Origin of the sequence: Catenuloplanes atrovinosus (genome assembly GCF_031458235.1) — a bacterium.
Taxonomy (GTDB): domain Bacteria; phylum Actinomycetota; class Actinomycetes; order Mycobacteriales; family Micromonosporaceae; genus Catenuloplanes; species Catenuloplanes atrovinosus.
On record NZ_JAVDYB010000001.1, the window covers coordinates 6,708,003 to 6,764,187 of the forward strand.

54 protein-coding genes (2 of these 54 only partly in view) are annotated in these 56,185 nt (G+C 72.8%); 24 read left to right on the plus strand and 30 right to left on the minus strand.

Annotated features, from left to right (window positions below):
* Positions 1–354, minus strand: partial view of an immune inhibitor A domain-containing protein gene (locus J2S41_RS29860; RefSeq protein WP_310372636.1) — the 5' portion only. Its footprint begins 1,824 nt before the window's first position; only the first 354 of its 2,178 coding nucleotides appear in the window; its start codon is at positions 352–354; the stop codon falls past the left edge of the window.
* A 236-nt stretch (positions 355–590) separates the two neighbouring features.
* The gene (locus tag J2S41_RS29865; protein ID WP_306838402.1) at positions 591–965 is read right to left on the minus strand and encodes a DUF3499 domain-containing protein; all 375 of its coding nucleotides are present in this window, start codon (positions 963–965) and stop codon (positions 591–593) included.
* Positions 966–1,215: 250 nt separating this feature from the next.
* Between J2S41_RS29865 and J2S41_RS29870 the strand changes: the two genes are divergently transcribed.
* Positions 1,216–1,584 (plus strand): metallopeptidase family protein, encoded by a 369-nt coding sequence (locus J2S41_RS29870; RefSeq protein WP_306839767.1) that lies wholly within the window; start codon positions 1,216–1,218, stop codon positions 1,582–1,584.
* Positions 1,585–1,656: 72 nt separating this feature from the next.
* On the opposite strand, the gene J2S41_RS29875 is transcribed toward J2S41_RS29870, so the two are convergent.
* The 3 genes from J2S41_RS29875 to J2S41_RS29885 all read right to left on the minus strand — a co-directional run bounded on the left by J2S41_RS29875 (position 1,657) and on the right by J2S41_RS29885 (position 5,752).
* The gene (locus tag J2S41_RS29875; RefSeq protein WP_033339648.1) at positions 1,657–1,914 is read right to left on the minus strand and encodes a WhiB family transcriptional regulator; all 258 of its coding nucleotides are present in this window, start codon (positions 1,912–1,914) and stop codon (positions 1,657–1,659) included.
* A 304-nt stretch (positions 1,915–2,218) separates the two neighbouring features.
* Positions 2,219–4,741, minus strand: a complete 2,523-nt coding sequence (locus J2S41_RS29880; protein WP_310372641.1) for a bifunctional FO biosynthesis protein CofGH — start codon at positions 4,739–4,741, stop codon at positions 2,219–2,221.
* A 96-nt stretch (positions 4,742–4,837) separates the two neighbouring features.
* Positions 4,838–5,752, minus strand: coding sequence for an ABC transporter permease (locus tag J2S41_RS29885; RefSeq protein WP_310372643.1), 915 nt, complete (start codon positions 5,750–5,752; stop codon positions 4,838–4,840).
* Between the two features lie 116 nt (positions 5,753–5,868).
* On the opposite strand from J2S41_RS29885, the gene cofD reads away from it, so the two are divergent.
* A complete protein-coding gene (gene cofD / locus J2S41_RS29890; RefSeq protein ID WP_310372645.1) occupies positions 5,869–6,825 on the plus strand; it encodes a 2-phospho-L-lactate transferase in 957 nt (318 codons plus the stop codon).
* Between the two features lie 32 nt (positions 6,826–6,857).
* Positions 6,858–7,985, plus strand: coding sequence for a coenzyme F420-0:L-glutamate ligase (locus J2S41_RS29895; protein WP_310372647.1), 1,128 nt, complete (start codon positions 6,858–6,860; stop codon positions 7,983–7,985).
* Between the two features lie 68 nt (positions 7,986–8,053).
* Here the strand turns inward: J2S41_RS29895 and J2S41_RS29900 are convergent, their stop codons facing one another.
* From J2S41_RS29900 to J2S41_RS29930, 7 genes are all read right to left on the minus strand, one after another.
* Entirely contained in the window at positions 8,054–10,405 is a 2,352-nt protein-coding gene (locus J2S41_RS29900) for an ATP-binding cassette domain-containing protein (RefSeq protein WP_310372649.1), read from the minus strand.
* Positions 10,406–10,425: 20 nt separating this feature from the next.
* Complete coding sequence (locus tag J2S41_RS29905) at positions 10,426–10,833, minus strand: VOC family protein (protein WP_310372650.1); 408 nt, start codon at positions 10,831–10,833, stop codon at positions 10,426–10,428.
* 5 nt (positions 10,834–10,838) lie between these two features.
* Positions 10,839–11,213 (minus strand): helix-turn-helix transcriptional regulator, encoded by a 375-nt coding sequence (locus J2S41_RS29910; RefSeq protein WP_310376595.1) that lies wholly within the window; start codon positions 11,211–11,213, stop codon positions 10,839–10,841.
* Positions 11,214–11,287: 74 nt separating this feature from the next.
* Positions 11,288–12,328: a hypothetical protein gene (locus J2S41_RS29915; RefSeq protein WP_310372651.1), complete on the minus strand. Its 1,041-nt coding sequence runs from the start codon at positions 12,326–12,328 to the stop codon at positions 11,288–11,290.
* A 69-nt stretch (positions 12,329–12,397) separates the two neighbouring features.
* A complete protein-coding gene (locus J2S41_RS29920; RefSeq protein ID WP_310372653.1) occupies positions 12,398–13,498 on the minus strand; it encodes a mannose-1-phosphate guanylyltransferase in 1,101 nt (366 codons plus the stop codon).
* 111 nt (positions 13,499–13,609) lie between these two features.
* A complete protein-coding gene (locus tag J2S41_RS29925) occupies positions 13,610–14,755 on the minus strand; it encodes a glycosyltransferase family 4 protein (RefSeq protein ID WP_310372655.1) in 1,146 nt (381 codons plus the stop codon).
* A 301-nt stretch (positions 14,756–15,056) separates the two neighbouring features.
* Positions 15,057–16,994 carry an acetoacetate--CoA ligase gene (locus J2S41_RS29930; RefSeq protein WP_310372656.1) on the minus strand — a complete coding sequence of 646 codons (1,938 nt, stop codon included), beginning with the start codon at positions 16,992–16,994 and terminating at the stop codon, positions 15,057–15,059.
* 97 nt (positions 16,995–17,091) lie between these two features.
* Here J2S41_RS29930 and J2S41_RS29935 point away from each other — a divergent pair, with 97 nt between their 5' ends.
* The 4 genes from J2S41_RS29935 to J2S41_RS29950 all read left to right on the plus strand — a co-directional run bounded on the left by J2S41_RS29935 (position 17,092) and on the right by J2S41_RS29950 (position 19,363).
* Complete coding sequence (locus tag J2S41_RS29935) at positions 17,092–17,964, plus strand: hypothetical protein (protein WP_310372658.1); 873 nt, start codon at positions 17,092–17,094, stop codon at positions 17,962–17,964.
* A gap of 63 nt (positions 17,965–18,027) precedes the next feature.
* Positions 18,028–18,576, plus strand: a complete 549-nt coding sequence (locus tag J2S41_RS29940) for a hypothetical protein (protein ID WP_310372660.1) — start codon at positions 18,028–18,030, stop codon at positions 18,574–18,576.
* A gap of 91 nt (positions 18,577–18,667) precedes the next feature.
* The gene (locus J2S41_RS29945) at positions 18,668–18,961 is read left to right on the plus strand and encodes a hypothetical protein (protein ID WP_310372662.1); all 294 of its coding nucleotides are present in this window, start codon (positions 18,668–18,670) and stop codon (positions 18,959–18,961) included.
* Between the two features lie 60 nt (positions 18,962–19,021).
* Complete coding sequence (locus J2S41_RS29950) at positions 19,022–19,363, plus strand: nuclear transport factor 2 family protein (RefSeq protein WP_310372664.1); 342 nt, start codon at positions 19,022–19,024, stop codon at positions 19,361–19,363.
* Positions 19,364–19,736: 373 nt separating this feature from the next.
* Here J2S41_RS29950 and J2S41_RS29955 read toward each other — a convergent pair whose 3' ends face one another.
* From J2S41_RS29955 to J2S41_RS29965, 3 genes are all read right to left on the minus strand, one after another.
* Positions 19,737–21,014, minus strand: a complete 1,278-nt coding sequence (locus J2S41_RS29955) for an RNA polymerase sigma factor (protein WP_310372666.1) — start codon at positions 21,012–21,014, stop codon at positions 19,737–19,739.
* The gene (locus J2S41_RS29960; RefSeq protein WP_310372668.1) at positions 21,014–21,433 is read right to left on the minus strand and encodes a YciI family protein; all 420 of its coding nucleotides are present in this window, start codon (positions 21,431–21,433) and stop codon (positions 21,014–21,016) included. The genes J2S41_RS29955 and J2S41_RS29960 overlap by 1 nt, the downstream gene beginning before the upstream one ends.
* A gap of 690 nt (positions 21,434–22,123) precedes the next feature.
* On the minus strand, positions 22,124–22,480 hold the full coding sequence (locus tag J2S41_RS29965) for an MmcQ/YjbR family DNA-binding protein (RefSeq protein WP_310372669.1): 357 nt from the start codon (positions 22,478–22,480) through the stop codon (positions 22,124–22,126).
* 45 nt (positions 22,481–22,525) lie between these two features.
* On the opposite strand from J2S41_RS29965, the gene ligD reads away from it, so the two are divergent.
* Both ligD and J2S41_RS29975 read left to right on the plus strand, forming a co-directional pair.
* A complete protein-coding gene (gene ligD, locus J2S41_RS29970; protein WP_310372670.1) occupies positions 22,526–23,491 on the plus strand; it encodes a non-homologous end-joining DNA ligase in 966 nt (321 codons plus the stop codon).
* An 87-nt stretch (positions 23,492–23,578) separates the two neighbouring features.
* On the plus strand, positions 23,579–24,952 hold the full coding sequence (locus tag J2S41_RS29975) for a serine hydrolase (RefSeq protein ID WP_310372671.1): 1,374 nt from the start codon (positions 23,579–23,581) through the stop codon (positions 24,950–24,952).
* A 69-nt stretch (positions 24,953–25,021) separates the two neighbouring features.
* On the opposite strand, the gene J2S41_RS29980 is transcribed toward J2S41_RS29975, so the two are convergent.
* The 5 genes from J2S41_RS29980 to J2S41_RS30000 form a co-directional block, all read right to left on the minus strand.
* Positions 25,022–25,930, minus strand: a complete 909-nt coding sequence (locus tag J2S41_RS29980) for a CPBP family intramembrane glutamic endopeptidase (protein ID WP_310372672.1) — start codon at positions 25,928–25,930, stop codon at positions 25,022–25,024.
* Positions 25,931–26,043: 113 nt separating this feature from the next.
* Complete coding sequence (locus J2S41_RS29985) at positions 26,044–26,595, minus strand: hypothetical protein (RefSeq protein ID WP_310372673.1); 552 nt, start codon at positions 26,593–26,595, stop codon at positions 26,044–26,046.
* A 62-nt stretch (positions 26,596–26,657) separates the two neighbouring features.
* Positions 26,658–27,857 (minus strand): ABC transporter permease, encoded by a 1,200-nt coding sequence (locus tag J2S41_RS29990; protein WP_310372674.1) that lies wholly within the window; start codon positions 27,855–27,857, stop codon positions 26,658–26,660.
* Positions 27,854–28,525: an ABC transporter ATP-binding protein gene (locus tag J2S41_RS29995; RefSeq protein WP_310372675.1), complete on the minus strand. Its 672-nt coding sequence runs from the start codon at positions 28,523–28,525 to the stop codon at positions 27,854–27,856. The genes J2S41_RS29990 and J2S41_RS29995 overlap by 4 nt, the downstream gene beginning before the upstream one ends.
* The gene (locus J2S41_RS30000; RefSeq protein ID WP_310372676.1) at positions 28,522–29,706 is read right to left on the minus strand and encodes an efflux RND transporter periplasmic adaptor subunit; all 1,185 of its coding nucleotides are present in this window, start codon (positions 29,704–29,706) and stop codon (positions 28,522–28,524) included. The genes J2S41_RS29995 and J2S41_RS30000 overlap by 4 nt, the downstream gene beginning before the upstream one ends.
* Before the next feature lie 190 nt (positions 29,707–29,896).
* On the opposite strand from J2S41_RS30000, the gene J2S41_RS30005 reads away from it, so the two are divergent.
* Entirely contained in the window at positions 29,897–30,577 is a 681-nt protein-coding gene (locus tag J2S41_RS30005; protein WP_310372677.1) for a response regulator transcription factor, read from the plus strand.
* On the plus strand, positions 30,574–32,349 hold the full coding sequence (locus J2S41_RS30010; RefSeq protein WP_310372678.1) for a sensor histidine kinase: 1,776 nt from the start codon (positions 30,574–30,576) through the stop codon (positions 32,347–32,349). Before J2S41_RS30005 ends, J2S41_RS30010 begins: the two co-directional genes overlap by 4 nt.
* Positions 32,350–32,497: 148 nt before the next feature.
* Here J2S41_RS30010 and J2S41_RS30015 read toward each other — a convergent pair whose 3' ends face one another.
* Positions 32,498–32,917 (minus strand): CBS domain-containing protein, encoded by a 420-nt coding sequence (locus J2S41_RS30015; RefSeq protein ID WP_310372679.1) that lies wholly within the window; start codon positions 32,915–32,917, stop codon positions 32,498–32,500.
* Between the two features lie 101 nt (positions 32,918–33,018).
* On the opposite strand from J2S41_RS30015, the gene J2S41_RS30020 reads away from it, so the two are divergent.
* Both J2S41_RS30020 and J2S41_RS30025 read left to right on the plus strand, forming a co-directional pair.
* Entirely contained in the window at positions 33,019–33,708 is a 690-nt protein-coding gene (locus J2S41_RS30020) for a substrate-binding periplasmic protein (protein ID WP_310372682.1), read from the plus strand.
* Positions 33,705–34,655, plus strand: coding sequence for a cation diffusion facilitator family transporter (locus tag J2S41_RS30025; protein ID WP_310372684.1), 951 nt, complete (start codon positions 33,705–33,707; stop codon positions 34,653–34,655). The genes J2S41_RS30020 and J2S41_RS30025 overlap by 4 nt, the downstream gene beginning before the upstream one ends.
* A 255-nt stretch (positions 34,656–34,910) precedes the next feature.
* Here J2S41_RS30025 and J2S41_RS30030 read toward each other — a convergent pair whose 3' ends face one another.
* From J2S41_RS30030 to J2S41_RS30040, 3 genes are read right to left on the minus strand one after another with little or no spacing between them, the layout of a single operon-like run.
* Positions 34,911–35,891, minus strand: a complete 981-nt coding sequence (locus J2S41_RS30030) for an ATP-binding protein (protein ID WP_310372685.1) — start codon at positions 35,889–35,891, stop codon at positions 34,911–34,913.
* Positions 35,888–36,289, minus strand: coding sequence for an STAS domain-containing protein (locus J2S41_RS30035; protein ID WP_310372686.1), 402 nt, complete (start codon positions 36,287–36,289; stop codon positions 35,888–35,890). The genes J2S41_RS30030 and J2S41_RS30035 overlap by 4 nt, the downstream gene beginning before the upstream one ends.
* Positions 36,290–36,310: 21 nt before the next feature.
* Positions 36,311–36,799, minus strand: a complete 489-nt coding sequence (locus J2S41_RS30040; RefSeq protein ID WP_310372687.1) for a MarR family winged helix-turn-helix transcriptional regulator — start codon at positions 36,797–36,799, stop codon at positions 36,311–36,313.
* Positions 36,800–36,892: 93 nt separating this feature from the next.
* Between J2S41_RS30040 and J2S41_RS30045 the strand changes: the two genes are divergently transcribed.
* Entirely contained in the window at positions 36,893–37,426 is a 534-nt protein-coding gene (locus J2S41_RS30045; RefSeq protein ID WP_310372689.1) for a hypothetical protein, read from the plus strand.
* Here J2S41_RS30045 and J2S41_RS30050 read toward each other — a convergent pair.
* Complete coding sequence (locus J2S41_RS30050; RefSeq protein ID WP_310372690.1) at positions 37,353–38,081, minus strand: GAF and ANTAR domain-containing protein; 729 nt, start codon at positions 38,079–38,081, stop codon at positions 37,353–37,355. The two genes, J2S41_RS30045 and J2S41_RS30050, sit on opposite strands and share 74 nt — an antisense overlap.
* Positions 38,082–38,118: 37 nt before the next feature.
* The gene (locus tag J2S41_RS30055) at positions 38,119–38,484 is read right to left on the minus strand and encodes an STAS domain-containing protein (RefSeq protein WP_510183742.1); all 366 of its coding nucleotides are present in this window, start codon (positions 38,482–38,484) and stop codon (positions 38,119–38,121) included.
* 374 nt (positions 38,485–38,858) lie between these two features.
* On the opposite strand from J2S41_RS30055, the gene J2S41_RS30060 reads away from it, so the two are divergent.
* The 4 genes from J2S41_RS30060 to J2S41_RS30075 all read left to right on the plus strand — a co-directional run bounded on the left by J2S41_RS30060 (position 38,859) and on the right by J2S41_RS30075 (position 41,627).
* Positions 38,859–39,818 (plus strand): helix-turn-helix transcriptional regulator, encoded by a 960-nt coding sequence (locus tag J2S41_RS30060; RefSeq protein ID WP_310372691.1) that lies wholly within the window; start codon positions 38,859–38,861, stop codon positions 39,816–39,818.
* Positions 39,819–39,838: 20 nt separating this feature from the next.
* Positions 39,839–40,786, plus strand: a complete 948-nt coding sequence (locus J2S41_RS30065) for a helix-turn-helix transcriptional regulator (RefSeq protein WP_310372692.1) — start codon at positions 39,839–39,841, stop codon at positions 40,784–40,786.
* 233 nt (positions 40,787–41,019) lie between these two features.
* Positions 41,020–41,265, plus strand: a complete 246-nt coding sequence (locus J2S41_RS30070) for a hypothetical protein (protein WP_310372693.1) — start codon at positions 41,020–41,022, stop codon at positions 41,263–41,265.
* Positions 41,181–41,627, plus strand: coding sequence for a hypothetical protein (locus J2S41_RS30075; protein ID WP_310372694.1), 447 nt, complete (start codon positions 41,181–41,183; stop codon positions 41,625–41,627). Before J2S41_RS30070 ends, J2S41_RS30075 begins: the two co-directional genes overlap by 85 nt.
* Positions 41,628–41,629: 2 nt before the next feature.
* Here the strand turns inward: J2S41_RS30075 and J2S41_RS30080 are convergent, their stop codons facing one another.
* Genes J2S41_RS30080 through J2S41_RS30090 form a run of 3 tightly spaced genes read right to left on the minus strand, consistent with a single transcriptional unit; the run spans position 41,630 to position 44,914 of the window.
* Positions 41,630–43,132, minus strand: coding sequence for a sigma-70 family RNA polymerase sigma factor (locus tag J2S41_RS30080; RefSeq protein ID WP_310372695.1), 1,503 nt, complete (start codon positions 43,130–43,132; stop codon positions 41,630–41,632).
* A gap of 52 nt (positions 43,133–43,184) precedes the next feature.
* Positions 43,185–43,658 (minus strand): MarR family transcriptional regulator, encoded by a 474-nt coding sequence (locus tag J2S41_RS30085; RefSeq protein ID WP_310372696.1) that lies wholly within the window; start codon positions 43,656–43,658, stop codon positions 43,185–43,187.
* An 8-nt stretch (positions 43,659–43,666) separates the two neighbouring features.
* Entirely contained in the window at positions 43,667–44,914 is a 1,248-nt protein-coding gene (locus tag J2S41_RS30090; protein ID WP_310372697.1) for an FAD-dependent oxidoreductase, read from the minus strand.
* 201 nt (positions 44,915–45,115) lie between these two features.
* Between J2S41_RS30090 and J2S41_RS30095 the strand changes: the two genes are divergently transcribed.
* The 4 genes from J2S41_RS30095 (at position 45,116) to J2S41_RS30110 (ending at position 49,132) form a co-directional block, all read left to right on the plus strand.
* The gene (locus J2S41_RS30095; protein WP_310372698.1) at positions 45,116–47,089 is read left to right on the plus strand and encodes a SpoIIE family protein phosphatase; all 1,974 of its coding nucleotides are present in this window, start codon (positions 45,116–45,118) and stop codon (positions 47,087–47,089) included.
* Between the two features lie 215 nt (positions 47,090–47,304).
* Entirely contained in the window at positions 47,305–48,195 is an 891-nt protein-coding gene (locus J2S41_RS30100) for an SDR family NAD(P)-dependent oxidoreductase (protein WP_310372699.1), read from the plus strand.
* A gap of 140 nt (positions 48,196–48,335) precedes the next feature.
* The gene (locus J2S41_RS30105) at positions 48,336–48,821 is read left to right on the plus strand and encodes a hypothetical protein (protein WP_310372700.1); all 486 of its coding nucleotides are present in this window, start codon (positions 48,336–48,338) and stop codon (positions 48,819–48,821) included.
* Complete coding sequence (locus J2S41_RS30110) at positions 48,818–49,132, plus strand: winged helix-turn-helix domain-containing protein (protein ID WP_310372701.1); 315 nt, start codon at positions 48,818–48,820, stop codon at positions 49,130–49,132. Before J2S41_RS30105 ends, J2S41_RS30110 begins: the two co-directional genes overlap by 4 nt.
* A gap of 293 nt (positions 49,133–49,425) precedes the next feature.
* Here the strand turns inward: J2S41_RS30110 and J2S41_RS30115 are convergent, their stop codons facing one another.
* Positions 49,426–50,589, minus strand: a complete 1,164-nt coding sequence (locus tag J2S41_RS30115; protein ID WP_310372702.1) for an acyl-CoA dehydrogenase family protein — start codon at positions 50,587–50,589, stop codon at positions 49,426–49,428.
* 140 nt (positions 50,590–50,729) lie between these two features.
* Between J2S41_RS30115 and J2S41_RS30120 the strand changes: the two genes are divergently transcribed.
* Together J2S41_RS30120 and J2S41_RS30125 are read left to right on the plus strand one after the other, a co-directional pair.
* Positions 50,730–52,157 carry a UDP-glucose dehydrogenase family protein gene (locus tag J2S41_RS30120; protein ID WP_310372703.1) on the plus strand — a complete coding sequence of 476 codons (1,428 nt, stop codon included), beginning with the start codon at positions 50,730–50,732 and terminating at the stop codon, positions 52,155–52,157.
* A gap of 163 nt (positions 52,158–52,320) precedes the next feature.
* On the plus strand, positions 52,321–56,185 hold the 5' portion of the coding sequence (locus tag J2S41_RS30125; protein ID WP_310372704.1) for an SCO7613 C-terminal domain-containing membrane protein. It continues 1,043 nt past the right edge of the window; only the first 3,865 of its 4,908 coding nucleotides appear in the window; it begins with the start codon at positions 52,321–52,323; its stop codon lies beyond the right edge, outside the window.

Here is a 56,185-nt window from a genome sequence, read left to right on the forward strand (position 1 = left end):
GGCGGTGTCGTTCGCGACCCACACCTCGATCTTGTCGCCCACGCCACGGAGCGTGTAGTCCTTCAGGTAGTACCGGCCCTGCGCGTCGTCGAGGGCCAGCCACTGACGGACCGTGCCGACCGCGGGCGTGCCGGCGGCCGCGGTGGCCGCCGCGCTCTTCCGCGCCTTGGTCGAGGGGCCGGCGTCGAGCTTGTAGCTCTTCGCCTTCTCCTGATCCAGCGCTCGCATGTCGCTGGCTTGGGGCTCGATCGTCCCGCCGGGCTCGGCCGACGCGGGCAGCGCCGGTATCAACGCCACGAACGGCAGCGCCAGGATCGTCGCCGCCGCTCCCCGGACAACATGGCTGCGTGCCATGAATCTCCCTTCGGAGGGGTTCTCGTTCGGCCCGGCCGCACATGCACATCGATCTGAGCTTGGCAAATGCGTCTATCGCCGGACCGGACGTGACGTTACGCCGAAGGCGGGGCCGTGACCTCTCCACAGGAGGCTTCAAGGGAAATCCCGGATAACACGATCCGAACGAAAACCCAAAAAGGGCAAATTGGGCAGTACGAACGGCGGCGTGGCCGTGAGAGACGCCGGGCGATGGATCAGGCGGGCGGGATGACGCGCAGGTGACCGCGGCGGCCGGTCTGCGGCCCGGGCTGCCCCGGCGCCGGCTTCTGCTCGTAGTCCTCCGGGCGCGGCTGCACCGGCCGGGCCGCCTCGCGCACCGCCTCGGCGAGCGCGACCAGATCGTCCGTGGTCGGCGGCGGCGGTGTGAACTCGCCCTCGTGCCGCACCAGTTCCCAGCCCCGCGGCGCGGTCAGGCTGCGGGCGTGCGGCTCGCACAGGTCGTAGGTGTGAGGCTCGGCGAACGCGGAGAGCGGCCCGACGACCGCGGTCGACTCGGTGTAGACATACGTCAGCGTCGCGACGGCCTGCCGGGGGCAGCCGTTCCGGGAGCAACGCCGTGGTGACCTCACGGCAGAACGTTATCTCTCTTACCCGCTCCGCGCCCGCGCGCGCGAACGCGACACGCCGACCGGGCGATGATCACGATTCGGCGACACGCGGCAACGCGCGGTACCGGCCCGCGTCGCGCACGGCTCCGGCGGGACTACCCTGGGAGCCGTGACCGAGCGGACCAGCCCTGCCAACGGGGGCCCGATCAGCTCCGGCCCCGGCCGTCGCCCGCGCCGCGACCGCCACGGGCGAGGGCTGCGCGGCCGGCTGGTGCCCGCGACCGTGCCACTGGCCCGGACGAAGGCGGAGATCTTCGACGACCTGGTGCTGGACACGGTCGAGAGCCTGGAGCGGCGATACGCGAAAGAACTGGCCGGCGTCGAGTTCGCGGTCGAGGACGTGCCGCCGGACCTGAACGTCTACGACAGCGACGTGCTGGAGGACGGCGAGGTGCCGCTGGCCAGGCTGCTGCCCGGCCGCCCCGGCCGGCAGGAGGTCCCGCCGCGGATCGTGCTCTACCGCCGCCCGCTGGAGTTCCGCGCGATGGACCGCGAGGACCTGGCGGACCTGGTGCACGACGTGATCATCGAGCAGGTGGCGAACCTGCTGGGTGTCGACCCGGACGAGCTCTCCTCGTAACCGCTACGAGACGCCCCCCGGCCGGACTCGCCCGGCCGACACCGTCGCCTGTGGACACCGGACCACGGCGGATCAGGCCGCGCGGCGCTTGAGCTTGCGGCGCTCCCGCTCGGAGAGCCCGCCCCAGATGCCGAACCGCTCGTCGTGACCGAGCGCGTACTCCAAGCACTCGCCCTTGACCTCGCACCGGCCGCAGATGCGCTTCGCCTCCCGCGTCGATCCCCCCTTCTCGGGGAAGAACGCCTCCGGGTCGGTCTGCGAGCAGAGCGCCCGCTCCTGCCACTCCGGCGCATCCCCGAGCAGGTCGGCCACTTCCACTTGGCCGTCCATCAACGTGCCTCCTTCGTAGCCGGCGGCGTCGCCGGCTGATCCCCCACGCGGAAGCGTGTCCAGCTACGTACGTACCACACGTCGTCTCGCCATCTGACAGCAAGTGTCCGAATCGCGGCAAGTATGGCCTTCCGTTCGCACAACCCCATCGAAATTACACGCGTGTTATGCGTGCGTCGTCAAGCCGAACCTGATAAATAGGGTCACTTTCCCGGAGCGCCACCGTGCGTGGTCCCGTAACCTGCCCTATCGATTCAGACCCGGCCGGGGTAACGCCCGATCGGCGCGTCGCGCGGGAAAAAGCTCAGACGCGGCCGTACGCGGTGGTCCGCTGACGCGCCGGACGACCGGCCTTCGCGGCGATCTCGTGCAGCTGCGCCACGGTACGCGCGGAGCCGTGATCCGACCCGGCCATCCGGGAGATCGTCTCCTCCATCAGCGTGCCGCCGAGGTCGTTGCAGCCGCCGTTGAGCATCGCGACCGTACCCTCGTCGCCCAGCTTCACCCAGGAGCACTGGATGTTGGAGATCCGCCCGTGCAGCAGCACCCGGGCCATGGCGTGCACCACGCGGTTCTCCCGCCACGTCGGGCCGGCCTTCGCGATGCCGGCCAGGTAGATCGGCGCGTTGGTGTGCACGAACGGCAGCGCCACGAACTCGGTGAAGCCGCCGGTCCGGTCCTGGATGCCGGCCAGCACCCGGAAGTGCTGCAACCACTGCCGCGGGTGGTCGACGTGGCCGTACATCATGGTGCTGCTGGACCGGATGCCCACCTCGTGCGCGGTGGTGACCACGTCGATCCAGGCGGACGCGGGCAGCTTGCCCTTGGTCAGCACCCAGCGCACGTCGTCGTCCAGGATCTCCGCGGCCGTGCCCGGGATCGTGTCCAGGCCGGCCTCCTTCAGCTCGGTCAGCCACTCGCGCACGGAGACGCCCGCCTTCGCGGCCGCGGTCACGATCTCCATCGGCGAGTACGCGTGCACGTGCATCTCCGGCACCCGGCGCTTCACCGCGCGGACGATCTCCGCGTACGCGCTGACCGGCATCTTCGGGTCGATGCCGCCCTGCATGCACACCTCGGTGGCGCCGAGCCGCCACGCCTCCTCGGCCCGGTCCGCGACCTGCTCCACGGAGAGCCGGAACGCGTCCGCGTCCCGCTCCCGCTGGGCGAACGCGCAGAACCGGCAGCCCACGTAGCAGACGTTGGTGAAGTTGATGTTCCGGTTCACGATGTACGTGACGTCGTCGCCGGCCGCGTCCCGTCGCAGGTCGTCCGCGATCCGGGCCAGCTCGTCCAGCGCGCTGCCGTCCGCGTTGAACAGCGCCATCGCCGCGTCCGTGTGCTCCTCGCGCAGCAGCGCGCCGGGGTCCTCGGCGGCCAGCCTCAGGCCGGCGAGCACGTCGGTCGGCAGCTTCTCCCGCGTCCCGGCGGACGTACGCGCGGCGTGCGCGGCCACGTCGCCCCAGTCGCCGTACACCTCGTCGAAGTCGCCGCGCCGATCCTCGGTGCGGCCCTCCTGATCAATGGAGACGTGCAGGTCGACGCGGCCGCCCGGCACGAACGCGTCCTCCGGCTCCTGCCACGGACGGCCCACCGGCATCGCCGACTCGTCCGCCAGCCCGGTCGCGGCGTCGGCCAGCGCCGCCACGTGCCCGCGCACCCGCGGGTCGATCCACGGCTCGCCGCGCACCACGTAGTCCGGGTACACGGTCAGCCGCTCGCGCAGCGTGAACCCGGCCTCGGCGCTGCGCCGGGCCAGCTCGTCGATCTGCGGCCAGGGGCGCTCCGGGTTCACGTGGTCCGGCGTCACCGGGGACACGCCGCCCCAGTCGTCGATGCCGGCGCGCAGCAGCAGCGCGAACTCGTCGTCGATCAGGTTCGGCGGGGCCTGGATGCGCATCGCCGGGCCGAACAGGATGCGGCCGACCGCGATCGTGGCGGCCAACTCGTGCAGCTCCGCGTCCGGCATGCCACGCATCGCGGTGTCCGGCTTCGCGCGGAAGTTCTGAATGATCACTTCCTGGATGTGGTGGTACTCGCGCTGCGTCCGGCGGATCGCGAACAGCGACTCCACCCGCTCCGCGCGCGTCTCACCGATGCCGATCAGGATGCCGGTGGTGAACGGCACGCCCACCCGGCCCGCGTCGTCGAGCACGCGCAACCGTACCGCCGGCTCCTTGTCCGGCGAGCCGAAGTGCGGGCCGCCCTTCTCCGACCACAGGCGGGTGGCCGTGGTCTCCAGCATCATGCCCATGCTCGGCGCCACCGGCTTCAGCCGCGTCAGGTCGGCCCAGGACATCACGCCCGGGTTCAGGTGCGGCAGCAGGCCGGTCTCCTCCAGCACCGCCACCGCGCAGGCGCGCACGTAGTCCAGCGTGGAGTCGTAGCCGCGCTCGTCCAGCCACTGCCGGGCCGCGTCCCACCGGTCCTCGGGCGCGTCGCCGAGCGTGAACAGCGCCTCCTTGCAGCCCTGGGCCGCGCCCTCGCGCGCGATCGCCAGCACCTCGTCCCGGTCCAGGAACGGCGCGGCCAGCTTGTGCGGCACGGTGGCGAACGTGCAGTAGTGGCAGCGGTCCCGGCAGAGCCGGGTCAGCGGGATGAAGACCTTCTTCGAGAACGTCACCACGCCCGGGCGGCCGGCCTCGCGCAGGCCCGCGTCGCGGATGGCGCCGGCGATCGTCAGCAGTTCGTCGAGCTGCTCGCCGCGCGCGGCGAGCAGCGTGGTCGCCTCGTCCGCGTCGAGCGCCTTGCCCTCGGCCGCGCGGCGCAGCGCGCGCCGGATGCTCGCCTCGGTCGGCTGCGTGTCCCCGAATGCTGTCTCGGCCATTCCGAAAGACTAGGCCGTGGATCACCCGTCACCGGGGGTACGCCCACCGGTAATTGTGATCACACGGCCCGTATTCGGTTCGGCGGAATAAATGAGTTACCGACCGTCCGAATCCCGCGGCGGTGCCGGCGGCGCGCTCTGCGGCGCGTCGTACCGCGGCTCCTGCGGGACGGCCGGCGGGACCGGCGGTGCGGACTGCGGCGCGGGCGGTCCCGACTGGGGCGCCGGGTAGTACGGCTGCTGCTGCGCGACCGGTGAGCCGGCGGGCGGCTGCACCGGGTACGCGGCCGTCTGGTCCGCCCCGAAGTTCTGCGGGTCGCCGTAGGGCGCGCCGTACTGCTGCTGCGGCGGGAAACCGTACTGCGGCGGCTGCCCCGGCTGCGGAGCCTGACCCGGGTACGGCTGCTGCCCCGGGTACGGCTGTCCCGGGTAGGGCTGCCCCGGGTACGGCCCCTGCTGCCCCGGGTACGGCTGGCCGGGATGCCCGTACATGCCCGGCATCGGCGGCGCCGGCTTCGGCCGCGGCGTGTAGTAGTGCGCCTGGTAGATCGTCCACACGCCGTACGCGACCAGGCCGAGCACGGCGGCCCAGGCCAGGCGCGTCAGCAGCTGGGAGAACGCGTTCAGCGGCGAGTCGACGGCCAGGCTCACCACGCCCACCAGCAGGCCGAACAGCAGCCCGAAGAACGCGGACACCGCGTACTCCGCCAGCGCGACCGTGACGATCAGCTTCGCCCGGGACACGGCCGGCGTGACGAACACCGCCAGCAGCACCGCGATCAGCGGGAACGCGATCGTGGTGAGGCTGATGAAGCCGTCGAAGGCCTGCCCGGCGCGGCCGGTGAAGGTGGCGTCACCGGCGCCGAACTGCACCAGCATCGCGAGGAACGCGACGAACAGGAAGACCGCGTTCGCGCCGAGCAGGACGAGCGCCGCGATCTCGCGGAGCGGCTCGACCAGCTCGCGGGCCGGCTTCTTCTCGGCCGGTGCCGGGTCGGGTTGGGTGGTCACGGCTCCCCCTGGGAAGTCATGTGCGTCGTTGTGTCGGCGCGGTTGTCCCGCGCAGCCTAGCGTCCGCCCCCGGACCGCCGCGACCGGCGGCCGGTGCGATGAGTAAGGATTGGGGCATGCGGATTACGGTCTTGGCCGGCGGCATCGGCGGTGCCCGTTTCCTCCAGGGCGTGCGGGCCCACGCGCGCACCCTGCCGGACGGCGACGTCACGGCGGTGGTGAACGTCGCGGACGACACCCGCATGCACGGTCTGCGCATCTCCCCGGACCTGGACAGCGTCATGTACACGCTGGGCGGCGCGCACGACGCGGAGCGCGGCTGGGGCCAGGCCGGCGAGACGTGGACGGTCAGCGGCGAACTGAAGGCGTACGGCGCGGAGCCCACCTGGTTCGGCCTCGGCGACAAGGACATCGCCACCCACCTGGTCCGCACCACCATGCTCGACGCCGGGTATCCGCTCTCCCGGGTCACCGAGGCGCTCTGCACCCGGTGGAACCCGGGCGTCCGGCTGATCCCGGCCACCGACGACCGGCTGGAGACGCACGTGGTCGTGGACCTGCCCGGCGAGGGCCAGCGCGCGATCCACTTCCAGGAGTGGTGGGTCCGGCACCGCGGCAACGTACCCACGCATCGGTTCGTGTTCGTCGGCGCGGACGCGGCGAAGCCCGCGCCCGGCGTGCTGGACGCGATCGCCGCGGCCGACGTGATCCTGATCGCGCCCAGCAACCCGGTGGTGAGCATCGCCCCGATCCTGGCCGTGCCCGGCCTGCGCGACGCGCTGGCGTCCGCGAGCGCGCCGGTCGTCGGCGTCTCCGGCATCATCGGCGGCTCGCCGGTGCGCGGCATGGCCGACAAGTGCCTGGCCACCATCGGCGTCGAGTGCAGCGCCGCCGGCGTCGGCGCGCTCTACGGCCCGCGCGCGGACGGCGGCCTGCTGGACGGCTGGCTGGTCGACACCGCGGACGCCGGCCTGGAGATCCCCGGCGTGCGGGTGGCGTCCGCGCCGCTGTGGATGACGGACGAGACCGCGACCGCCGCCATCGTCTCCGCCGCGCTCGCGCTGGCCGCGTGAAACCCGGCACCTCACTTGATCGTTTTCCTGGCATGAGCGGAGAGAGCGCCGTGACCGACCTGCTGGTCCTGCCCGTCACCGGCATCGGCGAGATCGGCCCCGGCGACGACCTGGCCGCCACCATCGCGGAGGCGGCACCCTGGCTCCAGGACGGCGACGTGCTGGTCGTCACCTCCAAGATCGTGTCGAAGTCCGAGGGCCGCCTGGTCCCCGTACCCGCCGAGGAGGGCCCGGCCCACGACGCCGCCAAGGCCGAGGTGCTGCGCGCCGAGACCGCCCGCGTGGTCGCCACCCGCGGCCGGACCACGATCGTCCAGACCCACCACGGCTTCGTCATGGCCAACGCCGGCATCGACGCGTCGAACGTCGAGCCCGGCCGCCTGGTCCTGCTCCCCACCGACCCGGACGCGTCCGCCCGCGCGCTGCGCGCCGCCCTCCACGCCCACACCGGCCGCGACCTCGCCGTGATCATCTCCGACACCATGGGCCGCCCCTGGCGCAACGGCCTCACCGACGTCGCGCTCGGCGCCGCCGGCCTGTCCCCCATCGACGACCACCGCGGCCGCACCGACTCGTACGGCAACGAACTCCACGTCACCCAGATCGCCGTCGCCGACGAGTTGGCCGCCGCCGCCGACCTGGTGAAGGGCAAGGCCGACGGCGTCCCGGTCGCCGTGGTCCGCGGCTATCCCCTGCCACCGGCCGGCGACGACGGCCCCGGCGCCCAGATCATGGTGCGGGACGGCGCGTCCGACATGTTCTCGCTCGGCACCGCCGAGGCCCACGCCGCCGGCCTGCGCTCGGCCGCGGAGCTGCCGCCGGCCCCGCTGTTCCGCCCCCCGTCCCTCCCCGACGAGGAGGACACCGCCGCCGTGGTCCGGGCGATCGCCCACGCCCTCCCGGCCGCCGCACCCGGCACCCTCTTCACCCACGAGAAGAACCCCGCGACGGTACGGGAGACCCCGCCCCCCGGCGTCGACCTCCCCACCGCCACCACCGACCTCATCATCTGCACCCCACCGCCGGCCCCCTCCCCGGCCGCGCTGATCCGCTTCGGCGCCGACATCCACCGCCTCCGCGCCTCCCTCGCCGCCGAGGGCCTGGCCTCCGCCGTCCTCACCGACGTGCCCCCGATCCTCCTCGCGGTCGGCCTGGCCTGAGCCGCCCCCGTCTCGTACCGCCAGCGACAGCTGCGTGTGTGGTCGGCGTCGGGTCGCGCAGTCGGCGGTCAGGGGCTGACGTAGTCGGCGAGGTGTTGGCCGGTGAGGGTGGCGCGGGCCTTGACGAGTTCCGCGGGTGTGCCCTCGAAGACGATCTCGCCGCCGTCGTGTCCGGCGCCGGGGCCGAGGTCGATGATCCAGTCGGCGTGGGCCATCACCGCCTGGTGGTGTTCGATGACGATGACGGACTTGCCGGCGTCGACCAGGCGGTCGAGCAGGCCCAGGAGCTGCTCCACGTCGGCCAGGTGCAGGCCCGCGGTGGGCTCGTCCAGGACGTACACGCCGCCCTTCTCGCCCATGTGGGTGGCGAGTTTGAGGCGTTGGCGTTCGCCGCCGGAGAGGGTGGTGAGGGGCTGGCCGAGGGTGAGGTAGCCGAGGCCGACGTCGGCGAGGCGGGCGAGGATGGCGTGGGCGGCGGGGGTGCGGGCGTCGCCGTCGCCGAAGAAGGTAAGGGCCTCGGCGACCGGCATGGTCAGCACCTCGCTGATGTCCCGGCCGCCGAACGTGTACTCCAGCACGGACGCCTGGAAACGCTTGCCCTCGCAGTCCTCGCAGGTGCTGGCCACGCCGGCGATCATGCCGAGGTCGGTGAAGATGACGCCGTTGCCGTTGCAGGTGGGGCAGGCGCCCTCGGAGTTCGCGCTGAACAGTGCCGGTTTGACGCCGTTGGCCTTGGCGAAGGCCTTGCGGATCGGGTCGAGCAGGCCGGTGTACGTGGCGGGGTTGCTGCGCCGGGAGCCGCGGATGGCGCTCTGGTCGATGGCGACCACGCCGTCGCGCGGCGAGATCGAGCCGTGGATGAGCGAGCTCTTGCCGGAGCCGGCCACGCCGGTGACCACGACGAGCACGCCGAGCGGCACGTCGACGTCGACGCCGCGCAGGTTGTGCAGGTCGGCGCCGCGGATCTCCAGGAAACCCTCGGGGGTACGCACGGACGGCTTCAGCGAGGCCCGGTCGTCGAAGTGCCGGCCGGTGACGGTGCCGCTGGCCCGGAGGCCGTCGACCGTACCCTCGAAGCAGACCTCGCCGCCGCTGGTGCCGGCGCCGGGGCCGAGGTCGACGACGTGGTCGGCGATCGCGATGGTCTCCGGCTTGTGCTCGACGACCAGCACGGTGTTGCCCTTGTCGCGCAGCCGGAGCAGCAGGTTGTTCATCCGCTGGATGTCGTGCGGGTGCAGGCCGGTGGTGGGCTCGTCGAAGACGTAGGTGACGTCGGTGAGCGAGGAGCCGAGGTGCCGGATCATCTTGACCCGCTGCGCCTCGCCGCCGGAGAGCGTGCCGGCCGGCCGTTCGAGCGACAGGTAGCCGAGGCCGATCTCGGTGAACGAGTCGAGCGTGTGCCGCAGCGTGGCCAGCAGCGGTGCCACGGACGGCTCGTCCAGCTCGGCGACCCAGCCGGCCAGGTCGGAGATCTGCATGGCGCACGCGTCCGCGATGCTGATCCCCTTGATCTTGCAGGCGCGCGCGCCCTCGCTGAGCCGGGTGCCGCCGCACTCGGGGCAGGTCTGGAACGTGACCGCGCGGTCGACGAACGCGCGGATGTGCGGCTGCATCGCCTCCACGTCCTTGGACAGGTACGACTTCTGGATCGACGGGATCAGGCCGCTGTACGTGAGGTTGATGCCGTCGACCTTGATCTTCGTCGGCTCGCGGTAGAGGAGGTCGTGCATCTCCTTCTTGGTGAACTTCTTGATCGGCTTGTCCATGTCGAAGTAGCCGCTGCCGGCGAAGATTCGGCCGTACCACCCCTCCATGCTGTAGCCGGGGATGGTGAGCGCGCCCTCGCCGAGCGACTTCGTGTCGTCGAACAGGGCGCTCAGGTCGATGTCGCTGACCGCGCCGCGGCCCTCGCAGCGCACGCACATGCCGCCGGTACGGGAGAACGTCGCCTTCTGCGCCTTGGTGGCCGCGCCGCGCTCGACGGTCAGCGCACCGCTGCCGCTGACCGTCGCGGTGTTGAACGAGAACGCGCTGGGCGGGCCGATGTACGGCTTGCCGATCCGGCTGAACAGGATGCGCAGCATCGCGTTCGCGTCGGTGGCGGTGCCGACCGTGGAGCGCGGGTCCGCGCCCATCCGCTGCTGGTCCACGATGATCGCGGTGGTCAGCCCGTCCAGCACGTCGACGTCCGGCCGGGAGAGCGTGGGCATGAAGCCCTGCACGAACGCGCTGTACGTCTCGTTGATCATCCGTTGCGACTCGGCCGCGATGGTGGCGAAGACCAGCGAGCTCTTTCCCGAGCCGGACACGCCGGTGAACACCGTCAGACGTCGTTTCGGCAGCTCGACGCTGACGTCCTTGAGGTTGTTCTCCCGCGCGCCGTGCACCCGGATCAGGTCGTGGCTGTCGGCGACGTGCATCGGTCCCCCGTCTGAGAAGCTCAGGCTTGCTGGATGCGGATGAGGTTTCCGGCGGGGTCGCGCACCGCGCAGTCGCGCACCCCGTACGGCTGGTCGGTCGGCTCTTGCACGATGTCCGCGTCCGCGGCCTGCAGCCGGTCGAACGCGCCCTCCAGGTCCTTGGTGGCCAGCAGGATACCGGCGTACGTACCCTTCGCCATCATCTCCGTGATGGTGCGGCGCTCGTCGTCCGTGATGCCCGGGTCCACGCCGGGCGGGTGCAGCACGATCGACGTGCCGGGCTGTCCGGGCGGGCCGACGGTCAGCCAGCGCATCCCGCCGTACCCGACGTCGTTGCGGAGCTCGAAGCCGAGCAGGTCGCGGTAGAAGGCGAGCGCGGCCTCCGGGTCGTCCTGCGGCAGGAAGCTGGCGCTGATGGTGATGTCCATGCCCGTCACCCTAGGTGCGCCGCGGTGACCTGGGCTTCTCGATTCCTGACCGGCCTGGTGACCGCCTTCGCCACGCACGAGGGAAGGTCGGTGCGCGCGGCCGAGCGCCGGTAGACGCCGGGCGGCACGCCGACCAGCTCGGTGAACCGGGTGGTGAACGTGCCGAGCGAGGAGCAGCCGACCGCGAAGCACACGTCGGTGACGCTGAGGTCCCCGCGGCGCAGCAAGGCCATCGCACGCTCGATCCGGCGCGTCATCAGGTACGAGTACGGCGACTCGCCGTACTCGGCCTTGAACCGCCGGCTGAGGTGCCCGGCCGACATGTTCACGTCCCGCGCCAGCGCCTCCACGTTGAGCGGCTGCGCGAACTCCCGGTCCATCCGGTCGCGGACGCGGCGCAACAGCCTGAGATCGCGCAGGTGCGGGGTGCTCACCTGCGCGATGATGCCACAGCTCAGCGAAACCAGAGCGCGATCCGGTGGTCCTCGTCCGTGACGTAGTGCGGGTGACCGTCGATCTCGGCAAGCCCCTCGACGTTGCGGAACGGCGCCAGCTCCGCGACCACGGTGCCCACGGTGTCCGGAAGGGAGAACCGCACGTGCCGGCACTCGACGCCGCCGCCGTGCGGGTGGTCGTCCAGCAGGATCGAGCCCTTGTTCAGCGCGTCGATCGAGCCGATGACCGCGTCGAACGTACCGTCCGGGCGCGCGGTGATCGCGCGGAACCCGGTGAGCGTGCCGGGCGGCGTGACGCCGGTCAGCACGTGCGCGGCGACCACGTGCGGCCAGGTGCGCGTGTCGCCGTCGAACATCGCCTCGATGCCGTCGATCTCCAGCAGGATCGGCTCGCCGTCGGTGGTGACCGGGAAGCGCAGGCCGATCAGCAGCGTGCCGGCCGGCGTGAACGCGGCGGCCTCGACGTTGACCGGGTGGTCGCCGGGTGCCAGCCGGTGCGTCCAGCTCTTGCCGCGCGCGGTGCCGCGGTCGGTGGTCTCCACGATGAACCGGGCCTGCGAGCGCTCGCCGGGCGGGACCGTGTCGATGCCGTGCGCGCGCAGCGCGTCGTTGAGCACGCGGTGCAGCCGGAACTGGTTGCGGACGATGTGGATCGGCACCGGGCCGCGCGCCGCGTCCTCCTCGCGGAACCGGGAGAAGAACGCGCGCCGGGGCCGCAGCGGCCCGCCCTTGGAGCCGAAGTGCGAGCCGATCGCGTAGACCCAGCCGTCCCGGTACGCCAGCGCCTCGCCGTCCTCGGTGCGGCCCGCCTCCCGGCCGGGCAGCACGCTCAGGTGGTGGGCGAACCAGTGGCCGGGGTCGTCGGCCCTCTCCAGCAGCAGCGCCAGGCACTCCTCGATCGGGCCCTCGTCCAGGACGGTCCAGAAGCCGCGGCGGGCGCCGTGAGCGGTGAGAAGGGCCTCGGAGTGTACGGGCAGGAGGTCGCTGGCTTCGTTGCCCGCGACGGCGAGCTCCACGGATTGCAATCGCGCACTGTTCACCGACACAGCGTAGGAGGCCTTGACCAGGGCCGGAATCTCATCGCGAAGACTCCGGCCCTGATCGCCCAGTCAGACGAGCGCGTGCTCGCCGCGCTGCTTGAGCTCGTCGACGAGCTGCTTGACGTCCTGGGCGCGGTCGCGCGGGCAGACCAGCACCGCGTCGTCGGTGTCCACCACGATCAGGTCGCGGACGCCCAGCGCGGCCACCAGGCGGCCGGAGTGCGGCACCACGACCAGGTCGCTGGAGTCCTTGATCAGCACCTTGGGGCGCTCACCCGACGCGTCCGCGCCGAGCACCATGTTGCCCGCCTGGTCCGTGGTGAGCACCTCGCCGAGCGTGTGGAAGTCGCCGACGTCGTTCCACCCGAAGTCGCCGGAGACGGTCGCGACCTGGCCGGCCGCGGCGGCGCCCTCCATGACCGCGTAGTCGACGGAGATGCGCGGCAGCGTCGGCCACACCTCGCCGAGCACGTCCTCCTGCTCCGGGGTCTCCCAGGCGGCGGCGATGCGCGAGATGCCGGACGCCAGCTGCGGCTGCTGCCGGGCCAGCTCGGCGAGGAAGACGTCGACGCGCCAGACGAACATGCCGGCGTTCCACAGGTAGCGGCCGGACGAGACGTACGACTCCGCGACCTCGAAGGTCGGCTTCTCCTTGAACTCCTCCACGCGCATCAGCGGGCCGCCGTCGATGTCGCCGCCGCACTGCAGGTAGCCGTAGCCGGTCTCGGGGTGGGTCGGCGTGATGCCGACCGTCATCAGCAGACCGGACTCGGCGCCCACGATCGCGGACCGGAGCACCTCGACGTACGCCTCGGCGTCCGCGATCAGGTGGTCGGCCGCGAACGAGCCCATCACGGCCTCCGGCTCGTGACGCGCGATCACGGCGGCGGCCAGCGCGATCGCGGCGCACGAGTCACGCGGCGACGGCTCGACCAGGATGTTGGACTCGGGCAGACCGGCCAGCTGCCGGGACACCGCGGCGGCATGCGACACGCCGGTCACCACGAACGTCCGCTCCGCCGGGGCCAGCGGCTCCAGCCGGGCCACGGTGGCCTGCAGCAACGAGTCGTCGGTGCCGGTCAGCGGGTGGAGGAACTTGGGGTGACCCGCGCGGGACAGCGGCCACAGGCGCGTGCCGCTCCCGCCTGCCGGGATGACGGTGTAGAACATGGGCGCCATCATGCCCGGTCAAGATGAGTGCTCGAGCGTGCCACACATATACAGATGGTAACGATCAGTCACGGCTCAATGACCCAAAAGGGCGTTTCCGGTTACTCCGCGTCAGGCCGCCGCGCGCGTCCACGCGGCGACGTGCACGTCCGCGCTGGACTCCCAGGTGAACTCCTTCGCCCGGTCGAATCCCGCCTTCGCCAGCGACCGGCGGCGCGCCTCGTCGTCGAGCAGCGCGGCCAGGTCCGCCGCGATCTGGCCGGGCGCCTCCGAGGTGTAGGCCACCGCGTCGCCGCCGACCTCGGGCAGCGACAGCCGCGGCGTGGTGAGCACCGGGGCCGCACAGGCCATCGCCTCGAGGATCGGCAGACCGAAACCCTCGCCGTACGACGGGTACGCCGCGACCAGCGCGCCGCCCAGGAAGCCGGGCAGGTCCGCGTAGCGCAGGTAACCCGGGCGCAGCAGGCGCAGGTGCGGCGGCACCTCCGCCACGGCCCGGTCGATGTCGTCGTCGTGCCCCTGACCGCCCGCGATGACCAGCGCCGGCGGGTCGTCCCGGTCGGCGACCGCGCGCGCCCAGCCACGAATCAGGTTCGGCACGTTCTTCCGCGGCTCCTTCGCACCGAGGAACGCGACGTACTGCGTGCCCCCCAGGCCGAGGCGGGCCCGCACGCGCGCCTTCTCCTCGTCGGTGGGCGCGTGGAACGCGGTGTGGTCGACGCCGTGGTACGCCACATCGATCATGGTGGGGTCCGCGTCCAGCAGCCGGATCAGCTCGTCGCGGGTGGCCTTGCTGGGCACGATCACCCGGTTGGCCCGGCGCAGCGACGTCTTGATCGCGCTCCGGAAGAACGTGCGCTTGGACTTGTCGTAGTGCTCCGGCTCGGTGAAGAACGTGGCGTCGTGGACGGTCACGGTCACCGGGCACATCGCGCGCAGCGGGCAGGTGTAGAACGGCGAGTGCAGCACCCGCGCGCCGACCTGCTGGGCCAGCATCGGCAGGCCGGTCTGCTCCCAGGCGAGCCGGGCCGGGCGGTGCGCGACCGCGGCCGGGGCGGCGATGACCTCGGCGCCGGGCAGCATCCGCGCGTATCGCTCCTGGTCCGTCCGCAGCGCCACGACGGCCAGATCGACGGCGGTGCCGACCATGCCGCCGAGCGCGCCGAGCAGCCCGTCCACGTATCTGCCGACCCCGCCACGGTCGGCGGGGACGCTGGTGGCGTCGACGAGAACGCGGGGCGGTTGACCGGCGGTCACAGGGCAACTCCTCGATCTGTCAGCGGTGCGTGTGGTGCGGCCTCGCGCGAACCGGGGGCGGCGACCGGAGCAAGCCTACGCCGATCCGGTTCAGCGGCGATGTCCACGACGCGACGGTAAAGGGTCTTTCCATCCACCGCTCACACGGCATTATCGGATCTTCCGCCCACCCTCATCGCGCCGAGCAAGAGTAGTCACGCTCCGTACAACTTGATGAGGTCGGTTCGGAAAATTCGCCCGGCCGCGACGCCGTGACCTGGCCCGGTTCACCACCGGGCGCCGATTTCGCACATCACGCACATCAGCCCGACGCGGCGCGGCGCGCGGCGAGTTGCTCGAACGCGGCCAACGACTCCGGATTCGCCAGCGCGCCCGTGGCCGCGGCCTCGGTGGCCGGCGTTCCGCACAGGATCCGCTTCACCGGAACCTCCAGCTTCTTGCCGGACAGCGTGCGCGGCACCGCCCCGATCGTGTGAATCTCGTCCGGCACGTGCCGCGGCGACAACCCGGTCCGCAGCGCGTCCCGGATCGCCCGGGGATCAGGATCCAGACCATTCGCCGGTACGACGAACAGCAGCAGTTCCTCGGTCTCCTCCAGGTGCACGACCAGTGAGTCGGCGACTTCGTCCAGCCCCTCCACCACCGCATAGAACTCCGCGGTCCCGAGCCGCACGCCGCCCCGGTTGAGGGTGGCGTCGGACCGGCCGGTGATCACGCAGGAGCCGTCCTCGCCGATGGTGATCCAGTCGCCGTGCCGCCACACCCCCGGATAGACGCCGAAGTACGCCTCCCGGTACCGCTCGCCACGCTCGTCGCCCCAGAACCCGACCGGCATGCTCGGCATCGGCGCGGTGATCACCAGCTCGCCGAGCCGGTCGTGCACCGGCCTGCCGTCCGGATCGAACGCCTCCACCCGCGCGCCCAGCGCCCGGCAGGCGATCCGCCCGGACCGGACCGGCAGCAGCGGCGAGCCGCCCACGAAGCCGGTGCACACGTCCGTACCCCCGGAGAGGGAGTCCAGCCGCAGGTCACCGTGCACCTCGCGGTACACCCAGTCGAAGCCCTCGGCGGGCAGCGGCGCGCCGGTCGAGCCGATCCCGCGCACCCGGGACAGGTCCGCCACCTCCCGCGGCACCAGCCCGGCCTTGCGGCAGGCCAGCAGGAACGGCGCGGACGTGCCGAAGTACGTGGTCCCGGTCTCCTCCGCCAGCCGCCACATCGCGCCCAGGTCCGGGTGACCGGGGTCGCCGTCGAACAGCACGATCGAGGCGCCCACGGCCGGGCCGGAGACCAGGAAGTTCCACATCATCCAGCCGGTGGTGGTGAACCACAGGAACCGGTCGCCGGGGCCGAGATCGTGGTGCAGCGCCAGCATCTTCAGGTGCTCCAGCAGGATGCCGCCGTGCCCGTGCACGATCGGCTTCGGCAGCCCGGTGGTGCCGGAGGAGTAGAGCACGTACAGCGGATGATCGAACGGCACCGGCGCGAACTCCAGCGGCTCGTCCGTCGGCGCGGCCAGCGCGGACCACGGCTCCGCGTCCGCGCCGTCCCCCAGATACGGGATCACCACGGTATGGGTGAGCGACGGCAGCGCGGCGCGGATCTTCGCCACCTCGGCCCGCCGGTCGACCGTCTTGTTCCCGTAGCGGTAGCCGTCCACCGCGACCAGCACCGTCGGGGCGATCTGCCGCCAGCGGTCGATCACGCTGCGGACGCCGAACTCGGGCGCGCACGACGAGAAGACCGCGCCCAGACTCGCCGTGGCCAGCAGCAGCACCAGCGTCTCCGGGATGTTCGGCGCGTACGCCACCACCCGGTCGCCGCGCGTGACGCCGCGGGCGCGCAGCCCCGCCCGTACCCTCGCGACCTGGTCCGTCAGGTCCTTCCGGGTCCAGTCCCGGGGCGCGACGGTCTGGCCGCGCGCCAGCAGGATCGGCCCGTCCCCGACCCCGTTCGCCCTGAGCACGTGCTCCGCGTAGTTGAGCGTGGCGCCGGGGAACCAGCGCGCGCCCGGCATCGCCGGATCCGGCAGCACCGCGTGCGGCGGGTCGTAGGCGTGCACGCCGAAGTGGTCCCAGATCGACGACCAGAATGCCGGCAGATCCGCGACCGACCATTCCCAGAGCGCGCGATAGTCCGCGAAGCGCAGCCCGCGCTCCCGCTCCAGCCAGGCGAGATAGGCGCCGATCCGGCTGTGCTCACGGACGTCGGCGGGCGGAGACCACAGCGTTGTGCCCATCCCCCGATACTGCCCTAACCAGCGTTAAGGAGTAAGTGGACTTTCGCCATGCGGCCCAGAGATGACCGGAAAGCCGGAAAACGGTACGGTGCGCGCTATGCGACACATCTGGAGTCTGATAGCCGGGCTGGTGGCGGCACCACTGACCTGGCTCCTCCTCGCCACCGGCCAGGCGTCGTCGTCCGCGCTGATCGCCGGCTGGGTGGCTGCCGGGCGCGGGTGGGACACCCACGATCTCCTCGAGCCGGCCGCGTTCCTCCTCGTCGCCGGCGTGCTGCTCGGCACCCTCGGCACGCTGCGGATCTCCCCCCTCGGTCCGCTGGTCGCAGGCCTGCTGCTGATCGCCGCGTACGTGGCGACGTTCATCGACCCGCTGGCGGTCCGCGACGCGATCCCGAACGACTGGCGGATCGAGGGCCGCGCGGTGCCGCTGCACGTGCCACTGGACAACGGCACGCTCGCGGTGCTCGGCGTCATGCTGCTGGCCGCGCCGTTCAGCGTGCAGCGGTGGCGGCGGTGGCCGCTCGCGGTCGCCGCACCGGCCGCGGACACGCCGGCCGACCCGGACACCGCCGAGACCGCCGACGTGTCGGAATCGAACGACGTGACCATGGAGCTGAAGCCGGTGTCGCCGGCCGCCCCCTCCGCCCCCCGGCCTTCTCCGGCGGCACCGTTGACCGCCGCGAGCGTGGCCGTGCCGGGGCCGGTGGTGGAGAGCCCGGCCGCGAAGCGCGCGGCGGGAGGCGCCACCCCGTCCCCGTCCCCGTCCCCGTCCTCGCCGCAGCCGTCGCCGTCGCCCGCCGCTCCGCCGCCGTCGCCCGCGCCGCGGCCGGCCCCCGGTGGACCCGCGCCGACCGATCCGGACGGCCCCGCCCCGGAGGAGCCGCCGGTGCCGTCCGCGCGCCGTCCCGAGTCGCCGTGGTCGCAGCCGCCGAGCGGATCGAGCAACCGCACCAAGACCCCCGGTTAGCCCACTTACCTCTGCGTGACCGTCCGAATACACTCCCGGAAGCGTCGATTGCCGGGAGGTCGGATGCGCCACGTCGGCTCAGTCCTGGTGTCCCTGCTCCTCGCGCCGGTGATCTGGATCCTCGTCGGCGCGGGGCTGAACCGCTGGGGCGGCACCCCGTCCCCCAGCACGATCTTCGGCCTGCTCGCGCTCCTCACCGCCGGCACCTTCTACGCCCCACTCGTCCTGGTGCGCCTCTCCCCCGCCGGCCCCGGCCTCACCGGCCTGCTCTACCTGGCCGCCTCCTGCTGGGCCGGCCTCGCCCCCACCGGCTGGGCGGCCACGATGCCGGACAGCGCACTCGGCGCCCACGGCGCCGTCGAGGACCCGGCGCTGCACGCGGCGGCGCTGCTGGCGATCCCACTCCTCGGCACGCTGCTCGACGCCCGCCGCTGGCGCGGCTACGACCACGTACCCCCGATCGCCACCGCCGCCTCCTGGCCGCCGCCTCGCGCCGCCGTTTCCGCTCCCGCCCCGGAGAAGCCGCCGTGGCCGCCGGTCCCGGCCGGCCTGTCGGCCGTTCCGGCTCCTCGGCGTCCACCGGGTGGACGATCCGCCCACCGGGACGGATGACCGCCCGCGAATAGATCGCCTGGCGATCACTCGTATAGCGCGCAACCCGCTGATGGTGCCGTTCGGTGAACAGGCACAGCAGGGGGCGCTCATGGTCTGGGTCGTGGTGACGGCGGGTCTCGCCGCCGGAGCATGGGGTTGCGCGGACTTCCTCGCCGGCCTGCTGGCCGTGGCCGCCGCCGTCGGAGCGCTGGAAACCGTGGCCGACGCCGCCTTCGTCCTCGCCGCCGGGGACGGCCGGCTCGGCCTGGCCGCGATGCTCGCCTCGCTGTACCCCGCCGTGACGGTCCTGCTCAACGCCTACATCCTCGGCGAACGTCTGCACCTGATCCACGGCTGCGGCGTCGCCACCGCGCTCTTCGCCATCGCCTGCCTGGCCGGCTGATACCGCCCCGTTTCGGCGCATGCGTCCCCGGGAAGCCGAAGAGGACGAAAGGAGGCGTCAATGCGCACCCCCGAGCAGGTACTCAAGGATCATCTCCGCCGCCGCCAGGACGGCGACCTGGAGTCAGACCTGCGCCACAACTATCACCCCGAGGTCCGCCTGCTGTCCGCCGAGGGCATCCACCACGGCCACGACGGCGTCCGAAAGCTCGCGGAGATCCTGAAAAGCTACCTACCCGCCGGCGAATACCGCTACGACCAGGTCCTCACGGACGGCAACATCGGCATGCTCACCTGGTCCGGCCGCTGCGGCGAAGACGGCGGCATCCACGACGGCGTCGACAGCTACGTCATAGAGGACGACGTGATAGTCGCCCAGACCATCCATTATTCCTCGCAGTAAACCGCCGGAGTCGTCGGCGGCAGGACAGCGACCACCCGCGGGCCATCATTCGCCACCCCCAGCGGCCAACCACCCGGCCCGCCCCACCTCGCGCGTCCTGCCGCCGCACGGAGTCCGCATCCATCGATGCACCCGGCAGCGAGATCGACAATCACAGCTGACTCCAGCGCCGCCGCCACGGTCCCACGCGACGGCCTATTCGTTGACGAGCCTGAAGTCGCTGCTGGTGTGCCCATATTCGTGCTGATCCCGGGCCATGAGCTTCCCTGACAACCGATTCTTGACGGCGAATTCAGCACACGGAGTACGGGGAGTATAGGCAGCGGCGGAGAACGGCCTTCGCGGCCGACGGACGAAGGCCGGGCCTCGTCCGTCAGCCCAGCTCCGTCACCTTGCGGAGCAGCACCGACCGTTCCCGCTCGTTGCGGCACAGCCGGGCGGCCAGCTCCAGCTCCGCCCGCGCCTCGGCCCGGCGCCCGAGGCGGGACAGCAGCTCGCCGCGCACGGTCGGGAGCAGGTGCGAACCGGATAGGAGATCCGTCGCGGCCAGATCGTCGACCATGGGCAGGGCGCGCTCGGGGCCGTACGCCATGGCGACCGCGACCGCCCGGTTCAGGTCGACGATCGGGGACGGTGCCACGCGGCCGAGCGCCTCGTAGAGCAGCACGATCCGTTCCCAGTCGGTCTCGGCCACGGACGGCGCGGCGTCGTGGCAGGCGGCGATGCCGGCCTGGAGCCCGTACGGGCCGAGGCCCCGGCCCAGCGCGGACGCGCGGTCCAGCGCGGCCGTACCCCGCCGGATCGCGGACCGGTCCCAGAGTCGCCGGTCCTGGTCCTCCAGCAGGATCGGCTCGCCGTCCGGGCCGGTCCGGGCCGGGAACCGCGCGGCGGTCAGCTCGCAGAGCGCGAGCAGGCCGTGCACCTCCGGCTCGTCCGGCAGCAGCGCGGCGAGCATGCGGGCCAGCCGGATCGCCTCGCGGGCCAGGTCGGGGCGGAGCAGGTCCGTGCCGGAGGTGGCGGTCGAGCCCTCCGTGAAGATCACGTAGAGCACGCTCAGTACCGTGCCGAGCCGCTCCTTGCGCTGGTCCGCGGCGGGCAGCTCGAACGCGACGCGGGCGGCCGCGATGGTCTTCTTCGCCCGGGTGATCCGCGCCTGCAGCGTGGGCACCGGCACCAGGAACGCGCGGGCGATCTCCTCGCTGGTCAGGCCGCCGACCGCGCGCAGCGTGAGCGCCACGCGCGCCTCCGGCGCCAGGACCGGGTGACAGGCCGTGAAGATCAGCGCGAGGACGTCGTCGTCGATCCGGTCCGGGTCCCAGTCCTGCTCGGCCGCGGCCTCGTCCTCCACCAGCAGCGGATAGCGCCGCTCCAGCGCGCTGCGCCGCCGGAACCCGTCGATCGCACGCCGCCGCGCGGTCGACAGCAGCCAGCCGACCGGGCTGTCCGGGACGCCGTCCCGCCGCCAGGAGACCAGCGCCTCGGCCAGCGCCTCCTGCGCCACGTCCTCGGCCAGCGAGAAGTCACCGGTGTAGCGGGCGAGCGCACTGACGATCCGCGCGGACTCGATCCGCCAGACCGCCTCGACGGCCCGCCGCACCGGGTCACCGGCGAGCGGTTCACCGGCCGGCGGGCCATCGGCAGCGGCGTCCATCAGAGCTGGCCGGTCCGCTCGCGCCAGGCCCGCTCCATGATGATCCACTCGTTGTCCTGGGGGAACTCCTCGATGCTCGGAACCCGGCGGATCTCGGTCTTCGAGCCCTTGATCGCCGGCATCCGCTTCGCCCACTCGACGGCCTCCTCCTTCGTGGCCACCTCGAGGATGTAGTAGCCGCCGAACAGCTCCTTCGTCTCCCCGTACGGCCCGTCCGTCACGACCGGCTTCTCCCCGCTGTAGTCGACCACCACACCGTTCGCCGGATCGTCCAGCCCCTCCGCCGCCACCAGCACACCCGCGTCGATCAACTCCTTGTTGAACCGCCCCATCATCGCGAGCATCTCGTCGAACGACTTCTCCCCCATCTCCGCCATCGACTCATCCGTACCCCGCATGATCAGCATGTACTTCGCCACGACCGCTCTCCTCGTCTCCTCGCGGGCCGCCTCTCGACCCCCGACAATCCCAGGTCGAACACCCCACCCCCGAATCGACACGACCCCAGAACTTTTTCCGGGCCGTTTTTTCGAAGATCAAGACCTGGGTCTTCCCGCTCCCGGCGTGGTCCGGCCCGCATGCTCCCGCGGGCCAACCTCCGGCTCCCCTCCGACTCCGCTGGCGCTCCGCTCCGGTCCGCCGATCGGAGCCGGCATCCGTGTGGTCACCGAAACCCACGCCGGCCACACCGTCGCCCACCTCCCGGCCGCGCTCCCGCCGCGTCCGCAGCGGGCCCGTCGATCGACCAGTTTTCCTCTATGTGAGCCTCAGGCACGTAATTCGCGCCGAATAACGTGCCTGAGGCTCACATAGTCACAGTGGTCCGGGCGAGCGAGTGTCGCGCCGTCGGGTTCCGTCGCACATCGGTTCCCGGCGGTTCGGGGATGCGGCGGCGCGGCCGGGAGGCGGTGGCGCCGGGATCGCGGGGTTGTCGTGACCAGCGGCGGGACCGGCTCCGAGGCGGCGGCGGAGCGGCGGCGGAGCCGCCGCGAGGTTTGCCCGCGGGAGCATGCGGGGCGCGGCCGGGCCGGGAGCGGGAATATCGGGATCGCCCTGGAGCGAACTCAACGCCCGCGGCAGCGAGCGGGACGCGGCCGGGCTGGACGGGGTCAGGGGTGGAGGAGGCCGGCGGGGGCGCGCATGTGCCAGGCGTCGGTGATGAGTTCGGTGAGGCGGGTGGGGGTGACCGGGGGGAGGCGGAGCATGACCAGGGGGAGATCGTCGTAGCCGGGGGCGGTGAAGAAGAGGTCCGGCTCGCCGAGGAGGAGGGCCTGTTTCTCGGCCTCGTCGCCGACGAAGAGAACGGCGACGTCGGTACGGATGCGGCGGGGCTTGCCGGGGAGACGCTCGGGGTAGGACCAGACGAAGCCCTTCCCGGCGACGCGGAAGTCGAAGCCCTCGCTGTCGATCTCCACGACGTGCGGGAGGCCGAGCGCGATCCGGCGCACGTCGTCGGCGTCAGCCATGGCCGGTTCCCCGCATGGAGCGAGCGTACCGGCTAGATTCGGGGCATGGCGGCCAGTAAGTCGCCGGCCGTCACGGTCGAGGCCGGCGATCACGAGGTGCGTGTCTCCAACCCGGACCGGGTGTACTTTCCGGCGCTCGGGCTCACCAAGCTGGACCTGGTGCACTACTACCTGGCGGTCGGCGACGGGATCGTGCGGGCGCTGCGGGAGCGGCCGTGCATGCTGCACCGGTTCCCGGACGGGCTGGCCGGGGAGAAGGTGCATCAGAAGCGGGTGCCGCACGGCGCGCCGGACTGGCTGGAGACCGTGCGGGTGTCGTTCCCGCGGTACAAGCGGCACGCGGACGAGCTGTGCGTGACCAAACCGGCGGACGTGATCTGGGCGGTGCAGATGTCGACGGTCGAGTTCCACCCGTGGAACTCGAGGCGGGCGGACACGGAGCGGCCGGACGAGTGGCGCATCGACCTCGACCCGATGCCGGACTGCCCGTTCGACCGGGTGCGCCGGGTGGCCGCCGTCGCCCACGAGGTGCTGGACGAGCTGGGCATCGTGGGTTATCCGAAGACGTCCGGCGGGCGGGGGCTGCACGTGTACGTGCGGATCGCGCCGCGCTGGGGGTTCACGGACGTGCGGCGGGCCGCGCTGGCGTTCGCGCGCGAGGTGGAGCGGCGCGCGCCGCAGGACGTGACGACCGCGTGGTGGCGGCGGGAGCGCGATCCGAGCGCGCTGTTCGTGGACTACAACCAGAACGCGCGCGACCACACGATCGCCAGCGCGTACTCGGTGCGCGGCGTCCCGGACGCGACGGTGTCCACACCGGTCGACTGGGCGGAGATCCCCGACCTGGACCCGCGGGATTTCACGGTGCTGACCGTGCCGGAGCGGTTCGCCGCGCGCGGGGACCTCCACGCGCGGATCGACGACGAGGCGTTTCCGCTGGACCGGCTGCTGGAGTGGGCGGAGCGGGACGAGGCGGCCGGGCTCGGCGACCCCGGCACGGCGTCCGACTGAAACCGTTCCCTATTGGACATCCGGCGGTGGACGGCGCAGGCTGAGCGAGCTGTGCGAACGGGGACCGCTGAACGACGGAGCTGATCTGTGCGAATCGAGAGACGTCTACTGGCAGGCCTGACCACCCTGACCGTCACCCTCGGCGCGCTGGTCACGCCGGCCGCCGCGAGCGCGTCACCGTCCGAGCCGCCGCTCGGCGAGTTCCTCCGGCGGGCGCTCGACGGCCTGGCCTTCGAGGAGGTGCTGGACACCGCGCCGCCCACCGCCGCGGCGGTGGTGACGACCGACAAGGAGATCGCGACGGTACGGCGGGCGCCCGCCACCGTCATCGCGCCGATCGCGCAGCAGCCGCAGATCGACGCCACCGTGCTGGAGCTGGACGCGGCCGGCCGGATCATCGGTTCCGCGACCGTGCTGATGAGCCCGCGGTACCCGGACGGCGTCGTCGTCGACGTGGACCGCGACCTGCACACCACGGACGTGCGGTGGCGGGAGTGGGACGACGAGGGCTGGTACGCGAACCAGGGACAGGGCACGGTCGACATCGTGCCGGGGCGTGAGGGCGCGTCGCTGGACTTCATGTCGCCGTACCCGGCCTCGGTCATGAAGCTCATGGTCGCGTTCGGCGTGCTGCGCCTGATCGACCGCGGCACCGCCACGCTGGACGAGCCGTATCCGTACCGCCCGGCCGAGCCGAGCACGCTCTGCGGCCCGGACGCGGACGACACGCTGCGCGGCTACCTCGACCGGATGCTGACCGAGTCGTCGAACGAGGCCGCCTGCGCTCTGATCAAGTTCCTCTGGGACCGGAGCGCGGTCGACGAGCTGAACCAGACGTTCCAGAACCTCGGCCTGGAGACGCTGCGGCTGCTCAACACGCGCCCGTCGAACGGCGGCCGGTGGACCAACTCGCTCACCATGAGCTCGCTCGACACCGCGAAGCTGCTGGCCATCGTGAACGGCGGCCCCGGCACGCTGTGGACCGCGCCGAACGGCCACCGGGTCACGAAGAACGAGCTGAGCCGCGCGTCCCGCGAGTTCTTCCTGTCCATGCTGCACCAGCAGGGCTGGAACTGGATGCTGTCCACCACCAACTACTGCGGCCGCGAGTACCCGGCGCCCGGCATCCCGCAGAAGGTGGCCCCGCGCTGGATCGCCGCCGACGGCACCGTGACCGTGGCCGGCACCTCGTTCGGCGCGGACGTGCGCCCGTGCAACCGCGCGGCCGAGGTGACGTTCGCGCACAAGCCCGGCTGGGTCAGCACCAGCGGCGCCGACGCCGGCATCGTCACCTCACTCCCCGGCGAGCGCCCCCGCCACTACATCATCTCCGTCTTCTCCAACCTCGGCGAGCAGTACGTCGACGCCAACCGCCCAGCCGACGCCGGCCCGTCCGCCTACACGGAGAAGTTCGCCCGACTCGGCGCCCTCATCGACGCCTACCAGGCCCACCGCCGCTGACCGGAGCGCGGACGACGCGAGCGACGCCGGAGGCCGGGGCCTTCGGCGTCGCCGGGGCGAAACCCTGGGTCAGGCGGCGTGGGCGGGCGTGGCGCGGGCGGGCTCGGTGGGGTGGCTGGGGGTGCGAAGGCCGAGGCGGCCGCGGGTGGCGATGATGAGCACGAGGGCCGCGGCGGTGGAGGCGATCAGCTGGCCCCAGAGCGTGTCGACGGTGAAGTCGAGGGTCGGGAAGACCTCGGGCCAGAGCAGCGAGTAGGTGCTGTTGATGCCGGCGTGCAGCAGCATGATCAGCGGCACGCTCTGGCCGGTGCGGTTGAAGACCCAGGTCATGACCAGGCTCAGCGGTACGCAGCCGGCGATGAAGACGACCGGCAGCCACCAGGTCTTGTCCGGGCCGCCCCACTCGGTCAGGAACAGCGGCAGGTGCCAGGCGCCCCAGAGCAGGCCGAGGATGGTGGTGCCGAACAGTGGGCCGAAGCGCTCCTGGAGGCGGGGCAGTGCGAAGTCGCGCCAGCCGGGCTCCTCGGCCGCGGCGGTGGTGATGATCTGCATGATCAGCATCGGAACGTACGCGAGCAGGATCAGCAGGCCGGGCATCGTCATGGTGCCCCAGGTCTTGGGCAGCGCGAGCGGCGCCAGCAGGATCGCGGCCGGCACGATCAGCAGCACCGCGAAGAACCAGCGCCAGCCGACCCGCCAGTGGGTGAGCCGGTGCACCCAGCGCCGCAGCCCGGCCCGGCCCTCGCTGAGCGCGGTGACGGTGAACGCGGCGCCGAGCGGCCCCAGGTACGCGCCGGGCAGCACGCCGAGAAGCTGGGCGATGCCGGGATCGTCCGGGAAGCGGATCTCCGGCTCCAGCCCGAGCCCGTGGTTCGACAGCAGATAGGGCATCCAGAACAGCCAGCTCACGCCGAACGCGAGCGAGAAGAAGCTCACCACCGGGTGCCGCCGGACGAGCGTGCGCAGCGTTTCCATCATGGTCTCCGATCCGTGTTGGCTACGGATCAAGTCCACCGGAACGGGCGGCCACGGTCATTGCAGCGGCCTGGCCGATCGGGGTACAGCCTGCTGTACCCCGATCCGGCGCCGGCTCAGGAGACGGCGAACGCCTTGACCTCGCACTCGTCGACGAGCTTCAGCTTGTCGTCCGGGGGCAGGCTCTCGAAGGCGACGAAGCCGTCACTCTCCCAGGCCTCGATGCCGTGCGAGCGGATGCAGGTGATCCAGTCGCGCAGCTTGTCCGCGTACTCCGGGTCGGTGCGCTGGGCCCGCTGCCAGGGCTTCTCCGGCTCCAGGTGCTCGCACGCCTTCTGCGCGGCCTCCATGGCCTTCTCGTACTCCGGGTCGGCCGGTGCCGGCGCGGGCTCGGCGGCGTCGCCGGACGTCGGCGCGTGCCTCGGGCTGCCGTACTTCCCCATGCACGCGAAGTACACGTCGTAGAGCCGATCTTCCTCCTCCTGGGTGGTGTCCGGGCGCAGCAGCGGGCGCTCGGATGCGGCCGGAGAGGCCGAGGCGGTCGCGGTGGCGGCGGGCGGCGCGGTGCTGAGCGAGGCGATCTCGTCGGCCGGCGCCTCCTCCGTACCGCAGGCGGCCAGCAGGACGAGGAGCGCGACGCCGGTGAGGCCGGTACGCAGGGTGGTCATGGTGCTCCTTCCGGGGGTGTTGGCAAGGCTGCCGCGGATCATCGTGGGTCCCTTCTCGGGCATCAGGCGGAGGCGAGCGCGACGGTCGGCGCCAGCCGGGCCGCGCGGATGGAGGGGTAGACACCGGCGATCACGCCGACCACGATCGCGCCGCCGAGCGAGCCCGCCACCGCGAGCGCCGGGATGACCACCGGCAGGTCGTGGTGGATCGCGTACCCGGCGCTGCCGGCGATGCCGAGCGCGGTGCCGGCCGCGCCGCCGAGCGCGGACAGCACCACGGACTCGGTGAGGAACTGGACGCGGATCTGGCCGCGGTTGGCCCCCAGCGCGCGGCGCAGGCCGATCTCGGAGCGGCGTTCGAGCACCGAGATCACCATGGTGTTCGCCACGCCGATGCCGCCGACCAGCAGCGCCACCATGGCCAGGCCCACGAACAGCACGGAGAAGGTCCGCTCGGTGGCGCGCTTGGCGAACAGCGCGTCGGACGGGAGCGTGACCCGTACCCGGCTCGGCTCGCCCGGGTGGACCGTGGCGGGCAGCACCGCGCGCACCGACTCGATCGCCGCCTCCTGCGCCCGCAGGTAGAGCACCGTCGGGCGGCCGTCGAAGCCCAGTTCGGCCCGGGCCGCCTCCCAGCCGACCAGCACGGCGCGGTCGATCTCCGGGGACAGCGGCGTGGTGGCCAGGATGCCGACCACCGCGAACCAGCTCCGGCCGATCATGATCTGCGGCGGCGGACCATCCGACGGTACGGACGGGATGCCCAGCCGGGACGCCGCCACCGAGCCCAGCACCACCGTGGGGAACTCCCCGCCGGCCCGGTCCAGGAAGTGCCCGGAGTACATCTCCACCTCGAGCGTGGCCAGCAGGTCCGGGCGGGAGGCGAGCACGGCCAGGCCGGCGCCGTCGCGCGGATCGGTGAGGTCGGAGCGGCGTACCACCGCATGGGTGTTCGCGACCGCGGACACACTCGTCACCGGTGCGATCCGGCCGGTCATCTCGACGGATTCGGGCGGCAGCCCGAAGTCCTGCTCCGGGTTGTCCGCCGCGCTGACCTGCAACAGGTTCGGCCCGAGCGCGGCGAGTTCGTCCATCAGCGCGCGCTCGTTCGACTCCGGGATCGCGGTGACCGCGACCATGGTGGCGATGCCGACCGCGATGCCGAGCGCGGAGAGCACCGCGCGCATGCGCCGGGTCCGCAGCCCGACGGTGCCGAGCGACAGGACGTCCATGACGGACAGGCGGACGGGACGGATTCTCATCGCGCGTCCCTGACGATCCGGCCGTCGCGCACCTCGACGCGGCGGGGTGCCCGGGCGGCGATGTCCCGGTCGTGGGTGATCAGCGCGATCGTGGCGCCCTCGCGGTGCAGCCGGCCGAACAGCGCCAGCACCGCCTCGCCGTTCGCGCTGTCCAGCGCGCCGGTCGGCTCGTCGGCCAGCAGCAGCGCGGGCTCGTTGACGATCGCGCGGGCGATCGCGACGCGCTGCTTCTCGCCGCCGGAGAGCTGGTGCGGCCGGTGCGTGGTCCGGTGGCCGAGGCCGACCCGGTCGAGCGCGGCCATGGCCATCGCGCGCCGCTCCCGCCGGGGGACGCCCGCGTAGAGCAGTCCGGTGGCCACGTTCTCCGCCGCGGTCAGCCCGTCGGTGAGGTGGAACTGCTGGAACACGAAGCCCAGCCAGCGGCCGCGCAGCGCGGACAGCCGCCGGTCGGACAGCGCCGCCACGTCGTGGCCGGCCACCTCGACCGTGCCGGACGTCGGGCGGTCCAGCGTGCCCATGATGCTGAGCAGCGTCGACTTGCCGGAGCCGGACGGGCCGACGATCGCCACCAGTTCGCCGGCGTCGATGTCGAGCGAGACGCGGTCGAGCGCGGTGACGCCGCCGGGATAGACGCGGCTGGCGTCCCGGACGGAGAGCACGCGGGTCACGACGTGGTCACCACCTGCAGGCCCTCGGTCACGCCGTCGCCGCTGACCTCGACCATCCCACCGGAGAACATGCCGGTCGCGACCGCGAGCAGGCGGCCGTCCGGGAGCTGGACCGCGTACCCGCCCTCGCGCAGCGCGAGCAGCGCGGTCACCGGCACGGCCAGCACCCCCGCGCGCGTCTCGCCCTCGACCCGCACCTCGACGCCGCCGCCGTCGAGCTTGCCGGCCGCCTTCGGGTCGCTGATCGTGACCGTGACGCTGAGCTGCTGGGGCGTGCCGGGGGCGGCGCCCTCCGGCTGCTGCGCGACCGTGGAGATCTCCCCGATCTCGCCGGGCGTCTCCGTGCCGTCCGGCATCCGCAGCGTGACCTCGTCACCGGGCTTCAGCGTGTCGGCCTCGCCGACCGGCGCCTGCACGGTGACCACCTTCGCGGTCTGGGTGACGGACATCAGGTCGCCGGTCGCCGCGTCGCCGACCTGGACGGCCACCGACTCGACCCGGACCGCGCCGGGCAGCACGGCCAGGTCGCCGACCTCCAGCACACCGTCGTCGGTCAGGCCCTGGTCGCGCTGCCAGCGGGTGATCGCGGCGGTCAGCGCGTCGGTCAGCACGCCCTCGCCGTCCCGGACCGTCACCCAGGCGGTGCGGGTGATCGGCGTCGGGCTCGCGGACGGCTCAGCCTTCTCCGGCGTCTCCGGGTCCGGCTGCGGCACCTGCTCTCCCGCGCCCGGCTGCTCGCCGATCTCGTACCCCAGCGCCTGGAGGTTCTTGGCGACCATCGCGACGTCGCGGCCGGTCAGATTGCGGCCGGTGATCCGGCGGTAGAGCGGCGGCGCGCCGAGGAACAGCGGCACCGGCTCGTCGTTGACCTGGTACAGCGGCTCGCCCCGGTCGACGGTCAGCCCGCCGTCCGGCAGCCAGGTGATCACGCCCTCCCGGCCGGCCTTGACCGCGCGCGGCGTGCCGTACCCCAGCGTGCCGTCGAACGTCCGGTTCGTCGACAGGTCGGTGCGCGCGATCGCGACCGTACTCACGCTGACCTTCTCGTCCGGCGTCTCGTCCGACGCGTTCACGCCGCGCGACCAGACCAGCGCGGTCGCGGTGATCGCCAGCGCGGCGCCGGCCGCGACCACGCCGGCCACCACGCGGCCACGCCGGCGGCGGTTGTCCTCCTCAGGCATGGCGACGATGGTGCCGAGGTCTTTTCAGGAAGTTGTGAGCATCGCGGACATCGAGGGTCGTTCAGCGCCGAACCCGGCCAGGTCGTCACCGCTGTTCAGCGCGGCGGTCTCCACCGCGCTGAACAATTCTCGTTGTGGGAAATGCCCGCGCGCCGCCGAGATCCGCGACCGCGAATCTATAGTCGGCGTCGTGTCCGCACATGTGCTGATCGCCGAGGACGACCGGAGACACGCGGAGATCCTGCGGCGCTACCTGGAGTCGGCCGGCTACCGCACCACGGTCGCGCACGACGGCCGGACCGCGCTGGACCGCGCCCGCCGGCTCCGCCCGGACCTGCTGCTGCTCGACGTGATGATGCCGGAGCTGGACGGGCTCGGCCTGTGCGAGGCCATCCGGCGTGAGTCCGCCGTGCCGGTGCTGATGCTCACCGCCCGGACCAGCGAGGACGACCTGCTGACCGGCCTGGACTCGGGCGCGGACGACTACCTGACGAAGCCGTACCGGCCACGTGAGCTGCTCGCCCGGATCAGGACGCTGCTGCGCCGCGCGGACCGGGCCGGCCCGCGCGACGTGCTGCGCGCCGGGCCGGTCGCGGTCGACCTGACCCGCCGCGTGGTCACGGTGGACGATCGCGCGGTCGAGTGCACGCCGGACGAGTTCGCCATCCTGGCCGCGCTGGTGCAGCAGCCGGAGCGCGTCTTCACCCGTGCCCAGCTGCTGGAGCAGACCAACGGGTACGGCCGGGACTCCACCGAGCGCACCATCGACACGCACGTGTCGAATCTGCGTCGCAAGATCGAGCCGAATCCGCGCCGGCCCGCGCTGCTGCTCACCGTGTACGGCGTCGGCTACAAGCTGGCCGGGGCGTGACGCGCCGCGCCGTGCCGCTGCACCGGAGCCTGCTGGTCCGGCTGCTGGCCACGTCCGTGCTGATCGCCGGCTGCGCGGTCGCGGCCACCGCGTGGCTGACCGTGCAGCTCACCAAGCGGGCCGTCACCCAGGAGCAGAGCCGCACGCTCGCCTCGGACACCGACGTCTACGACGCGATCATCGCGTACGCGGCCACGCACGACAGCTGGGCCGGCGCGGCCGAGGTGATCAGCCGGCAGGCCGAGCTGACCGGCACCCGCATCGCGCTCACCACGCCGGACCGCACGCTGATCGCGGCCTCGTCGCCGGACGCGCCGGCCGCGGTCGCCGCCTCCGACGTACCCACCGCCACGGTCGACCCGCTGCGCCTGGACCGCGGCATCGCGCGCGCCGCCGGCACGCTGATCGACGGGCGCGCGGTCGGGCCGTACCGGCTGACCGACGCGGAACGGGACCGGCTGCGCCGGAGCGCGGACATCCAGGTCGTCTGCCTGCGCCGGGCCAACGTCACCGCGGAGGTGGTCGAGCTGCCCAGCGGCCGGCCCGCGGTCCGCGAGGTCGGCGGCGAGCCACCGCCGATCACCCCGTGCGACCCCGCCGGCCTGCTCGAACCGGTCGAGACCGAACGCGAGCCGCTGGCCGAGCTCACCGTCCTGACCGCCACCTGCCTCGACGAGTGGACCGACGCGGATCTGCGCTACACGATCACGCCGGAGTTCATCCCCCGGTACGGCGACGCCCCGCCCGGCCCCGACGACGACCGCCGCGTGCGCGAGTGCATCGAGGACGCCCGGCGCACGCAGCTCCGCCCGCACGTGGCGCCGCCCGCGCTGCTGTTCGTCACCGGCCCGTCCGCGCCACCGCCCGCCGGCGTACCGCTGTCCACCGCGAACACGCTGCGCATCGCCGGCACCGCGCTGGTCATCCTGCTGCTCACGCTGGCCGCGACCGCCCTGGTCGGGCTGCGGCTGGTCCGGCCGCTGCGCGCGCTGACCGACGCGGCGCGGCAGCCCGCGGACCGGCAGCGGCCGGTGCCGATCACCACGCGCGACGAGATCGGCTACCTGGCAGCGGCGTTCAACGACCTGTCCGAGCGGCGGCACGCGCTGGAGGCGCAGCGCAAGGCCATGGTCAACGACATCGCGCACGAGCTGCGCACGCCGCTGACCAACATCCGCACCTGGCTGGAGACCGCCCGGGACGGCGCCGTCGAGGTCGACCAGGAGGTGCTGGACCTGCTGGTCGAGGAGTCCGTCCTGCTGCACCACGTGGTGGACGACCTGCGTGACATCGCCGCGCTCGAGGCCGGCAGCCTGCGGGTGCACCCCGAGCCCACGTACGTCCGCGACCTGCTCGAACAGCTGCTCGACGCGCACCGCGGCACCGGCACGGCCACGCTGACCCTGGACGCCGCCGCCGACCCCGAGGTGTACGTCGACCCGGTCCGGCTGCGGCAGATCGTCGGCAACCTGGTCTCCAACGCGATGCGGCACACCCCGGCCGGCGGCACGGTCACGGTCCGCCTGGAGACGCGCCCGGGCCGCCTCGTCATCGCCGTGGCCGACACCGGCCCCGGCATCTCCCCCACCGACCTACCCCGGGTCTTCGACCGCTTCTGGCGCGCCGACGGCTCCCGCTCCCGCACCACCGGCGGCACCGGCCTCGGCCTGCCCATCGCCCGCCAGCTCGCCCGCGCGCACGGCGGCGACATCACCGCCACCAGCACCCCCGGCCACGGCGCCACGTTCACGGTCATCCTGCCTGACCGCTGACCGGTTCCTCTCTCCTGCTCCCGCGGGCACTGCGCCGATCCGGCACACCCTTCATATTCCCGCTCCCGGCGTGGTCGCGGTCCGCATGCTCCGGCGCGGCGGCTCCGCCGCCGCTCCGACGCCGCAGGGGCCGGTTCCGCGCGTGCCGTCAGTTGTTCGGCGCCACCGAGCTGATGTCGGCCAGCGCGGAGTCCCCGTCACGGGCCACGGCAAGGTCACCCAGCGTGACCATGCCGACGATCTGCTCGCCGTCCATCACCGGCAGCCGCCGCACCGAGTGGGTGCGCATCAGCTCGACCGCGGTCTCCGCGTCGTCGTCGGCGGAGGTGGCGACCACGTCGTGGCCGGCCAGTTCGCCGGTGGGCAGCGTGCGCGGGTCGAGATCCTCCGCGACCGCGCGGACCGCGATGTCCCGGTCGGTCACCACGCCGCGAAGCTCCGAGCCGTCCACCACGATCACCGCGCCGACGTCGCCGTCCCGCATCCGCTTGGCGGCCGTGCTCAGCGGCTCGTCCGCGCGCACGGTGATCGGGTCGGCCGTCATCACGTCACGTACTTTCTGGACCATCCTCACCACCTCCGGCCTGGGTATACCCGGCGATCGCGGCCTCAACCAGACATGAGAAGGCCCTTTCCGGGGTACGGAGACGCCGGTTCGAGGAGGCGCGCATGCGCGGAAGACTGGCGGCGCTGGCCGGCGTACTGCTGATCGTCACCGGCTGCGACTGGCCGCGGGACGCCGACGGCACGCTGGACCGGGTGCGCGGCGGCGTGCTGCGGGCCGGCGTCACGGAGAGCCCGCCGTGGACCGAGATCCCGGACGGCGGCGAGCCCACCGGCGCCGAGGCCGAACTGGTCCGCCGGCTCGCCACCGCGCTCGGCGCGCGCGTCGAGTGGTATCCGGGCACGGAGTCGGCCCTGATGCCGGCGCTGAAGCAACGGTCACTCGACGTGGTCGTCGGCGGCCTGGACGCGACCGCGCCGTGGACCCAGGACGCCTCGCTGACCCGGCCGTACCTCACCGCGCGCACGGTCGTCGCGGCCCGGCCCGGCATCGCCGTACCCGATGATCTCGATGGTGTCCGGGTCGCGGTCCGCGGCGGCACCGGCGACGTCGCGACGCTGGCCGCCACGGACGCGGACGTGGTCGAGGTCGCCGAGATCACCGGCGCCGAGGGCATCCCCGGCGTGGTCGAGGACTGGGAGCTGGCGCCGCTGGGACTGGTCGGGTCCACACACGAGCTGGGCACCACCGATCACGTCTGGGCGGTGCCACCCGGGGAGAACGGATGGCAGGCCGAGGTCGAGACGTTCCTGCTGAACCTGTCGCACGACGAGATCGTCGGCCTGCTGACATGAGGGTCTACGACCGATTCGAGCTGCCGGAGGACATGGCCGCGCTGCACCGCCGCGCGATCCGGCTGGAGTGGTGGACGATCGCGTTCTTCGTGTGCGCGATCGCGCTGCTCGCCGTCACGCTGGGGCAGTCACAGGCGATGAAGGCCGCCTGGATCGAGGACATGCTCGGCCTGGTGCCGCCGGCCGCGTTCCTGATCGCCGCCCGCTACCGCAACCGGCCGCCGAACGAGCGCTTCCCGTACGGCTACCACCGGTCGGTCAGCGTCGCGTTCCTCTCCGGCGCCGTCGCGCTGCTGGTCCTCGGCGGGTACGTGGTCTACGACTCGGCGATCCGGCTGCTCTCCCGGGAACGCCCGCCGATCGGCCTGGTGGAGCTGTTCGGTGCCGAGATCTGGCTCGGCTGGCTGATGATCGCCGCGCTGTTCGCCACCATGGTGCCCGCGATCGTGCTCGGCCACGTCAAGCAGCGGATCGCCCGCCGGCTGCACGACAAGGGCCTCTACGCCGACGCGGAGATGAACCGCGCCGACTGGCTCACGGCCGGCGCCGCCATCCTCGGCGTGCTCGGGATCGGCGCCGGGCTCTGGTGGGCCGACGCGGTCGCCGCCCTGATCATCGGCGGCGACATCGTGCGCGACGGCTTCCGCACCACCCGCAGCGCCGTGGCCGACCTGATGGACGAACGCCCCCGCGTCGTCGGCGGCACCCGCCCCCACCCTCTGCCCGACGCCCTGCTCGCCGCGGTCCGCGACCACGCCTGGATCGCCGACGCCTGGCTCCGCCTCCGCGAAGACGGCCACGTCTTCGTCGGCGAACTCCTGATCGTCCCCGCCCCCAACACCGACGACCTGGTCGAACGCCTGGCAACACTCCAGGAGTTCGTCCGCGGCTTCGACTGGCGCATCCAGGACATCGTCATCTCCCCGGTCCCCCACATCACCACCTAGCCCCGCCCGGACTCCGCCCGGCTGAGTGGTCGATCAGACAGAGGCAGTTCGCCGGTGGATCGCTGTCGCTCGCCTGATCGGCGAAGGACGGTGACGGGAGTGCCGCCCTCACCTTGCGAGCCGACGCCGGGTTTTCGGGAGTGAAGCGGAAGCGGCAGGGAGGAGCGCCAGCGACGACCGGTGCCCGCGGGAGCATGCGGAGCCGGACCACGCCGGACGTGGGAAAGCGGGATTCGAGGCGGAGCCGAGCGGCGTCTATCGGTGGCGGAGGCCGGCGACGCGGCGGCTGAGGAGGGCCGTGCGGGTGTGTGCGGTCTCGGCGCGGGCGAGGGCGCCGCTGTGCGGGTGGCTGTGGTGCCGGGTGGTGCTGCTGAGGCGGACCGTGAAGGTGTCGTCGGTGCGCCACATGTCGAGGTCGTCGCAGGCCTGGCGGGCGAGCCAGAGGCCGGCGCCGGCGCGGCCGGCGTTGGGGCGGGGGCGGTAGCCGAGCGTGGGGTCGGGGCGGCCGGGACCGTGGTCGGTGACCCGGCATTCGACGGTGTCGGGGTCGGCCCACAGGGTGAGGCCGAGCGGTGGGGCGCCGTGCAGGTACGCGTTGGTGAGGATCTCGTTGACGGCGGCGACGAAGTCCGCGCGGACCAGGGGTGCGAGGTCGGCGAGGTGTTCGGTGACGCGGCGGCGTACGGCGTCGAGGTCGCGGATCGTGGTGGATCCGCAGATGCGCAGGCGGGGTGCGGCCGCCGGGGGCGCGGCCGGGTGGGCCGGGCCGAGGTCGTGCAGCAGCGCGGAGGCGTCGGCGTGCCCGGGGTTGCCGGCCGTCCCGACCGGGGTGAGCAGGTGGGGATGGGTACGCAGGAGATCCGGCGTGGCGGCCGGGTAGGCGCACACGACCGTCAGGCCGCTGCCGGGGATGGTCAGGTCCGCGGCGGCCTCGAAGCGGGCGGCCCGGGCGCGCGCGTCGGCGGTGGCGCCCGGGTCCGGCTCGGCGATGACGGTGACGCGCGGCGCGTGCCGGGTGAACCGGTAATAGCCGGCCAGCGCGGCCGCCGGGCGGGTGTGGACGTCGGGACGCGCCGCCTGGATCATCGGCCGGTCGCCGAGCGCGGCGGCGACGGCGGCGTGGTGCTCCGGGCGGAGGGCCAGGACCAGCGGGTCGTCCGTGCCGGCCACGGCGGCGGCGACCCGGGCGGCCAGTTCCTCGCCGTCGTCGTACAGCAGCAGGATGTGCCCGGTCATGCCCGCTGACCTCGCATGATGTCGTCGGGGTCGGCGACCAGGCGCAATGGCGGCCGCGGGTCGAGGCAGTCGAGCACCCGCCGCGCGACGTGGTCCGGTCCGGCGAGCACGTAGCAGCGGCCGCCGCGGGCGGCGCAGGCGTGCGCCGCGGCGATCAGCACGCGCGCGCCGGCGACGGCGAGCAGGTCCGCCTCGCGCACGTCGATGATCAGCGCCCGTTCCGTGGCGAGCGCCCGCTGGAGCGCGGCGGCGAGGTCCGGGGCGGTGACGGCGTCGAGTTCACCGCGCGCCACCACGGTGAACACGCCGTCGGCGGTGCGGCTGGCGGTGATCTCGGCGGCCATCACGACCCCCTCGGTCAGCCCGACGACCCCACCGTACCCACGGGTCGCCGGCATCCGCACGCCGACGGGCGCCGGCTAGTACGGACGGGTGCCGGGGAACGGGCCGTTCGGGTCGATGGTGCGCATGATCCGGCCGCAGATGTCGTGCAGTTGCCGGGGCTGCGCCTTGAGCAGCGGGTCGAAGACCAGGCGGCGGACCTCGGCGACGTGGCCGGGCGCCGCCGCGACGACCGTCGCCATGCCCTCGTCGGTGAGCGTGGCCAGCGTGTAGCGGCCGTCGTCCGGGTCGGGCGAGCGGCGCACCCAGCCGCGCTTCTCCAGCCGGCCGACGGCCTGGGACAGGCGCGGCAGCGAGCCCTCGGCCATGGCCGCGAGCAGGCTCATCCGCAGCCGGCGTTCCGGCGCCTCGGAGAGCGCGGCGAGGATGATGTACTCGAAGTGGTTCATCCCCGCGTCGCGCTGGAGCTGCGCGTCGAGCTCGGCCGGCAGCCGGACCAGCACGGAGACCAGGGCGAGCCAGGTCTTCAGCTCGTCCTGGTCCAGCCAGCGCGGCTCGTCGGTCATGCCGGCGATCATATCAACTTGCACGTTTAACTGATCTCCGGCGCTGTTCCGCCCCGATACGATGGCGTCCACATTCTTCGGAACGGGGAGCCGATGGGGTGGATCATCGCGAGCATGGGCGCGGTCCTGCTCGGCGTCATCACCAATCTGGTGTACGACCTGATCAAGCGGGGCAGCATCACGCTCCCGAGCCGGCTGGAGCGCCGGCTGCTGCCCGCGCCCGCCCGCGACCACGACCCGGCGGCCGAGGGCCTGATCCCGCTGGTCACCTGGTCCCGTGACCGCCGCCTGACGCCGGACGCGCTGGTCACCACGTTCGCCGGGCGGCGCGACCGGCCGCACCTGATGAGCGGCACCGAGTGGGACGCGGCCACGGCGGAGTTCGCCGCCGCGGGCAGGGCCGGCCGGACCGCGTACCTCTCCGCGCTCGAGGTGGACACGCGTGAGCACGAGCGCGCGCAGCGGTTCCGGGTGTCCATAGCGGAGGGCGACTACCCGGAGCCTGGTCGTACCTGGCGCCGATGGTCGCGATGGAGACCTGGCGGGCGCGCGCTCAGCTCTGACCGGCGCGGCCGGCGGCCAGTTCCCCGGTCTCGACCAGCCGCGTGGCGACCTCGTGGAGCTTGATGTTCTCCGCCTGGCTGACCCGTACCAGCATGGAGAACGCCTGGTCTGCGGTGACCTTGCTGCGTTCCATGAGGATGCCCTTGGCCTGGCCGATCAGGTCCCGGCTGCCGAGGGCGCGGATGAGCTGATCGCGGCGGCGCGCGTCCGCGATGGCCAGGGCGGCGTGCGTGGCGAACAGCAGCCCGACCTGCTCCGATTCGCCGGTGAACGCGGCGGGCCGGCGGGCGTAGAGGTTGAGCGCGCCGATGCTGTCGTGGCCGACCTCGAGCTGGAGCGACAGCATGCTGCGGACCCCCAGCCGGGCGGCCCGGTCGCTGAAGGCCGGCCAGCGCCGATCGGCACGGGTGTCGGACAGCCAGACCGCGGCGTGCTCGCTGGTCGCCTCCAGGCAGGGTCCCTGTCCGGTGTCGTACTGCGCCTGGTCGACGCGGAGCACCACGTCGTCGGTGACGGCCCGGGTGTCGATCCGGCCACCGTGGACGACCATCAGCCCGGCGAAGTCGGCGCCGGGGACCGTTCCTATCACGCCGGACGTGATCGCGCGCAGCGTCGCCGGCACGTCGTGCTGCCGGTGCAGCGTGCCGGCCAGCATGCGCAGTTCGTCCGCCGCGGGCCTCCGCGCGTGCTCGCCGTCCGGTTCCGTCGCGGCGTTCACCGGGCCCGTCCCTCGGGCCCGGACCGGCGCGGCATGATCAGCCGGCGGTCTCCAGCAGGTCGAGCGCGGCGGCGATCTCCAGGACATGCCGTACGGACGGCTGTGGGTTGCAGACGACCAGCCGGCGTCCCTGCCCGGTCGCATACTGCTGGCAGTGCCGCAGCGCGCGCACGCCCGCGGCGGCGAGAAAGTCGACATCCGCCAGGTCGATCCGCACCGACGGCTCGCGGTGGGCGTCGACCGTGCGGAGCACCGCCGCCGAGAACTCCTGCGCGGTGTCGGTGTCGAGGTCTCCCGTGAAGGACATCGTCACCCGGTCTCCGTCCGAATCGACGCTGGTCCACGTCAGATTCGGAACGGGGTATCCCGCGGAGCTGAAGCTGAGGGCACGTGAGTCTGGCATGGCAGTCCTGTCGGGTCCGCCGGCCGCCTACCCCTCGCGGTGTGAAGGAGCCAACCGGCGCCTGGAGCCGTGCCGTGCCGAGTCCGCTCGCCCCCTCGAACACCGGATCGTCCACCCCTGCCCGGTCTCCGCAGCCTGCCGACGCGGTCCACGCAACCGCTCCGATGCCAGGATTTCAAGTCCGGCGAAGCCCGGACAACGCCGAAAGCGAAGCGAGTAGGCTCTGAATGGCACCAAGAACGAAGTCGCCCACCCGTTCGGGTCATTCGCCGGCCCGGCGTGGCGGCCTGCTTCGGATCCGCGGGTGTCAGCGTTACCGTCGGGGCATCCAGCGAACCCATCGCCCGTACCAGGCGATGTGAGTGGAGAAGCTGATGAGCTCGTTGCATTTCGACAGCACGGACCTGGGCCAGACCGAGGAGTTCCTCAGCATGGCCTACACCAAGATGAGCCTCGGCGGGCAGGCTGAGCGGACCAGGGCCCAGGTGACCCGGGAGGCCGCCGGATCGCTGTGGGTCGACGAGCTGACCTTCAACTTCGACCTGGCCCACGACGCCGAGGTGCCGATGGGCAAGGTGTGCCTGTGCAGCGTGCGCAGCGGCGGCGTCGTCCGGCGGTACTTCCCGGAGGGGATGGAGGGCCGGTTCGCCGCCGGGGACGTGTTCATGTACTCACCGCACGACCGGCCCTACGCCGGCGTCATCAAGGGCGCCCACTACGACCTGCTCATGTTCGATCCGGAGCTGCTGGACCAGGTGGCCGCCGCCGCGCCCGGCCGCCGGCCGGAGCCGGTCCGGATCACCGGCGATCGGCCCGTCTCCCGGGCGTCCGCGCAGCGGCTGCGCAGCGCCGTCCGGTACCTGCATGATCACGTCCTGACCGATCCGGTCGCCCGGGACTCGCCGCTGACCGTCTCCACCGCGTCACAGCTCGCCGCGTCCGTCGTGCTCAGCGTCTTCCCGAACAACGCGCTGCTCCTGCCGACCGCCGGGGACAACCACGACGCGCACCCGGCCACGCTGCGCCGCGCCACGGCCTACGTCGACGCCCACGCCGCGGAGCCGATCACGGTGGCCGACATCGCGGCCGCGGCCAGCACCACCGGCCGCGCCGTGCAGGCCGCGTTCCGCCGGCACCGCGGCATCACGCCGATGGCGTACCTGCGCCAGGTCCGGCTGGACGGCGCCCACCGCGATCTGCGGGCCGCCGCCCCCGGCTCGGGGACGACCGTCGAGGAGATCGCCGCGCGCTGGGGTTTCCACACCGTGGCGCGGTTCACCAGCCTCTACCGCAGGCAGTACGGCACGGCCCCCCGCCGCACGCTGCACGGATGACCGCCGGAAGGAGGTGCACCATGCAGATGGAGACGTTCGACAGTCAGGACCTGGGCGAGGTGGAGGCGTTCGTCAGCAGGATCTACTCCAGGATGCACATCGGCGCGGTGGGCGAGCGCACCCGCGCGCGCATCGACCGGCGGCCGCTGACCGCCGAGGTCGCGTTCGACGATCTCGACTACAGCTTCGACATCGGGTACGCGGCCGAGCCGCCGGACGTGCTGATCGTCTGTGACGTCGTGTCCAACACCATCCGCAGCGACAACGGGGGGTCCGCCGACACGTTCGGTCCCGGTGACCAGTTCCTGATCAGCCGGCCCGGCCTGCCCTACTCCGGCGTGGCACACGCGAGCGCGCTACGGTTCACCCTGCTCGGTCCCGCCGTCCTGGACCGGGTGGCGGCCACCGGGGACGGCACGGCGGAACCGGTGCGCATCCTCGACCACCGCCCGATCTCCCGGCAGGCCCATCTGCGCCTGCAGCGCGCCATCGCATACGCCCGCGACGAGGTGATGGCCGCGCCACCGAGCCCGGCGACACCGCTGCTGGCCTCGGCCGTGAGCCAGTTCCTCGCGGCCGGCGTGCTCCAGGCGTACCCGAACACGGCCGTCGGCGACGCCACCGCCACCGACAGCTCCGACGGCACGCCGAGCACGCTGCGCCGCGCCGTCGCGTACATCGAGTCCAACGCCGACCTCGACATCACGCTGGCCGACATCGCCCGCGCCGCCTATGTCACGCCGCGCGCGCTGCAACTCGCCTTCCGCCGGCACCTGGACACCACGCCCCTCGGCTACCTGCGCCGGGTCCGGCTCGATCGCGCCCACAGCGAGCTGCGCGCCGCGACCGCGGGCGACGGGGAGACGGTCAGCGCGATCGCCGCCCGCTGGGGTTTCACCCACACCCGCTTCACCCAGCAGTACCGGGCCGTGTACGGCGTACCGCCCAGCCGCACCCTCCGCGGGTGACGGTCTAGGCATGATGTGCCGACGCGCGGAGGCGGGCACCGGCACGAGGCTGGGCCGGTAACCGCCGACCGCGAAGGAGCATCATGCCCAGACCATCCCGCCGTACCGGGGGGCCCTGCTCGACGCGGGCTGCCTGGACATCGCGGCGGACCTGCTCACCACGCTGACCACCGCCGCGCTCGACGGACTCCAGCTCGCCCGCGCCGGCCGGCACCTCCACCGACGTCCTCGACGTGCTGATCCGGCTGGCCGCGGAGGGGCCGCGCGGCGCGGTTCCGCTGTTCGGCACGCTGGCCGGCACCGCGGGCCAGCCGTGGTGGACCCGGCGTCCCGCGCTCGCCACCATGCTGCCGGGCGAGCTCTGGGACTTCCACACGCATGCCGCGATCGCCGCGTGGCTGGAGAAGTCCGGGCGCGACGCGGGCTCGCCGGCCTGCTCCGGCTCGGTCTCGGCCAGAAGGCGTGCGACGCCGCTCTGACCGGTGACCTCGGCCGGGCCGTCGCGGCGATCGCCGAGGAGGAGGCGATCGCCGACGCGGTCGGGGACGCCCCGCTCGTGTACTGCCGGCTGCTCCTGGCCGCGCTGCGCGGGCGCGCCACGGAGGCACTGCCCCTGTTCTGGGCCGTCGCCGCGGCGGAGTCCGCTCAGCCCGGCGGCCGGGTCACCAACCTCAACTGGACGACGGCCCTGTTGCACAACGGGCTCGGCGACTATCCCGCCGCGCTGGCCGCGGCCCGCCGGGTGCTGGACGACGGCGAGCTGTTCCACGTCGGCGGCACGCTGCCCGAGCTGATCGAAGCCCGCCGGCAGCTCAGGGACCGGCCGCTGAGCGCCGGCTGACCTCACTCCGCGAGCGGGGCCCGGACGATGAAGGAGCTGTCGGCACGGAACGTGGCGCTGCCGTCCGACTGGTCGACCCACAGCTCGCCGTCGCGGTGGCGCAGGAACCAGCCGGGATAGTTGGCCGACTCCAGCGTCACGGAACCGTCGGTGGCTCCCGGCCGGACGCAGAACGTGGAGTCGCCGCGGAACAGTTCGGTGCCGTTGTCCAGGCTCAGCTGGACGCGCCAGGTCAGGTGCCGCAGATATCGGCCGTCCGGGATGCGGAACGAGAGGCACGCCGGGTCCGCCCGGCCGGTCGTGGCCTCGAACGTCGCGGATCGCCGCGCGGCGGCGTCACCTCCGGGCCCGGTCGCCGCCAGCACCGCGACGGTCCCGGAGACCGCCGCGTAGCGGCCGGGCACGTTCGCCGCCTCCAGCGACACCGGCCCCGGGCGCAGCGCCGAGGGAGCCCCGGTGGGCGTGCCGGACCCGGACGGGACCGCGGCCGGCGGACCGGCGGTGGTCGCGCCGGTCCCGGTGGCCGCGGGATCGGCGGCGCTGATCGCCGGCGGTGGCGCCTGGGTCAGCTGCGTGGTGGTGACGGTGGCCCCCGCGGCCAGCACCCCGGCCGCGACGGTCGCGGCGATCGGATGCGCCGCTGCCCACTGCGCGAGCGGCACGACGATTCCGGCCTTGACCGCGGCCGTCGTACCCGCGCTCTTGGCCAGCACCGCGGCGCCGAGCGTGGCCGGGACGGGCAGCCAGGCCATTCCCGGCAGCAGCCGGTCGGGCGCGATCAGCTCGGCGGACGCGCCGGCGCACACCGCACAGGTACGCACGTGCCGCGTGAGTCGCTTGCGCCACAGCGGACTCGGCACGCCGTCCCATTCGGACGCCGCCGCCCGCAGCCGCGCGCAGGCCGGCCCGGAGTCGAGCGCGGCCGTCAGCGACCGGCTCACCTCCAGCTGGGCCCGCATGCGCTGCACCCGCACCCCGACGTGAGCCGCGCTCTCGCCCAGCGCCGCCGACAGGTCCGCGCGCGTCAGCTCGCCCGCGACCTCCAGCCACCACAGTGACAGCAGCACCCGGTCGTCGGGGTCGAGCCACCGGCTCGCGCGCTGCACCTGGCGGCGCTGCGCGGACAGCTCCACGCGCAGCAGCGTCTCGTCCTCGAAGCCGGGATCGGGCTCCGCCTCCTCCAGCGGTTCCGCGGCCGGTGTGGTCCGCTGCCCGGACCGCCTCGTGAGCTGGAGGTGGGTGCCGGCCTGGCGGACCGCGATCGCCGCCAGCCAGGACCGGAAGCTCTCCGGCGCGCGCAGTTGCCCGAGCTGCCGCAGCGCGCGGAGCATCACGTCCTGGACCACGTCCTCGACGTCCGGCTCGCCGTTCATCGCCCGGCCCACCAGGGAGTAGACCATCGGCAGCGACGCCGAGACGAGCTCGTCCAGCGCCCGCCGGTCGCCGGCCTGCGCCGCGACGACCAGAGCCGTGTCGTCCGTACGAATCACCCGCTCCCGCTTCACCGTGGTGATTCTGTCGTGCCTTCTCCGATCCCGGGAGCCGGGACGTGCGGGGTCAGGTGTCGTCGCCGCGGAGGCGGTCCAGCTCCGCGCGGTACATCGCCTGCATGCGGTCGTAGTGCCGGACCAGCAGCGTGACCTCCTCGGCACTGTAGCCCTCGACGAGCCGCTCGGTCCCCTCGGCGAACCGCTCGTACGGCCGCTCCAGCTCGGCGGCCCGTTCCGGCCGCAGCGTGACGATCACCCGGCGCCGGTCCGCCGGATCGCGCTCGGCCGTCACGTAGCCCGCCTGCTGGAGCCGGCGGAGCATGCTGGTCACCGCGCCGGTGGTCAGGTTCGTCCGCCGGGCGACCTGCCCGGCCGTGGCGGAGCCGGCGTCCGCCAGGAAGTCCAGGCACTCCAGGTCGCTCACGGTCAGGCCGAGCCGCCCCGCGATCGCGTACCGGAACACCATGGACAGTCGCGACATCTCCCGCCCGGCGCGCATCAGGTCGGCGATCGCGGACGCCCGGGCCGGCTCGTGGGACATGCCCGCAATCATGCCTCCGGTACGGTCACCGGGTGCAGCCGAGGTAGCACGCGGGTGAGCACCCAGTGCGGTGCGGCCGCGCCCCCGGTGAGGCGGCGCATCAGCCGGGCCGCGGTGTCGACCGCGCGGAACGCGTAGGGCACCATCTCGTCCTGGTAGCCGGCGATCGCCTCCTCCACCGGCGTGCCGTTCGCCCGGGCCTCGACCAGCCGGCGGCCGAGCAGCGCGGCGTCGCGGAGAGCGGTGTTGCCGCCGTGCGCGCCGAACGGCGGCATCACGTGCACGGCGTCGCCCATCATCGTCGCCCGGGGCACCGCCCACTGCCGTGGGCGCCGGCCCGTGGCGAACAGGTTGAGCACCGTGGCGTCCAGTTCGGCCGTGTCGACCAGCCGCCGGACCAGCGGATGGAAGTCCGCGCTCCGCCGGGCGGCCAGCTCGCGCATCGCCAGCAGGTCGCCGCGCACGCCCATCGGCACCTCCTCCTGCCGCAGCAGCAGCCCCCACATGACGTAGTCGTCGCCGGTCGGCGCGTAGCTGTCCGGGGCCAGGCGGGGGAAGGCGTCCCGTGGGCTCTCGCCGAACCGCATGGAGGTGAAGAAGAACGCGCGGCCCGGCTCGTCGGCGAGGGCCAGGACCCCGCTGGTACGCAACGCCTCCGGAATGACGCTCGCGCCGTCCTGCCGCAGCGGCGACCGCCCGTAGATCCCCGCCATCGGGCTGTTCTCCGGGTCCGCGCCCGGCATGATCTGCTCACGCAGCGCGGAGCCGACGCCGTCCGCGCCCACCACGACGGTCGCCTCGGCGGACCGGCCGTCGCTGAACCGGAGCCGTAGCCCCGCCGGGCCGCCGTCCTCCAGCGCGACCGCGGCCTTGCCGTAGTGGATGCGCTCCTCCAGCCCGGACATCAGGATCGAGCGCAGCGTCAGCCGATCGACCTGGCGCGTCGCGTACGGCTCATCCTTGAAGTTGATCGTGAACGCGTCCCGCAGTCGGCTGTCGGTGAAGCGCAGGTGCCCGCCGGGCTCGTCGCCGGTGGCCAGCGCCAGCCGGTACAGCGGGCGGGGCAGGCTCGCGCGCAGCGCCTCCAGCCCGTACCGGTCCAGGATGATCCGGTAGCCCTGCCGCCGGACGAACGGGCCCGGGTCCCGCTCATAGACGTGCACGTCGATGCCGGCGCGCACCAGCTGCTGGGCGAGGCAGAGCCCGGAGAGGCCGGCGCCCACGATCGCCACCGAGAAGTCGGTCGATATACTCATGAAATTATCTTAATAATTAAGATGATGTCGACAAGCCCACTGACACCATCGGGTGAGTCCCGGTCACCATCGGCCTCCCGCACGCGGTTCCGGAGACGCCGCGGCGCGACGGAGGCCGCACACCATGCCTGAATCGTTGATCGGCTGTAGGTACATGGACGCCGGGCAACGGTGGCGCTGCGGAGAGTCGAGGTGCGAGCCATGGGTGACGACGCGGACCGGCGAGTCGGGGACGCCAGGACGATCCGGGACAGGTTCGACTCGCTGAGCCTGCTGGTGGCCTCCTACGAGGGCCCGGAGCTACGGGTGATCGCGGCCAACGCCGCGTTCCGCGCGTTCGTCGGCCGGGAGTTCGTGGTGGGCCGCACCTACCACGAGCTGTTCCCGGAGTTCGCGGCGCAGCGGATCAGCCCCATGGTGGAGAAGATCTTCGCGACCGGCGAGGCGCAGACCGGGCGGGAATGGCGGTTCCAGGTGGCTGACCCGGGTGACACGCGCCGCGAGTACTACCTGGACTTCGTCATCGAGCCGTACCGGGACGCGGACGGCGCCGTAGCCGGGATCACGGCCATCGGCATCGACGTCACCGACCAGGTCCGGCGTCGCATGGCCGAGCAGGAGCGCGCGATCGAGGCGGAGCGGCGCTACGCCCGCGCACTCGACGTGATCAGCGCGTTGCAGCAGCAGCTGTTGCCGCCGAGCCTTCCTGTGCTGCCCCGCCTGGAAGTGGCCGGCAGCTACCTGCCGGCGGACGCGGACACCGCCGCGGGCGGAGACTGGTTCGACGCGGTGGTGCTGACCGACGGGCGGGTGGCGCTGGTCGTCGGCGACGTGGTCGGGCACGGGCTGGCCGCGTCCGCGACCATGGGGCAGCTGCGGGTGCTGCTGCGCGAGCGCCTGCTGTCGACCGGGGACCTGCTGGTCGCGGTGAACGCCGTGAACACCGCCGCGGGCTGGATCCCGGGCGCGCGGGCCGCCACCGTGTGCGTGGCCGTGCTCGATCCGGCCGACGGCGCGATGACCTATGTGACCGCGGGTCACCCGGCGCCGCTGCTGTTGCCCGCCGGCGGTGACGGCGCGTTCCTGCCGGCCACCGGCGCCCGCCCACTCGGCGTGGGCGCCTCGTTCGGCGCGGAGACGACCGGCACGGCGACCCTCGATCCCGGTGCCGCCGTGCTGCTGTACACCGACGGCGTCCTGGAACGCCCGGGACGCCCGCTGTCCCAGGCCAGCGTCGAGCTCGCACAGGTGGCCGCGGACGCCGCCGCGAACCGGGTGCTGCGCGACGACGCGCTGCCGACCGCCGAGCGGATCACCATCCAGACCGTGGAGGTGCTGACCCGGATGACCGGCCACACCGACGACATCACGCTGCTCGCCGCCCGCCGCGTCGACCCGCCCGCACCCCTGCGCATGACCCTGGCGCTCCACCAGGACGACCAGCTACGACAGCTGCGGACACGGCTCAGCGATTGGCTGAGCACCTGCGGCGCCGGCGACCAGGACGCCGGCGCGATCCGGCACGCGGTGGCGGAACTCGCCACCAACAGCCTCGACCACGCCTACCTCGACCGGGCCGACGACGACGCGACCTGCGAGATCACCCTGACGGTACGGCCGGACGGCCGCCTCGAGGCACGGGTGCGTGACCACGGCACCTGGCGGGAACCCCGCCCGTCCGCCGACCGCGGGCTCGGCCTGCAACTGGCCACCGCACTGGTCGACCGACTCCACCTGCACCACGACGACCACGGCACCACGGCCGTCCTCACGCACACGCTCACCCGCCCGGCGCACCTGCTGACCACCGAACAGCTGTTCTCCGGACGACCCGTCACCCCGCCCGGCCAGGCCGACCCGCTCATCGTCATCGACCAGCCGTGGGCGCCCTCCCCCCGCATCCGCATCGACGGGCCGATCGACGCCACCACCAGCGCTCACGTGGAGATCGCCGTCCGCACGGCCGGCTCCGCCGGCACCACCGACCTCACCGTCGATCTGACCGGCGTCACCCACCTGGCCAGCGCCGGCGTCGCCGCCTTCCACCGGCTGGCCGCCGAACACCAGGTCAACGGCACCACCCTGTGGTGGTACGCCCCCACCGCCACCCCCGCCGACGTGATCCTCACCCTCGTCGGCCTGCCGCACCTGACAGAGGACCCGCACACCCCGTAGCCGGGTCAGCCGTTGCCGGGAAACGGCGTCGCCGCTCGGCGGATGGTGCCGGTGGCGTCGCCGCCGTGCGGCAGCTGGGTGGGCGCGTGCACATCGGCCATCGAACGGCCGCATGTCCGGACGCGAAGCCCGCGCGCCACCAAAACGGATGAGTAATCCACTTATCTGCTACGCTTCGCTGAAGTGGATTACCTATCCGTTTTGGGGATGAGACTGTGCGACACCATGCGATCGTTACGGCGGGCACCGGCGGCATCGGCTTGGAAACGGCGCTCGGGCTGGCGGCTGCCGGCTTCGCCGTCACGGTTGTCGGCCGCGACGCCGGCCGGGGAGCGCGGGCGGTCGAGCGGATCACGGCGGCGGCACCGGCACACCCGGCTCGCTTCCTGCCCGCCGATCTTTCCTCGCTCGGCGAGGTCCGCGCCCTGGCCGCCCACCTCGCCGCCGAGCACGCCGCACCCGGAAGGCCGCTGAAGGTGCTCGTCAACAACGTCGGTGCGATGTTCGCCGAACGCCGGGACGCCGGCGGGGTCGAGGCATCCTTCGTCGTGAACCACCTCTCCCCGTACCTGCTGACCGAACTGCTCCTGCCCACACTGTCGAGCGGCGCGCCGAGCCGGATCGTGAACGTGACCTCGGGCGCGGTCGGTGTGGCCAAGCGCGTCTTCGACGCGGTCGAGCCACCCGGCGGCTACTACGGCTTTCACTGGTACGGCCGTGCGAAGCTCGCCAACCTGGCATACACCCTCGATCTGGCCGCACGGCTGGACGGCTCCGGGGTGTCGGTCTTCGCCGCCGACCCCGGCGGCGCGGCGACCGGCATGACCAACGGCACGATGGACGAACCGCGCATCGTCTCGCCGGGCCTGCGCCTGCTGTGGCCGCTGGTGCGGCGCAAGTTCGCCCGGTCGACCGTCGGCCCGGCGTCCGTGGCCGCCCGGCCGTCGATCGTCGCCGCCACCGCGGCGACCCTCGAGGGCCGCACCGGCGTGGTGATCGGCGCGGACGGGCGGCCGGTGGCGCCGTTCCGGCCATCGACGCAGCCGGACATCGTTGCGGCCGTGCGCCGGCTGAGCGAGCGTCACGCACCGCTGACAGTGTCCTAACGGCAGGCCGGGGCAGGCGCGGGCGAAACAGCTCCCCCAGCGAGGGCGGCCTTCTCGTGTACCGCGAATTCGCCCTTTCCCTTTGGAAAGTATTCTTCGATAGGATGGGAGGAAGGATTGCGCCGAGTCGAGGAGAACTCATGGGCCATCCGCGCGACAACGACACAACATCGACCGACATCGACTACCTGATGCGCAAAGGTGCCGAAGCCGCACAGCCACGACTCCCCGGCTGGTACCTGCTGCTGACATGCGCGCTGGCCATGGCATTCGGCGCGGCGTACGACATGCCGTTCCGAGCCGAGCAGGGCGGTTGGTTCATTCGTACGGCCGTCGTCGGCACCGCAGCAATCGCCTGGTTCGCTGCCGGCCGCGTCGCCTGGAATCGCGCCCGACCGCGGAGCGCAGCCTACAGCCGAGCACTGAAGGTCGGCTTCTTCGCCGGCCTCGCCCTGCTCTACGTCGCCGCCAGCCTCCTCGGCATCGGCCTTCAGCGTGCTGGATCGCCGATGCCGTTCACCCTTGCGGGGCTGGCGTTCGGTGTGGTTTTCGTTCTGGCCATACGCCTGACGGCCGCGCATATCAGCGCTCGCTATTACGAGCGGGTCCGGACGGGGCAGTGGTGAGTTCCACCCGCCCAGACCTCAACCCAATCATCAATACGAACACTCGGCTGGCGATCATGGCCGTCCTGGCGCCTTCCGCGGAGATGGAGTTCGCCACCGTGCGCGATCTCAGCAATCTGAGCGACTCAGCCCTGTCGAAACAGGCAGCCGCACTGGAAGCCGCCGGATATCTCTCCCAGCGCAAGGGCTACGTCGGTCGCCGCCCCCGAACCTGGCTGTCCCTCACAAAAGGCGGCCGCACCGCCCTCCGCGCACACATCGCCGCGTTACGCGCGCTGATCGACCCGGCCCTCGACGAGCCGGCACCGTAAGCCCTCGCCGCTTCGCCGCATCGGGGCGGTGTGCGTTCCAACCTCCTCCCCGATCGCCGGACCCGCGCAGCCGTCGCCTTTTCACACCGCGCGATTGCATGCGCGCCAATGCCCCCGAGGTCGTCGGGCAGGCTGTGCGGTAAAGAGGCACACCCGCCAATTCCGCCCGGACTACGCCCGGAAGGAAATCCAAAACGCGGCCCCCGGAAACCAGGGACCGCGTCGTGACCAACCGCGGTCAACAGGTCAGCACCGATGCGGCAACAGTGCTGACCTGCCGAAACACCGCCTGATCAGCCCTTGAGCAGCTGCCTCGACATCACGATCCGCTGCACCTGGTTCGTGCCCTCGTAGATCTGGGTGATTTTGGCGTCGCGCATCATGCGTTCGACGGGGTAGTCGTGGGTGTAGCCGTAGCCGCCGAGGAGTTGGACGGCGTCGGTGGTGATGTCCATGGCGGCGTCGGAGGCGAAGCACTTGGCGGCGGCGCCGAAGTAGGTGAGGTCGGCGTCGCCGCGTTCGGACTTGCCGGCGGCGACGTAGGTGAGCTGGCGGGCCGCCTCGAGTTTCATGCCCATGTCGGCGAGCATGAACTGGAGGCCCTGGAAGTCGGCGATCGGGCGGCCGAACTGGCGGCGCTCCTTGACGTACCCGAGCGCGAAGTCCAGTGCCCCCTGGGCGATGCCGACGGCCTGCGCGGCGATGGTGACGCGGGTGTGGTCGAGCGTGCGCATGGCGGTGGCGAAGCCGGTGCCGGGGTCGCCGATCATGCGGTCGGCGGGGATGCGCACGTTGTCGAAGTAGACCTCGCGGGTGGGTGAGCCCTTGATGCCGAGCTTCTTCTCCGGCGCGCCGAACGACACGCCGTTGTCCGCCTTCTCCACGACGAAGGCGGAGATGCCGCGGGAGCGGTCGGCGGGGGACGTCACCGCGAAGACCGTGTAGAAGTCAGAGACGCCCGCGTTCGTGATCCACCGCTTGGCGCCGTTGAGCACATAGTGATCGCCGTCACGTTCGGCGCGGGTGGTCATCGACGCGGCGTCGCTGCCCGCCTCGGGTTCGGAGAGGCAGTAGCTGAACATCGCCTCCCCGGCGGCGACCGGGCGGAGGTACCGCTCCTGCAGCGGCAGCGAGCCTGCCAGCAGCAACGGCATGGTGCCGAGCTTGTTCACGGCCGGGATCAGCGAGGAGGAGGCGCAGGCGCGGGCCACCTCCTCGATCACGATGGCGGTCGCGAGCGCGTCCGCGCCGGCCCCGCCGAAGCGCTCCGGGATGTGAGGTGCGTGAAAATCCGCGGCCCGCAGCGCGTCGTAGGAAGCCACCGGGAACTCGGCCTTTTCGTCCGCTTCGGCGGCATTTGGGGCGACCTTGGCGTCACACACCGCGCGAACCGCTTCACGTACCGCATCATGATCTTCGGAGAGCTGGAACGCATCGAACGATGGGATTGTCGACATTGCGGCCCTTCCCTTTGCTAGCGACCTGCGCGGATGCGAGGATACCGACCGTCATTCAGATCCTTGTTACCGACGCGTAGGAACTCTGACTATTGTCGCCTGCGCCCAAGGCCGAAACATGCTGTGAGCGGAGAAAAGGCGTGACGATCCCCTACCCCACCAGCCAGTCCGTGCAAGCGATCGCCCCGGTGACCCCGCCGTCCGGCGCGCCGCGACCGAGGTTGACCTTCCTCGGCACGGGCTACCTCGGCGCCACCTACGCGATCTGCTTCGCGGAGCTGGGCTACGAGGTGGTGGGCTTCGATGTGGACGAGGCCAAGATCGCAAAGCTGTCCGCCGGTTCGGTGCCGTTCCACGAGCCCGGCCTGGACGAGCTGCTGCGTCGCAACCTCGCCTCCGGCCGACTGCGGTTCACCACCGACTACGCCGAGACGGCCGAGCACGGTGACGTGCACTTCATCTGCGTGGGCACCCCGCAGCGCGCCGACGGAATGGGCGCGGACCTCTCCTATGTCGAGGCCGCCGTGACCGGCCTCGCGCAGCACATGTCCCGCAAGGCGCTGATCGTGGGCAAGTCCACGGTCCCGGTCGGCACCGCCGAGTGGATCGAGCAGCTGGTCGGCAAGCACGCCGACCCGGACCTCGGCATCGAGGTCGCCTGGAGCCCCGAGTTCCTCCAGGAGGGCTTCGCGGTCGAGGACGTGCTCCGCCCGAACCGCATCGTGGTCGGCGTCAAGACCGACTGGGCGAACAGCATGCTCTTCGCCGCGCACAAGGGCGTCTTCGACCTGGCCGCCACGGAGGACCGCGAGGTTCCGATGGTGGTCACCGACTTCGCCACCGCCGAGCTGGTCAAGGTCGCGGCGAACGCGTTCCTGGCCACCAAGATCTCGTTCATCAACGCGATGGCCGAGGTCTGCGAGGTCGCCGGCGGCGACGTCACCCAGCTCTCCAAGGCGATCGGGTACGACCCGCGCATCGGCAACCGCTTCCTCCAGGCCGGCGTCGGCTTCGGCGGCGGCTGCCTGCCGAAGGACATCCGCGCGTTCCAGGCGCGGGCGCAGGAGCTGGGCGCCGGCGAGGCGCTGCGCTTCCTGCACGAGGTCGACCTGATCAACCTGCGCCGCCGCACCAAGGTGCTGCAGGTCGCGGCCGACCTGCTCGGCCGCCGCTTCGGCCCGGCCGGCCCGGACCTGTCCGGCACCAAGATCGCGGTGCTCGGCGCCACGTTCAAGCCGAACTCGGACGACGTACGCGACGCTCCGGCGCTCGCGGTCGCGGCGCTGCTGCGCAAGGCTGGCGCGGACGTGCACACGTACGACCCGCAGGGCAACGAGAACGCCGCCCGCGCGCTGCCCACGGTCACCTACGAGGACAGCATGACCGCGGCGGTGCAGGACGCGGACCTGGTCTGCGTGCTGACCGAGTGGGCCGAGTTCCGCAACGCCGACCCGGTCGCGCTCGGCGAGATCGCCCGGGGCAAGAAGGTCATCGACGGCCGGAACTGCCTGGACAGCACGGTGTGGACCGCGGCCGGCTGGGAGTACCGGGGCATGGGCCGCCCGTAACGCGCGTCACGATTCACCACCGGACGGCCGGGGTTCCGCGAGGACCCCGGCCGTTTCCGTGCCCGCCCGCGTGGAAATAGATCGCCGGGGCTACCCAACCGCAGGGTCGTTTCGGCATGCTTCCTATGAGGGCGATCGCGGAAGTGAACGTGGAGGGTGACGCATGGCAACCTATCCCTGCGCTTCCTGCGGCCGGCAGATCAACCCGGCGGTGCGCTGCCCCTACTGCGGGCACATCAACACGTTCCAGGAGGAGATCGCCCGGATAGACGCCGCCATGGCGGAGCTGAAGCAGCGCGACATGAAGCTCGCCAAGGAGCGCGCGCAACTCGCCGCGGATCTGAACACCGCCATGTTCCAGCGGGACACGCTGCGCGCCGCCAACACGGTCCGGGAGAAGGCGCAGGAGAAGGCGCGCGGGCAGAGCCGCCGCACCCGGCGCCGCACGGTCCGGCCCGCCGCGTCGCCCATGGCGGGCGCGCGCACCGCGGTGATGGACGAGCCTCCGCCTCCGCCGCCGCCCGGCAGCCGCCCCCGGGTCGTACCGCTGGACGAGGAGCCGATGCCGGAGCACGCGGAGACCTCGTCCCGCTCCGTGCAGAACCTCATCCTGGGCCTCGCCTGGCTGGTGCTCGGCACGGCGGCCGTGGTGTTCGTCGCGGTCGCGATCGGCAACGTCGACTCCGTCGCGCGGGTGGCGATCCTGCTGCTCGCGGCGCTGGCCATGCTCGCGCTCGCGCCGGTGGTGGAACGGCGCGGCCTCAGCTCCACCGCCGAGACGATCTCCGCGATCGGCATCGTGCTGGTTCCGCTGGGCGGCTACGCCATCCACGAGGTGCAGGCGCTCGGCGGCAGCACGGTGGCCGACGAGTTCTTCCTGGGCGTGACGTTCGCGGTCACCGCCGGCGTCGCCGCGGCGTACGCGGGCATGACCGCGCTGGCCACCCCGCGGTACGCGATGGTGCTCGCGCTCCAGCCGGTGCTGCCGCTGCTGCTGTCCCAGACCGCCGGCAACAGCGCCACCGCCTGGGCGCTGGTCTTCACGCTGGTCGCGCTGCTCGACCTCGCGCTCACCCGGGTGCTGCTCCGGTTCGGCACGCTGGCCCCGAGCTGGCCGCGCGGCCGCACGGTCACGGTGCCGCCGCCGCGCCGGCCGGGCGCGCGGCCCGAGGGCGACGAGGAGGAGCCGGACGCGGTCCTGACCGCGGAGACGGAGCGGATGCCGCGCACCGCGCCGCCGTCCGCCCGCTACCTGACGGAGCTGATCTGGGCGCTGTTCGGCGTGGCGGTGGTGGTCGCGGTCCTGTTCGCCACCGTCGCGGTGCTCCGGGCGGACACCGCGCCCGCGGCGTACCGCTCGGCCCTGGTGCTGTTGCTCTCCGCCGGTGCCGGGCTGGCCGGCGCGATGCTGCTGCGCCGCCCCGGTCTGCGCGATCTGGCCGCCGGCGCGATGACGCTCGCGGTGATCGGCGCGATCGCGCGGATCGCGGCGGTCGCGGTGCCCGGGCGCGCGCTCGTCGCCATCGCGGCCGCGGTCGCGCTGACCGGCGTCGGCGTCCGGATGCTCCCGGCCCACCTGCGCCGCGGCCCGCAGTTGGCGTCCGCGGTGGCGCTGACCGTGCTCACACTGGTGGTGGCGATCGCCGCGATCCCGGCCGCGGTCGCGCCGGTCCGCGCCGCGCTGCCGCCGTGGGCCACGGACCTGACGACGTACGCGGCGCGGCTGACCGACCTGGCCGGCAATCCGGACTGGCAGCTCGCGCTGAGCGCGCTGTTCATCACGATCGCGGCCGCGCTGGCGCTGCCCGCGGAGGTCCGCTACGAGAGCGCGGTCGCCGGTGTGGCCGTGACCGCGCTGACCGTGCCCGCGTCGCTGGAACTGCCCTGGTCGGAGGCACCCTGGCCGCTGGTGGTCGGCGCCATCGGCATCGGCCTGGCCGGGCTCGCCGCGCGCACCCGCAACGGCGCGTACGCGCACGTCATCGCGGCGGCCGTGGTCGGCATCGCCGGTGCGGGCGCCGCCGTGTCCCGCCCGTGGCTGACCGCGGCCGTGCTCACCGCGCTGGCCGGCGCGGGCGTCATGATCGCGGTCGGCTCGCAGCTCATCCCGCGCGAGCGCCTCTTCGCCTGGGTGATCGGCGACTGGGCCAAGGGCGGCGCCGCGTTCGCGTTCCCCGGCGCGGTCGCCGCCGCGGTGGCCGCGGTCTCCGTGCCCGAGGACCCGGACGCCGCGCTGCCGATCCTGGCCGCCAGCTTTCTCGCCGTGTCGATGACGCTCGGCTACGCCGCGGTCAACCAGGTGGCGCAGCGCGCGATCAGCCTGCCGGTCACGGTCGGCGCCGGGCTCGGCGCGCTCGCGGTCGCTGCCGCGTCGTTCGGCGCCAACGGCGCCTCGGCCGCGGACATGCTGGTCGGCGCGCTGCTGCTGGTCGCGGCCGTGCTGCTGTTCCTCACCCCGCAGATAGACTCCAACCGCCGGTCGGACATGGTCCTGGACGGCGCGGACGTCGCCGCGGCCGCCGCGACCGTCGCGGTCATCGGCGCGCTCGCCCGGGTCGGCGCGATCGCGTTCCCGGACTCGCAGCTCGCGGTCGCCGCGCTGATGGTGCTGATCGTCGCGGCCGGCGCCTGGCTGCTGCCGGCCGACTGGCGGCGCGGCCCCACCGCCGGCGTCACGGTGGCCGGCGCGGTCGTGGCCGCGATCGCCGGATACCTGGCGATCGGCGCCGGCCTGCGCGCGTTGGCGATCTCCGGCTCGCTCTGGGACGCGGACCTGACCACGTGGACCACCTCGCCCTCCACCGGCGGCGCCGAGGTGCCGATCGCGCTGCTCATGCTGGCGGGCGCGGCGGCGCTCGCGCTCAACCGGCCGCTGGCCTACAACGCGGCCGCCGGGTGCGTCGCGCTGGCCACCGTCTCCGCGCCGGCCGCGCTCGGCTGGCCCTGGTGGTCGCCGATCGTGGTCGGCGGGCTGGTCGCGCTGATCTACGGCGTGGCGGCCGTGCTGACCACGGTGCCGTCCGCCGGGTACGCCCGGTTCACCGCCGCGATCGTGGTCGCGCTGCACGCGGCCGCCGCCAGCGTGGTGCGCCCGTGGACCACCGCCGCCGCGCTTGCCATGATCGCCGCGATCGGCGTGCTGGTCGCCACGCTCGCCGGTGACCAGGGCCCGCTCGCCCGGCGGGTACGGGCCGCGCGCGCCACGGTCGGCGACCTGGAGGCCGGGCGGATCGACCTGCCACGGCACCTGCCACTGATCGGCGGCGCCGGGGCCGGGGCCGCGCTGCTGGCCGCGCCGGGTGTGTTCGCCTCGTTCGCCGCGCACCTCGGCCGTGACGTGGACGTGGTGCTGCTCTCCGCGCTGGCCGGGTCCGCGCTCGGGCTCGCGGTGCTGGCCACGATCGGGCGCGACATCCCGCAGTACCTGCCGTACACCACGATCGGCCTCACCGGCGGCGCCACGATCACGGCGCTGGCCTCGCTGCCGACCGACCACCCGGCCGCGCTCTACGCCGCCGCGGCGGCACTGCTCGGCGTGCTGGCGGAGCTGCTGCGCGGCGGCACCAACCCGCCCGCGCGGGTGGTCACCACGGCACAGCGGTGGTCGCCCAGCGCCAGCGGCCGGTTCCAGGACATCTTCGCCCGGGCGATGACCGTGAGCCGCCGGTGGACGGTCAGCCCGGCGATGGGCGCGCTCTACGCGGGCGCGCTGCCGGCGATCATCGCGGTGGTGCTGATCCTGCCGTACCTGATGGCCGCGCTGGTCACGCCGTACCAGCAGCTCCAGTCGATCTGGGGCGGCCCGGTCGCCGCACTGCTCGACCCGCTGCCGGACCGGCCGCTGGACGCCACCAGCGTGCTGGCCGCGCTGCTGCTCACCGGCGTCGCCACGCTCGCCGCGCTGGGCTTCAGCGGCGACCGGCCGCTGCTGTCCGTACCCGTGATCCTGCCCGGCCTGGCCGCGACGATCCTCATCGCGCCGGTCGCGCTGGACTACAACTGGCCGACCGCGACCACGGCCGCGCTGG

Bases quoted from the DNA above. Each gene is read 5' to 3' on its own strand.
- J2S41_RS29875 (WP_033339648.1), bottom strand. From the start codon at position 1,914: ATGGACGGCCAAGTGGAAGTGGCCGACCTGCTCGGGGATGCGCCGGAG.
- J2S41_RS29880 (WP_310372641.1), bottom strand. From the start codon at position 4,741: ATGGCCGAGACAGCATTCGGGGACACGCAGCCGACCGAGGCGAGCATC.
- cofD (WP_310372645.1), top strand. From the start codon at position 5,869: ATGCGGATTACGGTCTTGGCCGGCGGCATCGGCGGTGCCCGTTTCCTC.
- J2S41_RS29895 (WP_310372647.1), top strand. From the start codon at position 6,858: ATGAGCGGAGAGAGCGCCGTGACCGACCTGCTGGTCCTGCCCGTCACC.
- J2S41_RS29900 (WP_310372649.1), bottom strand. From the start codon at position 10,405: ATGCACGTCGCCGACAGCCACGACCTGATCCGGGTGCACGGCGCGCGG.
- J2S41_RS29905 (WP_310372650.1), bottom strand. From the start codon at position 10,833: ATGGACATCACCATCAGCGCCAGCTTCCTGCCGCAGGACGACCCGGAG.
- J2S41_RS29910 (WP_310376595.1), bottom strand. From the start codon at position 11,213: ATGGACCGGGAGTTCGCGCAGCCGCTCAACGTGGAGGCGCTGGCGCGG.
- J2S41_RS29920 (WP_310372653.1), bottom strand. From the start codon at position 13,498: ATGTTCTACACCGTCATCCCGGCAGGCGGGAGCGGCACGCGCCTGTGG.
- J2S41_RS29930 (WP_310372656.1), bottom strand. From the start codon at position 16,994: ATGGGCACAACGCTGTGGTCTCCGCCCGCCGACGTCCGTGAGCACAGC.
- J2S41_RS29935 (WP_310372658.1), top strand. From the start codon at position 17,092: ATGCGACACATCTGGAGTCTGATAGCCGGGCTGGTGGCGGCACCACTG.
- J2S41_RS29940 (WP_310372660.1), top strand. From the start codon at position 18,028: ATGCGCCACGTCGGCTCAGTCCTGGTGTCCCTGCTCCTCGCGCCGGTG.
- J2S41_RS29945 (WP_310372662.1), top strand. From the start codon at position 18,668: ATGGTCTGGGTCGTGGTGACGGCGGGTCTCGCCGCCGGAGCATGGGGT.
- J2S41_RS29950 (WP_310372664.1), top strand. From the start codon at position 19,022: ATGCGCACCCCCGAGCAGGTACTCAAGGATCATCTCCGCCGCCGCCAG.
- J2S41_RS29955 (WP_310372666.1), bottom strand. From the start codon at position 21,014: ATGGACGCCGCTGCCGATGGCCCGCCGGCCGGTGAACCGCTCGCCGGT.
- J2S41_RS29965 (WP_310372669.1), bottom strand. From the start codon at position 22,480: ATGGCTGACGCCGACGACGTGCGCCGGATCGCGCTCGGCCTCCCGCAC.
- ligD (WP_310372670.1), top strand. From the start codon at position 22,526: ATGGCGGCCAGTAAGTCGCCGGCCGTCACGGTCGAGGCCGGCGATCAC.
- J2S41_RS29980 (WP_310372672.1), bottom strand. From the start codon at position 25,930: ATGATGGAAACGCTGCGCACGCTCGTCCGGCGGCACCCGGTGGTGAGC.
- J2S41_RS29985 (WP_310372673.1), bottom strand. From the start codon at position 26,595: ATGACCACCCTGCGTACCGGCCTCACCGGCGTCGCGCTCCTCGTCCTG.
- J2S41_RS29990 (WP_310372674.1), bottom strand. From the start codon at position 27,857: ATGAGAATCCGTCCCGTCCGCCTGTCCGTCATGGACGTCCTGTCGCTC.
- J2S41_RS30000 (WP_310372676.1), bottom strand. From the start codon at position 29,706: ATGCCTGAGGAGGACAACCGCCGCCGGCGTGGCCGCGTGGTGGCCGGC.
- J2S41_RS30015 (WP_310372679.1), bottom strand. From the start codon at position 32,917: ATGGTCCAGAAAGTACGTGACGTGATGACGGCCGACCCGATCACCGTG.
- J2S41_RS30020 (WP_310372682.1), top strand. From the start codon at position 33,019: ATGCGCGGAAGACTGGCGGCGCTGGCCGGCGTACTGCTGATCGTCACC.
- J2S41_RS30025 (WP_310372684.1), top strand. From the start codon at position 33,705: ATGAGGGTCTACGACCGATTCGAGCTGCCGGAGGACATGGCCGCGCTG.
- J2S41_RS30030 (WP_310372685.1), bottom strand. From the start codon at position 35,891: ATGACCGGGCACATCCTGCTGCTGTACGACGACGGCGAGGAACTGGCC.
- J2S41_RS30035 (WP_310372686.1), bottom strand. From the start codon at position 36,289: ATGCCGGCGACCCGTGGGTACGGTGGGGTCGTCGGGCTGACCGAGGGG.
- J2S41_RS30040 (WP_310372687.1), bottom strand. From the start codon at position 36,799: ATGACCGACGAGCCGCGCTGGCTGGACCAGGACGAGCTGAAGACCTGG.
- J2S41_RS30045 (WP_310372689.1), top strand. From the start codon at position 36,893: ATGGGGTGGATCATCGCGAGCATGGGCGCGGTCCTGCTCGGCGTCATC.
- J2S41_RS30055 (WP_510183742.1), bottom strand. From the start codon at position 38,484: ATGCCAGACTCACGTGCCCTCAGCTTCAGCTCCGCGGGATACCCCGTT.
- J2S41_RS30060 (WP_310372691.1), top strand. From the start codon at position 38,859: ATGAGCTCGTTGCATTTCGACAGCACGGACCTGGGCCAGACCGAGGAG.
- J2S41_RS30065 (WP_310372692.1), top strand. From the start codon at position 39,839: ATGCAGATGGAGACGTTCGACAGTCAGGACCTGGGCGAGGTGGAGGCG.
- J2S41_RS30085 (WP_310372696.1), bottom strand. From the start codon at position 43,658: ATGTCCCACGAGCCGGCCCGGGCGTCCGCGATCGCCGACCTGATGCGC.
- J2S41_RS30090 (WP_310372697.1), bottom strand. From the start codon at position 44,914: ATGAGTATATCGACCGACTTCTCGGTGGCGATCGTGGGCGCCGGCCTC.
- J2S41_RS30095 (WP_310372698.1), top strand. From the start codon at position 45,116: ATGGGTGACGACGCGGACCGGCGAGTCGGGGACGCCAGGACGATCCGG.
- J2S41_RS30105 (WP_310372700.1), top strand. From the start codon at position 48,336: ATGGGCCATCCGCGCGACAACGACACAACATCGACCGACATCGACTAC.
- J2S41_RS30115 (WP_310372702.1), bottom strand. From the start codon at position 50,589: ATGTCGACAATCCCATCGTTCGATGCGTTCCAGCTCTCCGAAGATCAT.